Here is a 57,671-nt window from a genome sequence, read left to right on the forward strand (position 1 = left end):
CACCGGCCGCATCGAGCCCGGCACCGGCCGCACCGGTGAGCGCGCCTGCGCCGCCCGTCGTCGCGCCGCCGGTGGCTGCTCCGGCCGTGCCCGCCGCGCTCGCTCCGGCCGTCCCGGCAGCTCCGGCACCCCCGGCTGCTCCGGCTCCTCCGGCTGCCCCGATCATCGTGACCGAGCGCCCGTCCTCCCAGGACATCGCCCCCGCCGCGGCCGGCAAGAGCGGCTGGCGCGAGCGCCTGCGCAACAGCGTGATCGCCCGCAGCTTCGGCGGCCTGTTCTCGCGCAATCCCAAGCTCGATGATGACCTGCTCGATGAGCTGGAAACTGCGCTGATCACCGCCGATGTCGGCGTCGGTGCGACCACCGCGCTGGTGGAAGGCCTGCGCAAGCGCATGAAGGCGCGCGAGTTCGCCGATGCCAATGCGCTGCTCACCGCGCTGCGCGCCGAGCTGATCGCCATCCTGCAGCCGGTCGCCAAGCCGCTGGTGATCGACCGCACCGCCAAGCCGTTCGTGGTGCTCACCGTCGGCGTCAACGGCGTCGGCAAGACCACCACCATCGGCAAGCTGGCCAAGCGCTTCAAGGACGACGGGCACAGCCTGATGCTGGCCGCCGGCGATACCTTCCGTGCCGCTGCGGTCGCGCAGCTGCAGGCCTGGGGCGAGCGCAACGGCGTGGCCGTGGTCGCGCAGGGCCAGAATGCCGACGCGGCCTCGGTCGCCTTCGATGCGCTGCAGGCCGGCAAGGCGCGCGGCACCGAAGTGCTGATCGCCGATACCGCCGGCCGCCTGCATACCCAGGCTGGCCTGATGAACGAGCTCGGCAAGATCCGCCGCGTGCTCGGCAAGATCGATGCCGATGCGCCGCATGAAGTGCTGATGGTCATCGATGGCACCACCGGGCAGAACGCGCTCTCGCAGCTGCGTCAGTTCCATGCCGCGGTCAACGTGACCGGGCTGGTGGTGACCAAGCTGGACGGCACCGCCAAGGGCGGCGTGGTGTTCGCGCTGGCCCGCGAGTTCGGCATTCCGATCCGCTTCTGCGGCATCGGCGAGCGTCCGGAAGACCTGCGCGTGTTCGATCCGGAGGCCTTTGTCGACGCCTTGCTGCCCGAAGCACTCGGCGCCTGATCACCGCCGGGCCAGGCAGCGGCTTCACTGGTAGAGCCACCCCATGGGTGGCTGCTTCACCTGCGTGACCGGTCTCCCCGGCTGCCGATGCAGCCACGCATGGCGTGGCTCCCGTCCTTCTCCGGAATCTGCATGACCCGCCAGCCTCCCGCCAGCGCCGTATTGCCTGCCGACGATGTGTTCGTTTCCCGTCTGCTGCACTGGTTCGATGACCATGGCCGGCACGACCTGCCCTGGCAGCACCCGCGCTCGCCGTACCGGGTGTGGCTGTCGGAGATCATGCTGCAGCAGACCCAGGTCAGCACGGTCATCCCGTACTTCCTGAAGTTCCTGGACGTATTCCCGACCCTGCCCGACCTGGCCGCAGCCAGCAATGATGCGGTGATGGCGCAGTGGGCGGGGCTGGGCTACTACGCGCGTGCACGCAACCTGCATGCCGCCGCGCAGCGCTGCGTCGAACTGCATGGCGGCGAGCTGCCGCGTGATTTCGATGCCCTGCATGCGCTGCCGGGCATCGGCCGCAGCACCGCCGGCGCAATTCTCAGCCAGGCCTGGAATGATCGGTTCGCGATCCTGGATGGCAACGTCAAACGCGTGTTGACCCGCTATCACGGCATCGAGGGCTTCCCCGGCCTGCCGGCGATCGAGAAGCAACTGTGGGCAGTCGCCGAGGCGCATGCCGCGCAGGTGCCCGCGACCCGCATGGTCGATTACACCCAGGCGCAGATGGACCTGGGCGCCAGCGTCTGCAGCCGCAGCAGGCCTGCCTGCGTGATCTGTCCGCTGCAGGCGACCTGCGTCGCACGGCGCGAAGGCCGTACCGATCAGCTGCCGACACCGAAGCCGGGCAAGACCCTGCCCGAACGCGAGGCGGTGGCGCTGCTGCTGCGCGATGCGCGCGGCCGCGTGCTGCTGCAGAAGCGGCCGGACACCGGCATCTGGGCGCAGCTGTGGACCCTGCCCCAGGCTGACAGCGGCATCGCCCTGCAGGACTGGTTCGATGCGCATATCGAGGGCTCGCTGGACGATGCCGAGCCGCTGCCGGTGCTGGAGCACACCTTCAGCCACTACCGGCTGCATCTGCAGGTACTGGTGGCGACGGTTCAGGGCTCGCGCGGCGAGGATGCCGGCGTACGCTGGGTCGCTGCCGAAGGGCTGGAAAAGCTGGGCCTGCCCGCACCGATCCGCAAGCTGCTCCAGACCGGTGCACCGCCCGCTCAGCCCAAGCGCCGTACAATGCGGCGCGCAGCAACATTCCAAGACAACGAGTAACGCTATGCCCCGCACCGTTTTCTGCCAGTACGAACAAGGCGACGCCGAAGGCCTGGACTTCGTGCCCTACCCCGGCGAGCTGGGCCAGCGCATCTTCAACCACATCGGCAAGCCGGCCTGGGCCGCGTGGCTGGCGCACCAGACCATGCTGATCAACGAAAACCGGCTGTCGCCGCGGGATCCCAAGCACCGTGCGTTCCTGGAAGAGGAACTGGTGAAGTATCTCTTCAGCGGTGGCGCGGAGAAGCCGGCCGGGTTCGTTCCGGAGGCGTGACCGGGTCTGATACCGACCAACGGTCGGTATCTACCGCGAGGATGGGGGACCGCGAAGTTGTTGGCGATAGCGAGGTTGTTGGCGATCGCCAGGTTGTGGCGACCGCGAGGTTATGCCGACCGCGAGATCGCGGTGCATCCTCGATAGGCCTTGGCCGGCCAGCGGCCGGCACTACCGGGTCGGCGCCTGCTGGCCTTCTTCGCGCTCCTGCAGCTGCGCCTGCCGCAGCTCCTGCTCGGAGGCGCGCAGCGCCTTGGTATCGAGCTTGCGGATGCTGCTGATGAAGCACGGCATGTTCATCGGTCCCGGCGTGGGGTCGTGCACCAGCACCTTGTCGAAGCGGGCCGACACACGGCCGACCCGGCTGGTCAGGCCGATCGCCGGGGCGTAGTCCAGCCCCTGGCACGGCCCGGCCAGTTCCAGCAGATAGCCTTCGCTTGGGCGCGTCCACACCGCCAGCGCGCTCTCGCCCAGTTCGGTCCAGCCGGACAACGACCCGTACAACGGCATGTCCTGCTGCGGCGGACCGGCGTGCGCGCGGTAGAGATCAAGCTTCTGCGCGGTGGACAGGCGGCCGGTACTGGCGCACGCGGCCAGCCCAAGGCACAGGGCCGCGATGGCAAGGGTCTGCTTCATGACGCCTCCTGCTGGGGAATGTGCGCCGATCATGCGCCGCCCGGCGTGGTCCCGGCGAGAGGAACCCGCCGGGTGTTCAGCGCTCAGGCAGGCAGCGCTGCCTGCTCAGACCTCGCTGTGGGCCAGGCTGTGCAGCCGCCCTTCGCGCAGTTCCAGCACGCGGTCCAGCTTGCGTGCCAGCGAGCGGTCGTGGGTCACCAGCACCAGGCTGGTGTGGTGCGCGCGGTTGAGCTCGAGCATCAGCTCGAACACGGTCGCGGCGGTCTTGTCGTCCAGGTTGCCGGTGGGTTCGTCGCCGAGCACGCAGGCCGGGCGGTTGACCAGGGCGCGGGCCACGGCGGCACGCTGGCGCTCACCGCCGGAGAGCTCGCCCGGCTTGTGGTCCACCCGGTGCCCCAGGCCGACCGATTCCAGCAACACCTGCGCGCGGTTGCGCGCGTCAGCCACTTCTTCGCCCCCCAGCAGCACCGGCATCATCACGTTTTCCAGCGCGGTGAATTCGGGCAGCAGGTGATGGAACTGGTAGACGAAGCCGAGAGCGCGGTTGCGCAGGCGGCCACGCTGGCTGTCGGACAGGCCGGACATGCGCTGGCCGGCCACATAGACCTCGCCCGCCGTCGGCGTATCCAGGCCACCCAGCAGGTGCAGCAGGGTGCTCTTGCCGGCGCCGGAGGCACCGATGATGGCCACGGTCTCGCCGGCGGCCACGCGCAGGTCCAGCCCGTTGAACACCGGGGTCTGCATGCGGCCTTCGGCATAGGTCTTGGCCAGCGCTTCGGCGCGGATGACTTCCTGGCCCAGGGTGAGTGCTTCATTCATAACGCAGGGCCTCCGCCGGCTGGGTACGTGCCGCGCGCCAGGCGGGATACAGGGTGGCAAGGAAGCTCATGACCAGCGCCACGGCGGTGATCATGATGATGTCCGGGGTCTGCATGTCGGTCGGCAGGCCGGTGATGTAGTACACGTCCTCCGGCAGCAGCTTGACGTTGAACAGCGTCTCGATCGCGCCGAGGATGCGCTCCAGGTTCAAGGTCAGGGTAATGCCACCGATCACGCCCAGCACGGTGCCGAAGATGCCGATCAGCGAGCCCTGCACCATGAACACCTGCATCACCCCGCCCGGGGTCAGGCCCAGCGTGCGCAGGATCGCGATGTCGGCCTGCTTGTCGGTGACCAGCATCACCTGCGAGGAAACCAGGTTGAACGCGCCCATGGCGATGATCAGCGAGAGCAGGATGCCCATCACCACCTTCTCCATGCGCAGCGAGTGGTAGAGGTTGGCGTTCTGCTGGGTCCAGTCACTGACGCGGTAGGCACCGGTCAGGTTGTGGGCCAGATCGACGCCGACGTCCAGCGCCTTGTCCATGTCGTGCAGCTTCAGGCGCACACCGGTGACGCCATCGATGCGCAGCACCTTTTCCAGATCGGCCATGTTGGCGTAGGCCACGCCGCGGTCGACCTCGTTGTAACCGGCCTCGAAGATGCCGCTCACGGTGAAGCGCTTCATGCGCGGGATCGCGCCGATCGGCGTGCCCTGCACTTCCGCCAGGGTCACCAGCACCGTATCGCCCACGCCGACGCCGAGGTAGATCGCCAGTTCCTGGCCCACCAGCAGGTTGTAGCTGCCTGCGGTCAGGCTGTCGAAGCTGCCCTTCTTGACCTTCTGGTTGATGACCGAGACGTTCGGCTCCAGCGCCGGGTCGATGCCCTGCACGATGGCGCCCTGCACGCGGGGGCCGCTGAGCATGGCCTGGATTTCGATGTACGGCGCCGCGCCGGCGACACGCGGGTCCTTTTTCGCCACATCCACCGCATGCGCCCAATCGGCCATCGGGGCGCCGTCGGTGGTGATGGTGGTATGCGCGGTCATCTGCAGCAGCCGGTCGCGGATTTCCTTCTGGAAACCGCTCATGACCGCCAGCGTGGTGATCAGCACGGTCACGCCCAGCGCGATGCCGAGGATCGAGGCCATGGAGATGAAGGAGATGAAGCCGTTGCGGCGTTTGGCGCGCAGGTAGCGCAGGCCAATCGAGACAGGTATGGGTTTGAACATGCAGGTACGCCGGACAATTCAGGCTATGGTGCCACTGCAGGGGGTGAACGGGAAATGCAGTGTGCCCGGACGGCTAGTCGCAGTTCACGTGCCTGCGCCGCCGGAAGGGTATCGGGCCAGAACAGACGCCAGTGGCGACGCCCTTCATACCGCCAGCGGAGCTGCAGCAGCGGGCCGCGGCGACGCATCTGCAGGTCCTCGACCGCCTCCCCATCCACCTGGGCCGGCTCATCATCCAGGGGGATCAGGAAGGCGCAGCCCGGGCCGCGCGCATACCGCCACGCCTCCAGCCACGTGCCCACCATCGCCACCAGGCCCAAGGCCAGGCCCCACGGCGCCGGAAGCTCGGTGCCCCACAGGGCCCAGGGCATCAGCGCGCCCATGGCGATCAGCGCGCGGCACTGCCAGCGCGAGGGGTGCCACTCAAGCTGGCAGGGCGCGGATCCTGGCGATGAGGGCAGCGGGCGCGGCATGCGGGCACTCCTCGTAGCCCATGAACCAGCGCCACAACTTATCGTCCTCGCTTTCGAGCAGGAACAGGAAAACCTCGCGCTCGTCTGTCGGTGCCTGCAGCCAGCAGCGGTCCAGGTAACGGCCGAACAGCTGGTCCAGCTCGCGCATGCCGCGGCGGCAGCGCCAGCGCAGTTTTTTCAGTTCGGTTGCTTCATCCATTTTCTGCGTTTCCAGATAAGGCAAAGCCACGCATGGCGTGGCTCTACCGTTTCGATCATTTTCTGAGACGCCACGCATGGCGTGGCTCAACCGTTTCGATCATTTTCTGAGACGCCACGCATGGCGTGGCGCTACCGTTTCGATCATTTTCTGAGAAGCCACGCATGGCGTGGCTCTACCGGGCACGTCTGGATCAGGCGCGACGCGCCATCATCAGCTTCTTGATCTCGGCAATGGCCAGCGCCGGGTTCAGGCCCTTCGGACAGGTCCGCGAGCAGTTCATGATGGTGTGGCAGCGGTACAGCTTGAACGGGTCTTCCAGCTCGTCCAGGCGCGCACCGGTGTCTTCATCGCGCGAGTCGACGATCCAGCGGTAGGCCTGCAGCAGGATGGCCGGGCCCAGGTAACGCTCGCCGTTCCACCAGTAGCTCGGGCAGCTGGTCGAGCAGCACGCGCACAGGATGCACTCGTACAGGCCGTCCAGCTTCTTGCGGTCTTCGGGCGACTGCAGGCGCTCGCGATCCGGCGGCGGCGGGGTCTGGGTGCGGATCCACGGCTTGATCGAGGCGTACTGCGCGTAGAAGTGGGTCAGGTCCGGCACCAGGTCCTTGACCACGCTCATGTGCGGCAGCGGGTAGATCGGCACTTCGGCCTTGCCGCAGTCGGCGATGGCGCGGGTGCAGGCCAGCGTGTTGGTGCCGTCGATGTTCATCGCGCACGAACCGCAGATGCCCTCACGGCACGAACGACGGAAGGTCAGGGTCGGATCGATCTCATTCTTGATCTTGATCAGCGCGTCCAGAACCATCGGGCCGCAGGCGTCCAGATCGATCTCGTACGTATCGGTGCGCGGGTTGCTGTCGTCGTCGGGACTCCAGCGGTAGATCTTGAAGGTGCGGGTGTTCTTCGCACCGCTCTTGGCGGGGAAGTGCTTGCCCTTTCCGATCTTGGAATTCTTGGGGAGGGAAAACTCGGCCATGGCTGTTCTCGTTGGCTCAGGCGGCTCGCGCTGCGGTGCAGGCGCGGGTAGCACGGAAGATGAGGAAGTCGACACCACCGGCCAGCGGCGCACGCGCCACCCCACCCTTGCGGGGGACGGCGGTCGCGGGCGCTGCGTGGACGGAGGTCATGCCGCAGGTCTCTTAGTAAACGCGCGGCTTGGGCGGGACGACGTCCACGTCCTTGCTCAGCGTGTACATGTGGACCGGGCGGTAGTCGAACTCGCACTTGCCGTTCTCGTCGACGTTGACCAGCGTGTGCTTCTGCCAGTTGACGTCGTCGCGGTCCGGGAAGTCCTCATGCGCATGCGCGCCGCGGCTTTCCTTGCGCTGTTCGGCCGAGTTGATCGTCGCCACCGCGTTGAGCAGCAGGTTGTTCAGCTCGTAGGTTTCGATCAGGTCCGAGTTCCACACCAGCGAACGGTCGGAGACCTTGACGTCCTGGAAGGAGTCGAAGATCTCGGCCATCTTGGCGCAGCCCTCTTCCAGGGTCTTGCTGGTCCGGAACACCGCCGCGTCGTTCTGCATGGTGCGCTGCATGCGATCGCGGATGACCGAGGTCGGGGTGTCGCCGTTGGCGTAGCGCAGCTTGTCCAGCAGGCCCAGCGCCTTGTCGCACGCATCGGACGGCAGGGTCTTGTGCGGCGCGCCGGACTTGATGGTCTCGGCACAGCGGTTGGCCACCGCACGGCCGAACACCACCAGGTCGAGCAGCGAGTTGGAGCCCAGGCGGTTGGCGCCGTGGACCGACACGCAGGCCGCTTCGCCGATGGCGTACAGGCCCGGCACGACGGCATCGGGGTTGTCGCCGACCTTGCGCACGACTTCGCCGTGGTAGTTGGTCGGGATGCCACCCATGTTGTAGTGCACGGTCGGGATGACCGGGATCGGCTGCTTGTGCACGTCCACGCCGGCGAAGATGCGGGCGCTTTCGGCGATGCCCGGCAGCTTGTCGTCGATGACGCCCGGGCCGAGGTGGGTCAGGTCGAGCAGGATGTGATCCTTGTGCTCGCCGACGCCGCGGCCTTCGCGGATCTCGATGGTCATCGAACGCGACACCACGTCGCGCGAGGCCAGATCCTTGTAGTGCGGTGCGTAGCGCTCCATGAAGCGCTCGCCGTTGCTGTTGCGCAGGATGCCGCCTTCGCCACGCACACCTTCGGTGATCAGGCAGCCCGCGCCGTAGATACCGGTCGGGTGGAACTGCACGAACTCCATGTCCTGCATCGGCAGGCCGGCACGCATGACCAGACCGCCGCCGTCGCCGGTGCAGGTGTGGGCCGAGGTGGCGCTGAAGTAGGCGCGGCCGTAGCCGCCGGTGGCCAGCACCACGCCGTGGGCGCGGAACAGGTGCAGCGAGCCGTCGGCCATGTCCAGCGCGAGCACGCCGCGGCAGACGCCTTCGTCATCGAAGATCAGGTCGAGCGCGAAGTACTCGATCATGAAGCGCGCGTTGTGCGCCAGCGACTGCTGGTACAGCGTGTGCAGCATGGCGTGGCCGGTACGGTCGGCGGCGGCGCAGGTGCGCTGCGCGGACGGGCCTTCGCCGTACTTGGTGGTCATGCCACCGAACGGGCGCTGGTAGATCTTGCCCTCTTCGGTACGGCTGAACGGCACGCCGTAGTGTTCCAGTTCGATGATGGCCGGGATCGCTTCGCGGCACATGTACTCGATGGCGTCCTGGTCACCCAGCCAATCCGAGCCCTTGATGGTGTCGAAGAAGTGGTAGCGCCAGTCGTCTTCGCCCATGTTGCCCAGCGCGGCGGAAATACCGCCCTGCGCGGCCACGGTGTGCGAACGGGTCGGGAAGACCTTGGTCAGACAGACCGTCTGCAGGCCCTTGGCGGCAAGGCCGAACGTGGCGCGCAGGCCAGCACCGCCGGCGCCGACCACGACCATGTCGTACTTGTGTTCCGTAATCTTGTAAGCGGACATCTAATCTGGATTCCTGTCTTGGTGCCTGGACTCAGGCGACGCCGAGCGCGATGCGGGCGACCGCAAAAACACTGACGATCCCGCCGAGCACGGCGATGAACTTCACCGTGGTCTGCAGCGCCAGGGCCAGCAGCGAATTGTGGATGTAGTCTTCCAGCACGACCTGCAGGCCGAGCTGGGCATGCCAGAACATCGCGACCAGGAAGCCGACCAGCAGCACCGCGTTCCACGGCTTGGACACCGCGTCGGTCGCGGTCACGTAATCGGCGCCGATCAGGCTCAGCACGAACACCAGGAACCAGATGGTCAGGCCGACCAGCGCGGTGGCGGTCAGGCGCTGCATCACGAAGTGCTCGGTACCGGTCTTGGCAGCGCCAAGGCCACGCACGTTCTTCAGCGGGGTACGGTACTTGTTCATGCGGCCGCTCCCATGAAGACGTAGGCCCAGACCAGGGCGGTGATCACCAGGCTGGCGAAGACCGAGACCCAGCTGCTGCGCACGAAGGCGGGAATGGAGAAGCCGATCGCGAAGTCCTGCACGATATGGCGGATGCCATTGCACAGGTGGTAGGCGAAGGACCAGGTCCATGCGAACAGGAACAGCTTGCCGTACCAGCTGCCGGCATGGCCGGTGAAGCAGTTCCAGGATTCAGGACCCATCATCAGGGCGAGCAGGCCGCCGGCAATGATCAGGGCTCCAACAGACAGAAAGATGCCGGTGGCTCGATGCAGGATCGAGGTGGCCATCTGAATCTGCCAGCGATACACCTGAAGGTGCGGGGAAAGGGGACGTTCTCTGGCGGCCATTCGCTGGGCTCGTTGTCTCGGCTGGGCGGCGCAATGCCGCGTTGGCTCAATGCTGATCAGAAATCGATGCAGCGTCCGTTTTTCTCCCAATCTCCGTACCGCACCGGATCAAGTCCGCCGCGGCCGCCGATTTCCAAAGGCAATGCCGGGGTCTCGGGAAGCGGTTGCTCCTCGGGTACCAGCGTGCCTTCAGCTTCAGAATCTGGAGAGGGGGTTGTTTGGCCTATCATGGGTGGTCTCGCAACGCACAAATTTTAGACCCCGTTCACGTGCCTGACAACCTGCCCTCCGATTTCGCCGGCTTTTCGCGCCTCCCCGGTCACCAGCTGCTCAGTCTCAGCGGTGCCGATGCGGCCGCGTTCGCCCATGCCCAATTCTCCAGCGATGTCACCGCCCTGCCCCTGCGGCATTGGCAGTGGAGTGCCTGGCTGACGGCCAAGGGCCGCGCCATTGCTGTGTTCCAGCTGTTGCGGCTGGACCAGGAGCGCATCGTGGTGGTGCTCGCCGATGGCGACGCCGATGCGATTGCGTCGCAGTTGCAGCGTTTTGTCTTCCGCCGCAAGGTGCGGATCGAGGTCCGCAATGATCTTGCCGTGGCGGCAAGCTTCACCGCGCCGGAATCGGCCTCCGGCCGCGCGATTGCGCAACTTGGCGGCGAAAACATCGAATTGGACCTGGGCAGCGACGCACTTCCGCGCAGCCTGCGCATCGGTTCCGCCGACGCCGTGGCGACCCACGCCGACAGCGCGGATATCGCGCTAGCCTGGCGCCAGGCCGATCTGCGCTACGGCCTGCCCCGCCTGGATGCCGATCAGCGCGAACAGTGGACGCCGCAGCAGCTGGGCCTGGACCGCCTGAACGGGTACAGCGTCAAGAAAGGCTGCTACCCGGGCCAGGAAATCGTGGCCCGCACCCACTTCCTGGGCAAGGCCAAGCGCGCCCTGCAGCTGCTGCGGGTCGTGGAGGGCACGACCAGCGGCACGCAGGTACATCAGAAGGACGCAGCGATCGGCACGGTGGCCTCGGTGGCCGGTGATCTGGCCCTGGCGGTGCTGCCGCTGGAGATCGCGCCGGAGCCGTTGAGCGTCGGCGGAGTCCAGGCCGCCCACCTGCCGTTGCTGGATGGTCTGGCGCGGTAGACCCGGTAGGCATCGACCGTTGATCGATGCGGTACGCCATGAACGTTGATGGGTGTGCGTGGAGCCGGCCAGCGGCCGGCACTACCGGATCTGGTGGAACTGCCCGATCTGGTGGCACTACCGGATCTGGTGGCACTGCCGGATTCGGGCACGGGTAGTGCCGGCCGCTGGCCGGCAACCCCGTACCCGTCCGCGCCTTACGCGTCGTTCAAGCGCTCGCCGGTCTCTGCATCGAAGAAATGCAGGCCCTGCGGATGGATCGCCACGCGGATCGGCTCGCCGACCGACGGCAACCCCTGCGGTGCCACGCGCATCACCAACGGCTGGCCGCCACTGGTCATGTTGACGAAAATCTCGTTGCCGACCGGCTCGATGCCATCGATCATCGCCTCGAACGCCGTCGCATCCCCGGCCGCAGCCGGCTGCAGATGCTCCGGGCGCACGCCCACGGCGATCGCCTTGCCGACCCACGCCTGATCGATCCGGGCCTGGCCCAGCGGCGCGGTCAGCCCGGTGTCCTGCACGGCATAGCCGCTGTCGGTGCGCTGCAGGGTGCCGCGCAGCACGTTCATCGCCGGGCTGCCGAGGAAGCCGGCCACGAACAGGTTGGCCGGGCGGTCGTACAGCGCCATCGGGGTATCGATCTGCTGGATCACGCCATCCTTGAGCACCACGATGCGCTGGCCCAGGGTCATCGCTTCCACCTGATCGTGGGTCACGTAGATCATGGTGGTGCCCAGCTTGCGGTGCAGCTGCGCGATTTCGGTCCGCACGCTGTGGCGCAGCTTGGCGTCCAGGTTGGACAGCGGTTCATCGAGCAGGAACACCGCCGGCTCGCGCACCAGCGCGCGGCCCAGCGCAACGCGCTGGCGCTGGCCGCCGGACATCGCCTTGGGCAGCTTGTCGAGCATCTCGGTCAGGCCCAGCGTTTGGGCCGCCTCACTGACCCGCTTGCTGATCGTGGCCTTGTCGTGGCCGCGCAGCTTCAGACCGAAGGCCAGGTTCTCGGCCACGGTCATGTGCGGATACAGCGCATAGCTCTGGAACACCATGGCGATGTCACGATCCTTGGGTGCCACGTCGTTGACCACGCGGTCGCCGATCGTCAGCGTGCCGCCACTGATTTCTTCCAGGCCGGCGACCATGCGCAGCAGTGTGGACTTGCCACACCCGGACGGCCCCACCAGCACCATCAATTCACCATCGGCCACTTCGAAGGTCGCGCCCTGCACGGCCACCTGACCGTTGTCGTAGACCTTGCGAACGCCCTGCAACTGCACTTTTGCCATATCACCATTCCAGTCCGCCCGGTCTCCGGGCTGTTATGCGGAACTGCCTTCGGCCCTCCCGATGGCAGGTCGATGGCGTGGTGCCGCATGACGGCGACCACTGCAATCGAATACAGTCTGCGCATTCTGCCATGTAAACGTTTTCACGTGGCACTATCCGATAGTCGGCCGTGACCTGGATGCCGGGGAGGATGCGATATCCCCCACGACACCGGGTTGGCAGGCCATCATGCCGGGCGGAATCCATGGGGCGTGCTGCACCTGCAACAAGCAGACAACGGACCCCGCCCGACCCCCGAGAACATAGACGAGAAGCGATTGACAACGATGTCACCCGGATCTGAAACTCGAGCGATGCACGACACCCTTTTCCTGTTTGGCGCCACAGGTGACCTGGCCCAGCGCTACCTGTTCCCCTCGCTGCTGCGATTGCTGGGCGACGGCCTGCTCCCCGAAGACTTCAAGGTTCGTGCGCTGGCGTTGTCGCCGCACGACACCGACGCCTTCCGCGAGATCCTGCGCCCGCGCCTGCAGCAGGCCATGCCGATGGCCAGCCAGGACGATATCCACTCGCTGCTGCAGCGCATCGATTACCGCTCGGTGGACCTGCGCAATCCCGAGTCCGTGGCCGAATCGGTCCACGACCTGGTCGACCGCAACTGCGTGAGCTACCTGGCGATCCCGCCGGGCCTGTACATCTCCACCTGCGAAGGCCTGGCCAAGGGCGGCGCGCTGGCCGCCCCGCACCGCCTGATGCTGGAAAAGCCCATCGGCAGCGACAGTGCCAGCGCCGAGGAGATCATCTCCACCATCGGCCAGTGGATCGACGAAGACCGCGTGTTCCGCCTGGACCACTACCTGGGCAAGGCCGCGGTGCAGAACCTGATCGCGCTGCGCTTCGGCAATACGCTGCTCGAGGCGGTCTGGAACCGCAACTACATCGAATCGGTGCACATCCTGGTGGCCGAGAGCGAAGGCGTGGATGGCCGCGATGCGTACTACGCCCGCTCCGGCGCGCTGCGCGACATGGTCCAGAGCCACATCCTGCAGCTGCTGTGCCTGGTCGCGATGGAACCGCCGGCGTCGCTGGAAGCCGACCGCATCCGCGACGAAAAAGTCAAAGTGCTGCGCGCCCTGCGCCCGCTCGATGCCAAGCATGCCGCGCGTGACAGCGTGCGGGGCCGCTACACCGCCGGCACCATCAACGGCCAGCCTGCGCAGGCCTACCAGCCGCCGGAAGGCAGCGATGTGGAAACGTTCGCCGGCGTCACCGCGCATATCGACAACTGGCGCTGGTCCGGCGTGCCGTTCCACCTGGTCACCGGCAAGCGCCTGGCCGAGCGCACCACCCGCGTGGTGGTCACGCTCAAGCCGGTCACGCATTGGCTGTTCGAGCGCCCGCACCGCGGCAATGCCACCCCCAACCGCATCACCTTCCAACTGCAGCCGCAGGAAAACATCGAGCTGGGCCTGATGAGCTCGCTGGCCGGCCCGGAATGGGGCGCGCTGGAACTGCATCCGCTGGAGCTGGAGCTGTCCGTGCCGACCGGCCTGCACCGCCGCATCGCTTATGAGCGCCTGTTCCTGGATGCCTTCAACGGCAACCATGCGCTGTTCGTGCGCGATGACGAAGTGCGCGCGGCCTGGGCGTGGATCGACAGCGTCAGCGATGCGTGGAAGGAAGCCAAGCTGCCGTTGCAGCCCTACCCGGCCGGTCAGTGGGGTCCAGAAGAAGCCGCAGGCTTCCTGCCTGCCGACGCCGATGCCGACGCAACCCGCGGTGGCCAGGCATGACGGTGTTGTCCCAGCCGGTCCTTGTCGCGGATATCGGCGGTACCAATGCACGCTTCGCCCTGGCCGATACCTCGCTGGCCGCGCCGCTGCAGCAGGACAGCATCCGCGAATTCGCGGTCGCTGACTTCCCCTCGCTCGGTGAAGCCGCACGGCACTACCTCGAGCAGATCGGCGCTGAAGCCAAGCGCGGTGTGTTCGCCGTGGCCGGCCGTGTCGACGGTGACGAGGCGCGCATCACCAATCACCCGTGGGTGATCTCGCGCATCCGCACCGCGCACATGCTCGGCTTCGACGACCTGCACCTGATCAATGACTTCGCCGCCCAGGCGATGGCGATTTCGCTGCTGCAGCCGCAGGACGTGATCCAGGTCGGCGGCGCGGCGTGGGTGCCGGGCAAGCCGGGCCAGCCGCGCAACTACGCGGTGATCGGCCCGGGCACCGGGCTGGGCGTGGGCGGGCTGATCCTGCGCCATGGCCGCTGCTATCCGCTGGAAACCGAAGGCGGCCACGTCAGCTTCCCGCCGGGTACGCCGGAAGAAATCCGCATCCTGGAGATCCTGTCCGAACAGTTCGGCCGTGTCTCCAACGAACGCCTGATCTGCGGCCCCGGCCTGGTCAACATCCATCGCGCCGTGTGCGAGATGGCCGATATCGACCCGGGCCAGCTGCAGCCGGTGGACGTCACCGCGCGGGCGCTGCATGGCGACCCGCAGGCCATGCGCACCGTGGATGTGTTCTGCGCGGTGTTCGGCGCGATCGCTGGCGATCTGGTGCTGATGCAGGGCGCCTGGGATGGCGTGTTCCTGACCGGCGGGCTGGTGCCGAAGATGCTCGATTCGCTGCAGCACTCCGGCTTCCGCCAGCGCTTTGAACACAAGGGCCGCTTCTCTTCGATCATGTCCAAGGTGCCGTCACTGGCCGTGATGCACCCCAGCCCCGGCCTGCTCGGCGCGGCCGCGTATGCGGCGGATGTGGAACGCGATCTGCCGGGAGGCACTGCATGAATACCCTGGATACGTCCGAACGTTTCACCTTGATCCGCCACGGCGATGCCGATGGCTGGATCGAGGCCGTCGCCGCGGAAATGGCGGCCGAGCTGAACCGCGACATCGCCGAATTCGGCCGCGCGCGCATGCTGCTCTCCGGCGGCACCACGCCGGCACCGGTCTACCAGGCGCTGGCCGAGCTGGACGTGCAATGGGACCGGGTGGAAGTGAGCCTGGTCGATGAGCGCTGGCTGTCGCCGCAGGATCGCGACAGCAATGCCTGGCTGGTGAAGGAGAGCTTCCTGACCCGTGCCGAAGGCGCGCATTTCGATCCGCTGGTGCGGGTCGGCAAACCGCTGCCCGAGTGCGTCTACAGCGCCAACCTGCAGGCCCAGCACAGCCAGCGGCCGTGCCTGAGCGTGCTCGGCATGGGCAACGACGGCCACACTGCGTCGCTGTTCCCGGGGTCGAAGGACCTGACCCGCGCACTGGAAAGCACCCTGCCCTACGCGGCGCTCGATGCCACCGGCTGCCCCGGTGCCAACCAGTGGCCGCTGCGCATCACTCTCACCCCGCACGGCTTGAAGCAGAGCCGCCAGCGCCTGCTGCTGCTGCGCGGCAAGCAGAAGCTGGAAGTGCTCAAGCACGCGCTGGAAAGCAACAATCCGCAGCTGTATCCCATCCTCAACGCGATCGATCTCGACGGCGCGAAACTGCGCGTCCACTGGTGTGACTGAGTTGCCCCGGTGTTGTTCCGTTCGCCTTCTCATAGCCGGTAGCCAATGAGCCTGCATCCCAAACTCCATGCCATCACCGAGCGCATCGTCCAGCGCAGCGTCGCCTCGCGCGCCGCCTACCTGGCCGGTGTCGACGCGGCGCTGCGCGACGGCCCGTTCCGTTCGCGCCTGAGCTGCGGCAACCTCGCCCACGGGTTCGCCGCGTGCGGCCCGACCGACAAGTCGCGCCTGCGCGGCGGCGTGACGCCCAACCTGGGCATCATCACCGCGTACAACGACATGCTCTCGGCGCACCAGCCGTTCGAGCACTACCCGGAGATCCTGCGCGAAACCGCGCGCGAACTCGGCGCGACCGCACAGGTGGCCGGTGGCGTGCCGGCGATGTGCGACGGCGTCACCCAGGGCCGCGGCGGCATGGAGCTGTCGCTGTTCTCGCGCGATGTGATCGCCCAGTCCACCGCGATCGGTCTTAGCCATGACATGTTCGACGCCAGCGTCTACCTCGGCGTCTGCGACAAGATCGTGCCCGGCCTGCTGATCGGTGCGCTGGCCTTCGGCCACCTGCCGGCGATCTTCCTGCCGGCCGGCCCGATGACCCCGGGCATCCCGAACAAGCAGAAGGCCGAAGTGCGCGAGCGCTATGCGGCCGGCCAGGCAACCCGCGAGGAACTGCTGGAGGCCGAGGCCGCTTCGTACCATGGCGCCGGTACCTGCACCTTCTACGGCACCGCCAACTCCAACCAGACCCTGCTCGAAGCGATGGGCGTGCAGTTGCCGGGCGCCTCGTTCGTCAACCCCGATACGCCGCTGCGCGATGCGCTGACCCGCCAGGCAGCGGTGCGTGCGCTGGAAATCAGCGCACTGGGCGATGACTTCCGTCCGCTCGGCCGGCTGATCGACGAGCGCGCGATCGTCAATGCGGTGGTCACGCTGATGGCCACCGGCGGCTCGACCAACCACACCATCCACTGGATCGCGGTGGCGCGTGCGGCCGGCATCGTGCTGACCTGGGACGACATGGACCAGCTCTCGCAGCTGATCCCGCTGCTGGCCCGCGTCTATCCGAACGGCGAAGCCGACGTGAACCGCTTCGCCGCCGCCGGTGGCACCGCGTTCGTGTTCCGCGAGTTGATGGAGGCCGGGCTGATGCACGCCGACCTGCAGACCGTGGCCGAAGGCGGCATGCACCAGTACGGCCAGGAACCGGCGCTGCGCGACGGCAAGCTGACCTACATCGATGGCGTGCGCGAGAGCGCCGATCCGGACGTGGTGCGTGGCGTGGCCGATCCGTTCGAAGCCCAGGGCGGCCTGCGCCTGCTGCGCGGCAACCTTGGCCGTTCGCTGATCAAGCTGTCAGCGGTGAAGCCGCAGTTCCGCACGATCGAAGCGCCGGCCGTGGTGGTCGATGCACCGCAGGTGCTGAACAAGCTGCACGCCGCCGGTGTGCTGCCGCACGATTTCGTGGCGGTGGTGCGTTACCAGGGCCCGCGCGCCAACGGCATGCCGGAGCTGCATTCGCTGGCGCCGCTGCTGGGCCTGCTGCAGAACCAGGGCCGCCGCGTGGCGCTGGTCACCGATGGTCGCCTGTCCGGTGCCTCGGGCAAGTTCCCGGCCGCGATCCACATGACGCCGGAAGCCTCGCGCGGCGGTCCGCTGGCGCGGGTGCGCGAGGGCGACATCATCCGTCTGGATGGTGAGGCCGGCACGCTGGAGCTGCTGGTGGATGCGGCGGAGTTCGCCGCACGCGAGCCGGCGCCGAACACGGCGCCGGCCGGGCACGATCTGGGCCGCAATCTGTTCGCGATGAGCCGCCGCCTGGTGGGCCCGGCCGACCAGGGCGCGATGTCGATTTCGTGTGGGCCGGCCGCCGATGACGGCAGCATCTGGAACTACGATGCGGAATACGAGCTTGGGCATGATGCGGCGGCGGCGGATGCGCCGCATGAGGCGAAGGACGCCTGAGCTGACGCAGCGGTAAGGTGTCCTGGTTGAGGCAGCGGACGGCCCCAACCAGGACGCGCCGTGAACCCATCCATGGGGGCTCGTAAAGCGGCGTCCATGCCGCTTAACGGTCCTGGTTGGGGCCATCCGCTGCCTCCCGACACATACCGGCGCGTCGTTCGCGCTGCAGACATTGATGAAAAGAAGGATTGGAAACGCATGAGCATCGCCGAACATCAGAAACGCGCTGAAACCCTGTTGAAGGCTGCCGGCATTCTGCCGGTGGTGACCGTGCATACGCTGGATCAGGCCCGTGCGGTCAGCGCGGCGTTGCTGGAGGGCGGGCTGCCGGCGATCGAGCTGACGCTGCGTACGCCGGTGGCGATGGAAGCGCTCGCCATGCTCAAGCGCGAGCTGCCGGATGTGGTGGTGGGTGCCGGCACGGTGTTGACCGTGGAGCAGATGCAGCAGTCCATCGATGCGGGCGCCGATTTCCTGGTCACGCCGGGTACGCCGGCGCACATGGCCGATGCGCTGGCGCAGGCGCCGCTGCCGGTGGTGCCGGGTGCGGCGTCGCCGACGGAGATGCTGGCGCTGTATGCGCGCGGCTTCCGGGTGTGCAAACTGTTCCCGGCCTCGGCCGTGGGCGGGCTGGCAATGATCAAGGGCCTGGCCGGTCCGATTCCGGATCTGAAGCTGTGCCCGACCGGCGGCATCACCGAAGACACCGCCGCCGAATACCTGGAGCAGAAAAACGTGGTCTGCATCGGTGGTTCGTGGATGGTGCCGGGGGGTTGGATCGAGCGTGGCGAGTGGGACAAGGTGCGCGAAAGCGCGGCCCAGGCCGCGAAGATCGTGGCGCGGGTCCGCGCGCACTGAACGAAAACGCCCGGGCATGCCCGGGCGTTTTTTTACGTGCCATCCCACGCGTGTATTACATCGGGCGCGCCGGATCCACCAGGCCGTACTGGCTGGCCATGCGCGCGAGCGCGATGTTGTCGTTGATGCCCATTTTCTCGAACAGGCGCGCCTTGTGCGTGTTGACGGTCTTCGCGCTCAGGCTCAGGCGTTTGGCGATGTCTTCCTGGCGCAGGCCCTGGGTCAACAGCAGGGCCACTTCCAGCTCGCGCGGGGACAGGGTGTCGAACGGCGAGTGGTTGCCTTCCACGTTGGACAACGCGAGGTTCTGCGCGATGCTGTTGCCGAGATAACGACGGCCGAGCGCTGCATCGCGCACGGCACGCAGCAGTTCCTGGGCATCGCAGGCCTTGCCGATGTAGCCGGAGGCACCGGCTTCGAGCAGGCGCTTGGGCATCGGCCCATCTTCAAGGACGGAGACGATCACCACGCGGGTACCGTGGTCGCCACGGACCACGCGCTCGGTCACTTCCATGCCGCTGACGCCAGGCAGGTGCAGATCGCACAGCACGACGTCGGGCCGCAGGCGGCGGATATCCGGCAATGCATCTTCGCCACTCTCCGCCTCACCGACCACCTCGATGTCGGTTTCGTTGGAGAGGATCATCTTCATGCCCGTGCGCACCAGAGCATGATCGTCCACCAGATACACTCGAATCGTCATCCGCCAACCTCGTCAAACACTGTGAACGGGGGCAAGCCTAGCTGCGGGATGTGTCGATCACAAGGAACCAGGTTCCCCATCATCGCGTTCTGCTCCACGCATCACAGACGTGCTGTCTGCCCCTCCCCCCTGTGCCTCTCATCCTCTTCCGTTCCAGTGGAACAGCCTATGGATGCCGCCCGTTTTCATGCCGCTTTCGGCTAGTTTACCGCCGTATTCGTCTCAGCGGCATGCCGCCACGGATGGCGACGGCGGAACATGACCAGGAAGCACCCTACCACCCAGACCAGGGCGGCACACCAGCCGGCCAGGATGTCGGAGGGGTAATGGACCCCGAGGTAGACCCGGGACAGGCTGACCAGCACCGCAAAGGTCACCGCGGAGAAGGCGACCGGCCAGCGCCAGCGGGTGTTCCAGGCCAGCAGCACCAGGGTGACGGCCAGGGTCATCGAGCCCATGGCATGGCCGCTGGGGAAGCTGAAGGTGCTTTCCGGGGCGATGGATTCCCACAGGCTGGGCCGGTCGCGCTGGAAGAAGCGCTTGCTGCCCAGGTTGAGCAGCGCCGAGCCGGCAAAGCAGATCGCCACGAAACTGGCCTCACGCCAGCGTTTGCGCCAGGCCAGCAGGACCACGATCAGCACATCGGCCGGTATCAGGAACCACTCGTAGCCCAGTTTGGAGAGCAGCACGAAGAACTGGTCCAGCCCCGGCGAATGCAGGCCATGCATCTTCCACAGCAGCGGCGCATCGAAATAGATCGATTCCAGCTCATGGACTTCATCGGCCAGGGCGACGAACCCGGCCAGGGGCAGCAGCACGCCCACGAACAGCAGCACGAAGCGCCAGGCGTTGCGGCCCATCCAGTGGCGGAAACCGGCCGCCGCCTCCGGGGCAGCCAGCACCGCCGGCTTATCCGAGCGTTCGGACATAGGTGCGTTCGACGTAATCGTCGATCAGCGCCACGAAGTCCTGGGCGATGTTCTCGCCGCGCAAGGTGACCGTCTTTTCACCGTCCACGAAGACCGGCGCCGCCGGCGTCTCGCCGGTCCCCGGCAGGGAGATGCCGATGTTGGCGTGGCGCGACTCGCCCGGCCCGTTGACGATGCAGCCCATGACCGCCAGGGTCATGCTTTCGGCGCCGGGGTGGTTCACCTTCCAGAGCGGCATTTTCTCGCGCACATGGTTCTGCACGACCTTGGCCAGCTCCTGGAAGAACTCCGAGGTGGTCCGGCCGCAGCCGGGGCAGGCCGTGACCAGCGGCGTGAAGGCCCGCTGCCCGGTGGTCTGCAGCAGTTCCTGGGCGACGATCACCTCGGCGGTGCGCGACTGGCCCGGTTCGGGGGTCAGCGAAATGCGGATGGTGTCGCCGATGCCTTCCTGCAGCAGCACCGCCAGCGCCGCCGAGGAGGCGACGATGCCCTTGCTGCCGATGCCGGCTTCGGTCAGGCCCAGGTGCAGCGCGAAATCCGAGCGCTGGGCCAGGTCGCGGTACACCGCGATCAGCTCCTGCACCCCACTGACCTTGGCCGACAGCACAATGCGGTCGCGCGGCAGGCCCAGTTCCACGGCGGTCTCGGCCGAATCCAGCGCCGAGCGGATCAGCGCCTCACGCAGCACGCGCCCGGCATCCCAGGGCTGCGCGCGCTGGCTGTTCTCGTCCATCAGGCGCGCCGCCAGCGACTGGTCCAGCGAGCCCCAGTTGGCGCCGATGCGGACCGGCTTGTTGTAGCGGATCGCAAATTCGATCAGCTGCGCGAACTGGGTGTCTTTCTTCTTGCCGAAGCCGACGTTGCCCGGATTGATCCGGTACTTGGCCAGGGCTTCGGCGCAGGCCGGCTCCTGGGTCAGCAACTGGTGGCCGTTGTAATGGAAGTCGCCGATCAGGGGGACATCGATCCCCATCATCTGCAGCTTTTCCACGATCCGCGGGATGGCCGCAGCCGACTCGGGATTGTTGACGGTCAGCCGCACCATCTCCGAGCCTGCGCGCCACAGTTCGGCCACCTGCTTCACGCTGGCGGCGACATCGGCGGTGTCGGTGTTGGTCATCGACTGCACCACCACGGGATGGCCGCCACCCACGACCACGCCGCCGATACGGACGGGCTGGGTCTGGCGGCGGGCCCACACGGCGGAGTCGGCGGGTTGGGTCGGTCGGGTCACGGCGTCATGCATCGGCGTATTTTAGCGCGCCCAGCGCGCACGTAGGTGCCTGTCGTTGCTCGGCGCTCATGTTCAGCGCCCGCCGCACGGCGCCCCGCCCCGATGCGGCCGATTGTCGCAGGCAGGCGCTGTCGGGAGCGCATAGGATGTGCGGTGATGACCGGTACCGACGCCCCCTTTCTCCGCACCCTGTGCAGCCTGCGCTGGCTGGCCGTGGCCGGCCAGGCCGCCACGATTCTGGTCGCCACCTGGGTGCTGGGCCTGGAACTGCCGCAGCTGCCGCTGTGGGCCGGCGTCGCCGCGCTGACCCTGTTCAACCTGTACGCGCAGCTGCGTGTGCAAGGCCCCGATACCGCGCCGGTCACCGCCTTCGGCCACATCCTGGTGGATGTCACCGTGCTGACCTGGATGGTCGGCTGGAGTGGCGGCATCGCCAACCCCTTCGGCTCGCTGTTCCTGATCCTGATCGCCCTGGCTGCGCTCGCCCTGCCCCTGCGCTGGACCCTGGCCGTGGCGGCGGCCTGCCTGATCGGCTACGCGGTCAGCGGCGTGTTCGGCCTGCCACTGCCCAGCGGCTACTTCACCGGTGCGCAGATGCAGCAGTGGGGCGTGGTCTGCAACTTCCTGCTGTCGGCAACGGTGGTGCTGGTGTTCGCCACCCGTCTGGCGATCGCCCTGCGCCAGCGCGAGCACGAACTGGCCCTGCTGCGCGAGCGCTTCGTCCGCAACGAAGGCATCGTCGCCCTGGCCACCCACGCCGCCTCGGTGGCGCATGAACTCAATACCCCGCTGGCGACCATGACCCTGCTGGCCGACGACATCGCCGACCAGACCGAAAGCAGCGAGGTCCGTGATGACGTGGAAACCCTGCGCGAGCTGCTGGTGCAGTGCCGCGAGCGCGTGCTGGCACTGGCCCGCCCCGCCGCAGGCGATGCCCCCGGCCGCGATGCGGTGACCTTGCCGCAGGTGCTGGAGCAATGGCGGCTGGTGCGGCCGACCATCGCACTGCATCGCAATGAAGATGCCCCGCTGACCCTGCCGCTGGACCCGGGTATCGGCCATCTGCTGATGGTGCTGCTCAACAATGCCGCCGACGCCGGCGAGAAAGCCGACCGCCCGCAGGTGGACCTGTCGCTGCGCATCGAAGGCGATGACCTGATCGGCGAAGTGCGCGACTACGGCCACGGGTTCGATGCCCGCCAGGCCGTGCTGCCCGGCACCTTGTTCAACAGCGGCAAGACCGACGGCATGGGTGTCGGCCTGGCGCTGTCCCACGCCACCATCGAACGCCTGGACGGCGAGCTGTGGATGCGCCCGGCCAATGGCGCCGGCACCCGCGTCGGCTTCCGCCTGCCCTTGTCCCCACGGGAGACTTCCGCATGACCGCCTTCACCCCCGCGCCCGGTCAGGCCAGCCACGGCCTGCTGGTCGACGACGACGAACTGTATCTGCGCACGCTGCAGCGCAGCCTGGCCCGCAAGGGGCTGGAAACCGTCACCGCCAGCGACACCGCCTCGGCGCTGCTGCTGGCCCGCCAGCAGCCGCCCGCCTACGCGTTGATCGATCTCAAGCTGGGCACCGAGTCGGGCCTTGCCTTGATCCAGCCGCTGCGCGCCCTGCGCGAAGACATGCGGATCCTGCTGGTGACCGGCTACGCCAGCATCGCGACCGCGGTGGAAGCGATCAAACTCGGCGCCGACGATTACCTGCCCAAACCGGCCACGGTGCCGATGATCCTGCGCGCCCTCGGCGAGGAAGACGACGGCCCGGCCGATGATGGCGACATGGAACCGCCCGATGCGATGACGCCGATCAGCCGGCTGCAGTGGGAGCACATCCAGCAGGCGATGCATGAGACCGGCGGCAACGTCTCCGCCGCCGCGCGCCTGCTCGGCATGCACCGGCGCTCGCTGCAGCGCAAGCTGGCCAAGCGGCCCAGCCCGGAGCGCGATCCGAGCAGGTGACCGGCCCGTTGCAGCACCGCGCATGAAGACGAAAACGGCGACCGCGAGGCCGCCGTTTTCGTTGGCCGCATGCGGGCAGCGCGGTTACCAGAACACCGTGTACAGCGCGATCAGGATCGCGATCACCGCCGCGCCACCGATGTTGAAACTCATCGGCGTGGCATAGCGCACGTCATCGGTACGGATCAGGTCCTGCCCGGTGCGCGCCGGCTTCCACAGCGACGTCACCACGGCCAGCACCAGCGCCAGCAGAAACACCAGGCCGACGCGGTCGATGAACGGCAGCGCCGGCCACACCAGTTTCAGCACGATCGACAAGGCGAACGAGCCGATGGCCGCGGCAAGTGCGCCGGCTTCGCTGGCCTTCTTCCAGAACAGGCCGAGCAGGAAGATCACGGTGATGCCCGGGGTGAAGAAGCCGGTGAATTCCTGGATGTACTGGAAGCCCTGGTCGAAGCTGCCCAGCAACGGCCGTGCCGTGGCGATCGCCACCAGCACCGACACCGTTGCTGCGATGCGACCCACGCGCACCAGCGTGGCCTGGCTGCTCTGCGGGCGTGCCTTGGCGTAGAAATCCAGGGTGAAGATGGTTGCGACCGAGTTGATCTTGGACGCCAGCGACGCCACGATCGCCGCCACCAGCGCCGCGAAGACCAGGCCGAGGATGCCACTGGGCAGCAGGCTCATCATCGCCGGGTAGGCCCGGTCCGGCTTGCCCAGATCCGGTGCCAGCACCACCGCCGCGATGCCCGGCACCACGACCACCAACGGCACGAGCAGTTTCAGGAAGGCCGCGAACAGCACGCCCTTCTGCGCCTCGCCGATGTCCTTGGCCGCCAGCGCGCGCTGGATGATGTACTGGTTGAAGCCCCAGTAACTGAGGTTCATGATCCACAGCCCGCCGATCAGCACGCTCAACCCCGGCAGGTCTTTGTAGAACGGGTTGTCCGGGTCCAGGATCATCTGGAAGTGTTCCGGATGCTGGTCCCACAGCTTCTGGAAGCCCCCGAGAATGCCAGCGTCGCCGCCCACCGCGTTGAGCGTCAGCGCGGTCACCAGCAGGCCACCGAGGATCAGCAGCGAAACCTGCACGATATCGGTCAGCGCCACCGCCTTGAGGCCGCCGTACAACTGGTAGAGCAGCGCGAACACGCCGATCAGCACCAGCGCCAGCATCTGGTCCATGCCGGTGACCTCGGTCACCGCGATCGAGCCCAGCCACAGGATCGAGGTCAGGTTGACGAAAACGTACAGGCCCAGCCAGAACACCGCCATCAGCGTGCGGATCCGGTTGCCGTACCGCTGCTGCAGGAACTGCGGCATCGTGTAGATGCCGTTGCGCAGGAAGATCGGCAGGAAGTACTTGCCCACGATCAGCAGGGTAAGCGCAGCCATCCATTCGTAGGAGGCGATGGCCAGGCCGATCGCATAGCCGGAGCCGGACATGCCGATGATCTGTTCAGCCGAAATGTTGGCGGCAATCAGCGACGCGCCGATCGCCCACCACGGCAGCGAGCGCCCGGCCAGGAAGTAGTCTTCGGCACTCTTGCTGTGCCCCGCCTTCTCGCGCGAGACCCATTGCGCCAGCACGAAGATGCCGGCCAGGTAGACCAGTACGATTGCCACATCGAGTGTTGCCAATCCCACGTCATGCTCCTTGTGCAGCGTTGCACCGGCCCGCGTGCCGGCAAGTGCGGCGCGCGGCGGCGATCAGCCCCTGCCGAGCGGCAGGGGCCCTGTGGCTCACCGGGTCGGACAGGCGACCACGGTCTGGGCATCATTGCCGGTGCCCAGCGCGATGCGCGATACCGACAGGTCCAGCGCGTTTGAAGACTCCAGCACCGGCAGGCGCTCGATCTTCGACAGGTCAGCACCGGCCGCGGCGAAACACTTCAACGGCACGCCGATCGTCTGCCATTCGTCCTCGCCGATCGCGCCCAACGTCGCCGCCAGATCCAGCCGACCCTCGCACCCCTGGCCGCAACCGATCGCCAGCCCCACCGGCCCGCTGATCGCGCCGCTGCGGCGCACGGTCAGCAGCAACTGCACATCGCCATTGCTCTCGCGGGTGAGATCCAGCGGTCGCGTCGACAGCAGCGCCATGTCGGCCTTGCCACTCCCCGACCACTGCAGGCGGCGCGCGTCTTCCTGCGCCTTGTGATCGACGGCCGTCACTTTCAGGCTGGCATCGCTGAGCACGGCCGGGAAGGTCACGGCCGGCAGCTCGGACTGTTTGACCCCGCTCAAGCGCATCGCCAGGCCCGCGGCCGGCTTGCCCTTGTTGAAATACACGCCGGCATCGCCCTGCTCACCGGTGATGCCCGAGGCTTCCGGCAGTGCGGCGAGGTTGCCGTTGTCGGCATAGCGCAGGCCGAAGCCGAACGCGAACTGCGGGTCGTAGTCCTTCTGGCCGACATTGTTCTGGTACTGCACGGCGGTACGCGGCCAGGAGAAGCTGAGCGTGCCCTTGAAGTCGTGCTGCACGCTGCCGTCGGGCTTGCGCAGCAGCACGTCGGCGATGCCGGCCCCTTCCGAGCCCGGCAGCCAGGCGGCAACGAAGGCGTCGGATGCGTTGATTTCGCGGTTCACCCACAGCGGACGGCCACTGAGGAACACCGTGACCACCTTGATGCCCTCGCTCCTGAGCCGCTTGATCAGCTGCAGGTCGCTGTCATCGCCCGGCTTGTAGGCCAGTGTGGCGATATCGCCCTGGAACTCGGCATACGGGTTCTCGCCCACCACCACCACCGCGACATCCGGTTTGGTGCGGTACCTGCCGTCGATCGCCAGCTCGGCGCTGCCACCGGCGGCGGTGACCTGCTGCTTCACCCCATCCCAGATGCTGTCCGCGTTCGGGTAGTCCGCACGCTTGGTCCCGGTGCCCTGCCAATTGAGTGTCCAGCCACCGGACTGCTTGCCCAGGTCGTCTGCGCCATCCCCGGCGACCAGCACGCGCTGTTTCGGCGCCAGCGGCAGGACGCCGTCCTGGTTCTTCAGCAGCACCAGTGATTCGCGTACCGCCTGGCGCGCGATCGCGCGGTGTTCCGGCGCGCCGAGCAGCTCGAACTTGCCGCCGAGTGGACGCGTGGAGGGCTTGCCGGCCTCGAACAGGCCCAGCCGCAGCTTGACCCGCAGGATGCGACGCACGGCCTCGTCCAGCCGTTCCATGCTGATCACGCCGGCTTTCACCGCCGCGACATTGCTCTCATAGATCCCCTTCCAGCTGTCGGGCGCCATGAGCATGTCCACGCCGGCATTGAACGAGGCCGGGCAGTTGTCATTGGTGCACCCGGCGACCTTGCCATGGCCGTTCCAGTCACCGACCACGAAGCCGCCAAAGTGCATGCGGCCCTTCAGCACGTCCGTCAGCATCGGCTTGTGGCCGTGCATGGCGACGCCGTTGAAGCTGTTGAACGAGGCCATCACCGTCTGCGCGCCGGCCTGGATGGCGGGCGGGTAACCGGCCGCATGCACGTCGCGCATCACCGCTTCGCTGACCTGGGTATCGCCCTGGTCCTTGCCGTTCGTGGTGCCACCATCGCCGGCGTAGTGCTTGACCGAGGCGATCACGTGGTGCCCGTCCAGGAAGCCCGGCTGGCCGGGGACGCCCTGCAGACCTTCGACCACCTTGCCAGAGAAGCTGGCCACCAGCGCCGGCGACTCGGAATAGCCTTCGTAGGTGCGGCCCCAGCGGTCGTCCTGCGGCACCGCCACGGTGGGGGCGAAGGTCCACTCCATGCCGGTGGTGCGTGTTTCCACGGCGGTGACCTGGCCGATCTGGCGCATCAGGTCCGGGTTGCGGGTCGCGCCCAGGCCGATGTTGTGCGGAAACAGCGTGGCGCCGACGATATTGCTCTGCCCGTGCACCGCGTCGATGCCGAAGATGATCGGGATGCCGGGACCGCCGCTGGCCGGATCCAGCGAGGCCTCGTAGTAGGCATCGGCAAGCGCCAGCCATGCCGACGGCGGCGCGTCGTACTTGCCGCCGGGATCGGAGTTGCCGCCGGCCAGCACCGAGCCGATGTGGTACCGGCGTACGTCGTCGGGGGTCATGCTGGCGATATCGCCCTGCACGGTCTGCCCGACCTTCTGCTCCACGCTCATGCCGGCCATCAACGCATCGATGCGCTTCTCCAGCGCCGGGTCTTCGGCCAGCGGCCACGCCAGCTCGGGCCAGTTCTGCGGGTGGATGGCGTCGGCCGCGGTGGCGGCCGCGGGCGATGGCGTGGTCGCGGCAGGCCGGTCACCGCCGCAAGCGGCCAGCAGCAACATCGTGGCCGACGTGGCCAGCGCGAGAGCGTGGCGGATCGACCGCCGGTTGGAGCGAAGCGAAAGCAACGGCATGTACCCTCCCAGGTATCGCACAAGCAGCAGACGGATGGCGCGACTCCCCGCGCCATGACGACGTACCTTTGGTGTTGCGCGCGATGCTGTCAATCCGGCGCGTGGCTATGCCATCGACCGGCGCTGATATGGGATTGTGCTATAGCCAAACCGACGCCCCACCCTGCAATTCCGGCGGCTCACGGCATACCTCTCCGCCCTGTCAGCGTTTTCCGTGTTGCGCTGCAGTATCCCGGTCGGTGCGCACTGCGCAGATCCGGACGCGAAGCAGCAGGCCCCAGAACGCAGAACCGCCGGGCAGGCCGGCGGTTCGTGGTCATGCGGTGGGGCCGATGCTCAGCCCTTGAGCCGGCCCAGCAGTTCCAGCGTCACCGGGTCGGTGATCGCATGCGCTTCCCCCTGCAACGCCGGCAGCAACTGGCTGGCCAGCTGCTTGCCCAGCTCCACGCCGAACTGGTCGAACGCGTTGATGTTCCAGATCAGCGACTGCACGTACACGGCGTGTTCGTACATGGCGATCAGCGCACCGAGCGACTGCGGGGTCAGTGCATCGAGCAGGATCAGGGTGCTCGGGCGGCCGCCGGGATACTCGCGGTGCGGATCTTCGCTTCCCTGGCCATTGGCCAGCGCCTCGGTCTGCGCCAGCAGGTTGGCCATCAGCGCCTGGTGGTTGACCACGTAGGGATCATCGTTGCGCACGCAGCCGATGAAATCGGCCGGGATCACGCTCGTGCCCTGGTGCAGCGCCTGGAAGAAGCTGTGCTGCACATCGGTACCCGCCCCACCCCACCACACCGGCACGGTGTCGCTGGCGACCGGGCTGCCATCGAGCTGCACGCGCTTGCCCAGGCTCTCCATCACCAACTGCTGCAGGTAGGCCGGCAGCAGCGCCAGGCGCTGGTCGTAGGTCATCACCGCATGCGTGGCGTGGCCAAGCAGGTTGCGGTTCCAGATATCGGTCAGCGCATGCAGCACCGGCAGGTTCTGCGGCAGCGGCGCGGTCAGCGCGTGTTCGTCCATCTGCGCAGCGCCGTCGAGCAGCTGCTCGAAGCGGCTGAAGCCGATCGCCAGCGCGATCGGGAAGCCGACCGCCGACCACAGCGAATAGCGCCCGCCGACCCAGTCCCACATCGGCAGGACGCGGCCAGCGGCGATCGAGAAGGCCTTGGCCGCACGCTCGGGGTTGGCACTTACCGCATACAGGCGCTCGCTGCCGCCCAGCCAGTCGTGCAGGATCTGCCCGTTGAGCAGGGTTTCCTGGGTGCCGAAGGTCTTGGAGATCAGGATGCCGGCCGTGGTGGCCGGGTCCAGCGTGGCGAGCGTGCGCTGCATCGCGGCGCCATCGACGTTGGAAACGAAATGCACACGGAAACGCGCGCCGGTGACCGGGCGCAGTGCATCGGCCACCAGCCGCGGGCCGAGGTCCGAGCCGCCGATGCCGACGCTGACGATATCGGTGATGTCGGTCGCTTCCAGTGCGGCGATCAGCTCGCCCATCTGCTGGCGCACCTGGGCGGCGGTGGCAAACGCCTCACCGGCCACGGGCGCACCGCTGGCATCGCCGCGCAACGCGGTGTGCAGCGCGGCACGGCCCTCGGTCACGTTGACCGTTTCACCGCGGAACAGACGCTGGAACCCGCCGGCGACATCGCGCTCGGCAGCCAGCTGCAGCAGTGCGTCCAAGGCCGCGCGGTCGTACTTCTGCCGCGCGAAATTGACATACAACGGACCGACCCGCACGCCCAGCGATTGTGCGCGGCCCGGTTCGGCGGCGATCAACGAAGGGATGCTCGCGCCGCGCAGGCGCTGGGCATGGGAATGAAGCGGGTCGAATCCGTTGTGTTGTGTCATGCGGCCTGTGTCGGGATCGTGTCGTTGGTGTGGGAGATCTGGTTCTTGCCGTCCACATATACCAACTTCGGCTTGAAGCTGTCAGCTTCTTCTTCGCTCATGCTGGCGAAGGCGGCGATGATGATGATGTCGCCCACCTGCACGTGGCGCGCGGCGCCGCCGTTGAGCGACACCACGCCGCTGCCGGCTTCGGCGCGGATGGCATAGGTGGAGAAACGCGCACCGTTGGTCACGTCCCAGATGTGCACCTGCTCGAACTCACGGATGCCGGTCGCGGCCAGCAGGTTGTCATCGATGGCGATGGACCCTTCGTAGTTCAGCTCGGAGTGAGTGACGGTGGCGCGGTGGATCTTGGTCTTCAGCAGGGACAGGTGCATGGCAACGGGACAACGGTAAAGGAAAGGGAAATTCTAGCACCCGGGGGGCGGGCGGCAGGGCGCGCGGCGCCGGTCGCGGGAGGGGGCTGCCCACCGTTCAGCATCTTCAGGCCGCCCCGCCGCCCCGGTAAAGCCACCCCATGGGTGGCTGCACGTCCGGCATCGCCCAGCAGCCACCCATGGGGTGGCCCTACCCGGCGGGGCGCAGCCCTCAAAACTCCAGGTTGTCGATCAACCGGGTGTTGCCGATCCGGGCGGCGATCAAGGCCACGCGGGTGCCGTCGTTGGCATCGGCCGGCTCGGACAGGTCCGGCAGGCGGACCACCGCGTAGTCGACCTGGAAACCGGCCGCCTGCAGGGCAGCCGCCGCCTCGGCTTCGATCAGGCTGCGGCTCTTGCCGGCGATGAAGCCCTCGCGCATCCCCAGCAGCACCTGGTGGATGGTGGTGGAGACCGGGCGCTGCTCGGCGTTGAGGTACTGGTTGCGCGAGCTCATCGCAAGGCCGTCGTCTTCGCGCACGATGTCGCCGCCGACGATCTGGATCGGGAAGGCCAGGTCTTCCACCATCTGGCGGATCACCGCCAGCTGCTGGTAGTCCTTCTTGCCGAAGGCGGCCACGTCCGGCTGGACCTGGTTGAACAGGCGCGAGACCACGGTGCAGACGCCATCGAAATGGCCCGGGCGGTGCGCCCCTTCGAGCAGGCCGCTGATGCCCGGCACGTTGACGCTGGCCGCCAGCTCGACGCCGAACGGGTACATCGATTCAACGGTGGGCAACCACAGCACATCGCAGCCGGCCTGCTCCAGGCCGGTGGTATCGGCTTCGGGCGTACGCGGGTAGCGGGTGAAGTCCTCGTTCGGGCCGAACTGGGTCGGGTTGACGAAGACGCTGGAGACCACGCGGTCGGCGTACTGCCGCGCCAGCGTGACCAGCGAATAATGCCCTGCATGCAGGTTGCCCATGGTCGGGACCAGCGCGACGCGCAGGCCCTCGCGCTTCCAGCCGTTGACGACGGCGCGCAGACGGGACAGTTCGGTGACGGTTTCGATCATGAGGCGTAGGCGTGTTCTGCGTCGGGGAAGGAGCCGTCGCGCACGGCGTCGGCGTAGGCACGGACCGCACCGGCAACCGACCCGCCTTCGGCAAGGAAATCCTTGACGAACTTGGGACGGCGATGGCCGCTGTCCAGACCGAGGAAATCATGCAATACCAGTACCTGGCCATCGCACTGCGGGCCGGCGCCGATGCCGATGGTGGGCACGCTGACCTCGGCAGTGACCAGGCCGGCGACCGGCGTGGGCACGCATTCCAGGACGATCAGGCTGGCACCGGCGGCGACCACGGCCTTGGCATCATCGCGCAGCTGCTGGGCGGCGTCGCCACGGCCCTGCACGCGATAACCGCCCAGGCGCAGCACCGACTGCGGGGTCAGGCCCAGGTGCGAGCACACCGGAATCTCGCGCTCGACCAGGTAACGGATGATGTCCAGCTTGAAGCCGGCACCTTCGATCTTGACCATTTCCGCACCGGCCTGCAGCAGGCGCAGCGAGGCGTCCAGCGCGCGCTCGGGGGTGGCATCGGCGCCGAACGGCAGATCGGCCACCAGCAGCGCGCGCTCCAGCACGCGGGCCACGGCGCGGGTGTGGTAGACCATGTCGTCGGTGGTCACCGGCAAGGTCGAGTCATGCCCCTGCACCACCATGCCCAGGGAGTCGCCGATCAGGATCAGGTCCACGCCATTGGCGTCGAAGCTGCGCGCGAAGCCGGCATCGTAGGCGGTCAACATCACCAGCTTCTGCCCCGTGCGCTTGGCCTCCGCCAATGCGGGGACGGTCCAGGGCTTGCTGTCTGCGTGGGTACTCATGAGCTGATAACCGGTGGCGATAAGCCCCGCATTATCCTCCTATTGAAGCGATCCCGCAGGCCTCGACCCGCACCACAGCATCCCGCACGCGGCCGTGACCGGGAATGACGGCCTCCGGCGCGATCTCTGCCAGCGGCAGCAGTGCGAACGCGCGCGTGTGCAGATACGGGTGCGGCACCTGCAGCTGCGGCAGATCGATGACGTCTTCGCCATACAGCAGCACGTCCAGGTCCAACGCGCGAGGGCCCCAGTGCACCGCCGGGTCACGGACACGCCCGAAGCGGCGCTCGATCTCCAGCAAGGCCTCCAGCAGCGCCGGCGCAGGCAGGGTGGTGTCCAGCACGGCGGCGGCGTTGACGAACGCCGGCTGGTCTTCGTTGCCCCACGCCGGCGTGCTGTACAGCTGCGAGCGCGCCTGCAGCGTGGTCTGCGGCAGCGCCGCCAGCGCCTGGAACGCCTCGCGCAGGGTCTGCGCAGCGTCGCCGAGGTTGGCGCCCAGTCCGATACAGGCCAGGGTCACGGCTTACTCGCCCGCCGCTCCACCGGGACGACGACGACGGCGGCGGCGCTTGCGCGGCGCACCGTCTTCGCCCTCGCCGTCGGCCTGGGCGGCATCCAGCGCCGAATCCAGCTCCGTGCCGGACTGCAGCTGCGCTTCGCGCCAGAACGCAACATCGGCTTCGTGCTCGCTGGAGGCGACCTGGCGCAGGACCAGGAAGTCGTAGGCGGCACGGAAGCGCGGATGGGTCAGCGTGCGGATCACCCGCTTGCGCTGGCGCGAACTGAAGCGCCCCTGCAGCAGCCAGATCTCCTGCATCGGCAGCGAGAAGCGGCGCGGCAGCGCGATCGTGGTCAGCTGGTGAAGGGTCACGCGGTCGGCGGCGCGGCGCTGGGCTTCTTCCAGCGCGACACCCTGCTTCTGCAGGCTGGCCAGGGCGCGGCAGAAGGCCGGCCACAGCAGCAGCGCGAACAGGAACGACGGCGACACCGGCTCGTCATTGGCCACGCGCAGGTCGGTGTTGTGCAGGCCTTCGATGACCATCCGGCGCAACGCGCCACTGCGGTTGCTGCGCAGCGCTGCGGCGCTCTCCGGGAACATGACGTCGAGCAGGCCATAGCGCTCCAGGCCTTCGAAGCTGGCCACGCCGTGCCCGGACAGGAACAGCTTGAGCACTTCTTCGAACAGGCGCGCCGGGGCGGCCTCTGCCAGGAGGTTGGCCAGGCGCGGCAGCGGCTCGGCGGTCGCCTCTTCGATCTGGAAGCCCAGTTTGGCCGCCAGGCGGACCGCGCGCAGCATGCGCACCGGGTCTTCGCGGTAGCGCTGCTCGGGGTCGCCGATCAGCTTCATCAGGCGGGCCTGCACGTCTTCAAAGCCGCCGGTGTAATCGCGCACCGAGAAATCCTCGATCGCGTAGTACAGGGCGTTGCAGGTGAAGTCGCGGCGGATCGCGTCGTCTTCGATGCTGCCGTACACGTTGTCGCGCACGAGCATGCCGTTTTCCATCTCACGGTCGCCGCTGCCATCGTCGATGTTGGCGCGGAAGGTGGCGACCTCGATGATCTCGCGGCCGAACACCACGTGCGCCAGGCGGAAGCGGCGGCCGATCAGCCGGCAGTTGCGGAACAACTGCTTGACCTGCTCGGGCGTCGCGTCGGTGGCAACGTCGAAATCCTTGGGGTGGCCGTTCACCAGCAGATCGCGGACGGCGCCGCCGACCAGGTAACCGGCAAACCCGGAATCACGCAGCCGGTACAGAACGCGCAGGGCGTTGGGGCTGATGTCCTTGCGGGAGATGTTGTGCTGATCGCGCGGGATCACGCGCAGGCTGAACGGTGATGTAGCAGAGGAATTGATGTTGGCGCTTCCGGTTGAGTTTTCGGGATTGCCCAATGGCATCTAGGTCCATATACTAGCGCGCTGCGCAGTTCGCGACAAAGCCTGCTCCCTTCGTCTAGAGGTTAGGACGTGGCCCTCTCAAGGCTAAAACAGGGGTTCGAGTCCCCTAGGGAGCACCAGTCGCGGTGCAGATAGCCAAAAACCCCGCCACGGCGGGGTTTTTTGCGTTCAGGGTCCCGGCTGGCGGCGTGCACCGTGGCAGACATCGGCCGGGGAGCACCCTCCCCGGCCAGGCTTCCTGACGCTTCCGGCCACCTCCGAAGGGGTTCAGCCTTCCATCTGCTCCAGTTCCTTGCCCTTGGTCTCCTTCACAAAGCGCAGCACGAAGAACACCGAGATCACCGCCGCGACCGTATAGATGCCGTAGGCCCCGGCCAGGCCGATGCTGCCCAGCAGGATCGGGAAGGACACGGTGATCGCGAAATTGGAGGTCCACTGCGCGGCACCGGCCACCGCCAGCCCCGAACCACGGATCTGGTTGGGGAACATCTCGCCCAGCATCACCCACATGACCGGGCCCCAGGACATGTTGAAGAAGATCACGTAGACATTGGCCGCCACCAGCGCCAGCACGCCCATGTTGTCGGTCAGCTGCAGCTTGCCGGCGGTATCCAGCGAGCCGCTGGCAAAGGCGATGGTAACCAGCGCCAGGGAGATCGCCATGCCGACCGAGCCCACCCACAACAAAGGCTTGCGGCCGATGCGATCGATCAGGACCACGGTGATCAGGCAGGCGCCGATGCTGAGCGCGCCGGACAGCACATTGATCAGCAGCGCGTCATTCTCCGAGAAGCCCACCGCCTGCCACAGCACCGCGCCGTAGTAGAAGACGACATTGATGCCGACCAGCTGCTGGAACACGGCCAGGCCGATACCGATCCAGACGATCGGGCGCAGCTTGCCGGTGGTCCTGCTGATCAGGTCAGAGAAGGTTGGCCGGTGCTGGTCCTGGGACAGCGAGCCTTCGATCTCGGTGATCTTGGCCTGCGCCTCGGCCGGTCCGTACAGGCGGGTCAGCACCGCCAGCGCCTGGTCACGGCGCCCTTTGACCACCAGAAAGCGCGGGCTCTCCGGGATCACCAGCAGCAGGCCCAGGAACAGCAGCGAGGGAATGGCCTGCATCCAGAACATCCAGCGCCATGCCGCCTGGCCCAGCCAGAGTTCCTGGGTGGAGGCCCCGGCCGCCTTGGCCAGCAGGTAGTTGCTCAGGAAGGCACAGAACAGGCCGCTGATGATCGCGATCTGCTGCACCGTGGCCAGCCGCCCGCGGTAACGGGCCGATGCCACCTCGGCGATGTAGGCCGGCGACATCACGCTGGCCGCGCCGACCGCGAAGCCGCCGATCACCCGGGCGATGATGAACACCGTGGAGCTGTGCGCCGCGCCCGCGCCAAGCGCGGAGAACAGGAACATCACTGCGGCGATGATCAGTACCCCCCGGCGGCCGAGCCGGTCGCCGAGGCGCCCGGCGAAAAACGCACCGATGGCGCAACCGAGCAGCATCGAGGCGACCTCGAAACCGATCCCGGCCGAACTGGACTGGAAGGTGTCCTTGAGGCCATCGACGGTGCCATTGATCACGCCGCTGTCGAACCCGAACAGGAAGCCACCGATGGTGGCCACGCAGCTGATCAGGACGATGAAGCCGGTGTTCTCGCCGCTGCCGGCGCGGGTACTGCTGAGCGAAGCACTGGACATGGTGATACCTGGGTCGGAAGGGGACGGCGGGTCAGCGCAGCAGGTACTGGTTGATCAGGTTCTCATACCTTTCCTGGCGGCCGCTGCGCTGCTGCGGTTCCCCCTGGGCCAGCGCCAGGCTGCGCAGCGCATCCAGACTGCTGCGACCGGCAGCGAACTCGGCACCGGCGCCGCTGCTGAAGCTGGCGTAGCGATCCTGGCGCCAGCCTTCCAGCGGCGAGGTCTCGATCAGGGCATGCGCCACCTCCAGGCCGCGTGCGAACGCATCCATGCCGCCGATGTGGGCCTCGAACAGATCTTCCGGCGCGGACGACTCGCGCCGCACCTTGGCATCGAAGTTGAACCCGCCCGGGGCCAGGCCACCCTGGCGCAGCACGACCAGCATCGCCCCGACGGTGTCGTACAGGTCGGTCGGGAACTGATCGGTGTCCCAGCCGTTCTGTGGGTTGCCACGGTTGGCGTCGATGCTGCCGAGCAGGCCGGCATCGGAGGCGACCTGCAGGTCATGGGCGAAGGTATGCCCGGACAACGTGGCATGGTTGGCCTCGATGTTGAGCTTGAAATCCTTGTCCAGGCCGTGCTCGCGCAGGAAGCCGACCACCGTGGCACTGTCGAAATCGTACTGGTGGTTCATCGGCTCCATCGGCTTGGGCTCGATCAGGAAATTGCCGGTGAAGCCGATGCTGCGCCCATGGTCACGGGCCAGCGTAAGGAAGCGCGCCATGTTGTCCTTCTCGCGCTTCATGTCCGTGTTGTACAGGCAGGCATAGCCTTCGCGGCCGCCCCAGAACACGTAATTCTCACCGCCCAGGGCCACGGTGGCCTCCAGTGCGGCCTTGACCTGCACCGCAGCGCGGGCAACCACGGCGAAGTCCGGATTGGTCGAGGCACCATTCATGTAGCGCGGGTGCGAGAACAGGTTGGCGGTACCCCACAGCAGCTTGACCCCGGTCGCCTTCTGGCGTTCGCCGGCAATGCCGACCATGTGCTGCAGGTTGGCCTCGTACTCGGCGATATCGTCGGCGTCCGGCGCCAGATCGATGTCATGGAAGCAGTAATACGGCACGCCGAGCTTGGTGATGAATTCGAACGCGGCATCGGCCTTGGCCTCGGCGCGCGCCAGCGGGGTATTGCCCGCGTCCCACGGATACACCCGGGTGCCCGGGCCGAACGGGTCATGCCCGGTCGCGCAGAAGCTGTGCCAGTACGCCACCGCGAAGCGCAGGTGCTCGGCCATGGTCTTGCCGCCCACGCGCTTGTCCGCGTCGTACACCTTGTAGGCCAGCGGATTGTCCGAGTCGCGTCCCTCGAACGGGATGCGGCCGATGCCGGGGAAGTATTCCTTTGCGCCGATGTAAACGGAGGTGCTCATTGCTCGGATCCTTGCGGTGGTGACGGGTCGGTGCGCAGCAGCGGACCAACCTCGGAAAGATGGTGGAGGAAACGCCGGTAGTGTTCTGCGTAACGCGGCACAGTGTGCGGATCCGGGGTGGCCGACAGCGCCGCATCGAAACGCACATGCGCATCGACGGTTGCGGCCAGGCTGTCGCTTCCCCCCTGCCCGCGCTGCGAGGCCCACAGCGCCTGCAGCGCCGCGCCGAAGGCCGCGCCTTCAGCTTGGGTGGGCACCTTCACCGGCAGATCGAACACATCGGCGATCAATTGCCGCCATGCCGCACTGTTGCTGCCGCCGCCGGTGAGCAGCACGGTGTCGAAGGACAGGCCCGCGCTGGTGAAGGCGTCATAGCCGTTGCGCAGGCTGTAGGTGGCGCCTTCCATCGCGGCGCGATAGAAATGCGCCGGCGTGGTGTTGTGCAGGTCCATGCCGTGCAGGCAGGCGCGCGCGTTGGGCAGGTCGGGCGTGCGCTCGCCGTTGAAGTACGGCAGCATCACCAGCCCGCCGGCGCCGGGTTCGGTCTGCGCCATCAGCGCCTCGCCACCGCCACGCGGAAGGTTGAACAGCGCCGCCATGCGCTCGGTGGCGACAGTGCAGTTCATGGTGCAGATCAGCGGCAACCAACCGCCACTGGAGGAGCAGAACGCAGCCCAGCGTCCGGCGTCGTCGACCACCGGGTGGTCGGCATACGCGAACAGCGTGCCGGACGTGCCCAGGCTCATGGTCAGCCGCCCTGCTGCAACATTGCCGGTGCCCAGCGCCGCCATCATGTTGTCGCCGCCCCCGGTGGAGACCTGCACGTCGGCCGGCAGGCCCAGCAGTGCGGCGATCCGCGGCGCCAGGGGGAAGGTCGTTTCCAGGGGAACCAGCGGCGGCAGCAGCGCGGCCAGGTCGCGCTGCGGGTCGATCGCCTGCAGCAGTTCGGGTGACCAGCGCCGCTGGCGCACGTCCAGCCAGCCGGTGCCGGATGCATCACCGTACTCGGCGTAACGCTGCCCGGTCAGCCAGAAGTTGATGTAGTCGTGCGGCAGCAGGATGCCGTCCAGTTCCGCATAGGCCTGCGCACGATGGCGGCGCGTCCAGGGCAGCTTGGAGGCGGTGTAACCGGCGAGGATGGGATTGCCGGCCAGCGCGATGCAGGCGGCGGTGCCGCCCACGGCCGCCATGATCGGCTCGCAGTCCGCCGCGGTACTGGTATCGCACCACAGCTTCACCGGGGCGATCACCTCGCCACGTGCGTTGATCGGGACGAAGCCGTGCTGCTGGCCGGAAACGCCGATCGCCCGGATGCGGCCACGCTGCGCGGCCGTGAGCTCGGCGAAGCAGGCGATGATGCCATCGATCCACCACTGCGCCTGCTGCTCGCGGGTGCCATCGTCGTGGCTGACCAGCTGCATCGGCCGGGCGACCGTGGCCACCACCTCGCTCAGCGCCGGGTCATAGGCCAGCAGCTTGACGCTCTGGGTGCCGACATCCAGCCCTGCATACAGACTCATTGCTTCACCAGTTGATTGCCGCGCAGGCCGATGCGCTGCTGGCCGCCGGCGCGCAGCGCCACGGTCAGCGTGCTGTCGCCATGCACGAGTTGATAGGTGCCCCCGCGCTCACTGCGCAGCAGGGCCGAGTGCAGCCGGCCATCGCGCCAGTGCAGGTCCACGCCGGCCGCGTTGCGCACGCGCAGGCCACGCACCTGGCCGTCGGGCCAGGCCTGCGGCAAGGCAGGCAGCAGGAAGATCGACCCGCCCCAGCTCTGCAGCAGCATTTCGGTGATGCCGGCCGTGCCGCCGAAATTGCCGTCAATCTGGAACGGCGGATGCGCGTCGAACAGGTTCGGGTAGGTGCGCTCGGGCGAGAGCAGCATCTTCAGGATCTGCAGCGCGTGCTCGCCGTCGCCCAGCCGCGCCCACAGGTTGAGCCGCCAGCCGATGCCCCAGCCCGTCGCCTCGTCGCCGCGGATCTGCAGCGAACGCTTGGCCGCAGCCGCCAGTGCGGGGGTGTCGCGGATGTTGATCTGGCTGGAAGGGTGCAGCGCATACAGATGCGAGACATGCCGGTGGTGCATTTCCGGCGCCTCCGTGTCCCAGTCCTGCTGCCACTCCTGCAGCTGCCCGGCCTTGCCGATCCGATCGGCAGGCAACTGCGCGCGCAGCGTCTTCAACTGCGCAGCGAAGGCCGTATCGACACCGAGGGCTGCACTGATCTGGATGCACTGCGCGAACAGATCGCGCAGCAGCTGCGCGTCCATCGCCGGGCCGGCGCATATCGCCGCCCCGAACGGATGCTGGTTCTCAGGCGAGATCGAGGGATTGGTGACCATCGCGCCGGTGTTCGGGTCGCGCTGCAGGGTGGCCACGAAAAACTCGGCGGCCCCCTTGAACAGCGGATGGATCCGGCGCAGATAGGCTGGATCGCGGCCGTAATCCCAACGGTCCCACAGCTGCTGCAGCAGCCAGACACCGCCCATCGGCCACAAACTCCACTGCGCGCCGTCGATCGGGCCCGCCTGGCGCCACAGGTCGGTGTTGTTGTGCACCACCCAGCCCGGGGCATCGTAGATGCGCCGCGCCGTGACCGCGCCGGTGCGGGCCAGGTCGAACAGCATCTCCTCCAGCGGCTGCACGCATTCGTGCAGCGCATTGGCCTCGCTGGGCCAGTAGTTCATTTCGGTATTGATGTTGATCGTGTACTTGCTCTCCCACGGCGGTGCCATGAGGTCGTTCCACACGCCCTGCAGGTTGGCCGGCTGCGAGCCGGGCCGCGAACTGCAGATCAACAGGTAGCGCCCATATTGGTGATACAGGGCGGCCAGCGCCGGATCGTTGCCGCTGGCGAAGGCCTGCACGCGCTGATCGGTCGGCAGCTGCGCGGCCGGCGTGCTGCCCAGATCGATCGACACGCGCCGGAACAGCGCCTGGTGCGCGGCCAGATGGCGCGCCAGCAGCGCCGGATAATCATGGGCATCAGCCTGCGACTGGTGCGCCGCGGTGAGCGCCTGCGGATCCCCACTGACGTCGTCGAAACGGCGGAAGCTGGTGGCGGCCGTCAGCACCAGCACCAGTTCGTCGGCACCTTCCACCTGCAGGCGATCGCGTGCGACCCGCAGCGTGCCACCGCGCAGTCGCGGCTGCACCCGCAGCGCAAAACGCAGCTTGCCTTCAATACCGGCGAAGCCCGCATTGTGCCCGTGGAACAGCAGACCGCCCTCGTCGGCGGCTACCTCGCCTGCCTGCGGGCTGTCCACGCCCAGCCGCAGCGAGACCCGGCCCGGCAGGTCGGCGCTGAGCCGCACCACGATGCACTGGTCCGGTTCGGACACGAACACCTCGCGCCGGTGCCAGGCGCCGCCGCTGCGGAATTCGGTGGTCGCCACGGCCGTGTCCAGATCCAGCGACCGGCGATACCCGTCGATATGGTCGGCACGGTCGAAATCCAGCAGCAGATCGGCCAGCGGCTGATACGGCATCTGCTTGGCAGGCCGCGACAGCAGCTTGGCGTCGGCCAATGCTTCGGCCTCGGCGTAACGCCCGGCGAAGACCAGCGCGCGCACCTCCGGCAGGGCTGCCAGGGCCTCCGGACTGGTCGCATCGTAGGGCCCCCCGGCATACAGGGTGTCCTCGTTGAGGCCGATCCGTTCGTGCGCGACTCCGCCCCAGACCATCGCGCCCAATCGACCGTTCCCGGTCGGCAGCGCCTGCACCCACTCGGTGGCGGGCGCGCGGTACCAGAGCTGCAGGGCGTCGCCTGTCGCCCCAGCGGCGTCGCCCCGCGCTGCAGCCACTGGCACCGCACCGGCCTGCGCCGACCACCCGGTCGCGGACAGGGTCAGCCCGGCCCCGAGCGCTTTGAACAGACCGCGACGGCTCAGTTCCACAGCATCACCCTGCTCTGCATTGGCTTGCCCGCGCTGCCTGCTGCCACTTCAACGCCCTCCAAGGCAAAATGTCCACCGGTAGTCATCCGCATCGTAGGCGATCAGCGCGCGGCTGCCATCTTGCGCTGCGGCACGACCACCGCCTTGCCGTCGTAGCGCACGGTCTGGTCGATGGCCGGGGCCAGCGCACCGGCATCGGCACGTGGTCCATCCACAAAGCGGACCTGGATCGTGCGCTGCGCCTGCATGCCCTTCCACTGGCCTTCGCGCTTGCCGATGCGCAGTTCGCGCGTGGCCTGGTTCCACTGCAGCGGGATACGACTGAACTGCCCCTTCTCATAGCCATAGCTGCGGCCGTCGTCCTCGTACAGCGAGAAGGCACCGTCCGCACCGGTGTAGACCACCACCGTCAGCGGCGCATCCGGCTGCTCATCCACGTACTGTTGCACCGGGCCGGTTGGAATGATCGCGCCCGCGCGCACGTACAGCGGGATGCGTTCCAGTGGCGCGGCGGCATCGATGGTCTGGCCACCCTGCAGGCGCTGGCCGGTGTAGTAATCCAGCCAGGTGGTGCCGGCCGGCAGGTACACCTTGCGCGAGGTCGCGCCGAATGTGGTGACCGGGGCGACCAGAAGCGATGGCCCGAACAGGTACTGGTCGTTGATGTCCCGGACCGCCGCATCCGACGGGAAGTCCATCGGCAGGCCGCGCATGATGCTGCCGTCGCGGTGCCACGTGTCCGCGGCCAGGGTGTAGATGTAGGGCAGCAGCGTGTAACGCAGGCGGCTGTAGTACACCATGCTGTCGTAGTACGGCGTGCCTTCCGGCGCGATGTTCCAGATTTCACGGAACGGGTACTGCCCATGCGAGCGGAACAGCGGCACGAACGCACCGAACTGGAACCAGCGGGTGTTCAGTTCGCGCCACTCGGGCAGGTGCGCCGGATCCTCTTCGGAATACCGCTTCTCGGTGGAGAAGCCGCCGATGTCGAAGGTCCAGTTGGGCAGGCCGGACATGGCGGTATTCACGCCGGCCGAGACCTGCTCGAGCATGTCATCCCAGCGCGACACGATGTCCCCGCTCCAGACCGCCACGGCGTTGCGCTGGGTGCCGGCATAGCCCTTGCGCGAGAGGATGAAGACACGCTGGCCATCGGCGGCGCGGTCCCCTTCATACACGCCCTGGGTGTGGGGCAGCGGATACGAGTTGAAGAACTCGGTGGACGGGCCGAGCGCGGTCGGCGTGGTACGTGCCTTGCGCTCACCGATATCCAGATTGGAGTGCACGTCCGGTTCGTCGGCGTCCATCCACCAGGCATCGAAGCCCTTGCTGTTCAACTTCTCGTTGATCTGGCGCCAGTAGATCTGCTGCGCCTTGGCCGCATACGGATCATAGAACGAGTTCTTGTAGCCCTTGCCGATCCAGTCCAGCTCGCCCACCTCGACGTTGCGCTGGTACATGAAGCCGGCCGCGTCCAGTTCCTTGTAGTTGGCCGTGGTCGGGTAGAACTTCGGCCACACCGAAATCATGACCTGCGCGTGCTGGTCATGGATGTGCTTGACCATGCCATCCGGATCGGGGAAGTGGGTGGAATCGAAGTCGTGCGAGCCCCAGGCATCCTCCGGCCAGTACGACCAGTCCAGTACGATGTTGTCGATCGGCAGCTTGCGGCGGCGGTACTCGTCCAGCACGCCGAGGAGTTCATCCTGGCTCTTGTAACGCTCGCGGCTCTGCCAGAAGCCGTACGCCCACTTGGGCAGCATCACGGCCTTGCCGGTGAGTTCGCGATAGCCGGCGATCACCTGATCGGCGTTGCCGCCGGCGACCACGTAGTAGTCGACCATCTGCCCGGCTTCGGACCACAGCGAGAGATCGGCCGCTTCGGCCTGCGGCAGCGGATCACGGTGCAGCAGCGCGATGTAGCTGGGGTCGATCAGGTCCCACTCGACCTTGATCTGGTGGCGGGTGCCGGGCGTGAGTTCGAGCGCGAACTCGTGATGCCACGGGTTCCAGTTCTGGCGCCAGCGATCGATCACCAGCTTGCCGTCCACATACAGCTTGATGTATTCGCTGCCGTACAGGGAGAAGGTATGGTGACCGGCGGTCTTCGCCTCGATCGCGCCGTCCCAGACCACCTGCGAGCGCCCACCCTCAGCCGTGTTTCTGCCCTTGGCCGGGAACGCGGTGAGGTCCTTGATGTACTGGTAGTTCACTTCCGGCTCGCGGCGCTCGACGCGGGTCTTGCCATCAACGATGTATCGGGCGGTCAAGGCGCCGGCCTTGCCCTTGGCATCGAACACCTGAAGGGACGACTGCAGCGGCTGCAGCCCACGCGGGTCACCCAGCCGGGTGATCGCATTGTTGTCCCAGAGCAGACCGTAATTGCGGCTGGAGACGATGAACGGCACCGCCATGTCGATGTTGCCTTGGAGCAGCTCGACGTCGCGCCCCTTCTGGTTCATCCAGCCCTGCTGGTGCTGGCCGAACCCGTAGATCGCCTCATCGCTGGGTGACTCGAAGCGCTGGCGCACGCTGTAGTACGCCTTGCCTTCCACGCTGAGCGGGCTGAAGCTGCGGCCACCGGCGCGCTCGGCCAGCAGCGGCTTGCCTTCGGCATCGCGGAAGCTGACATGGCCATCGGCTTCGGAGATCTCCGCGCTGATGCCGGCGGCAACCAGGCGCACGTTGCCGCCGCCCTGCTCCACCGTGAAGCGCGGCTTCCCCTTCACGGGGACACGCATCAGGCTGGGGGTGCGCTTGAAGTCGCCGTCCGGATCGGCGCTGACCCGCACGATGTTGTCGTCCACCAGTTCCAGCCGGACCTGGGCCGCGCCGGCCTGGGCCGGCACCACCACCACACCGTTGTCCAGCACGCGATGGCTCTGGGCCATCGCCGGTGACGCCAGCAATGCCAGCAGCGGCACGCTCAGTACGCTCATGTAACGCATTCAGTGCTCCCTTCTCATTCGTTGCGCGGGTGCGGGCACCCCCGGTTCAATACGTCGCCAGCGTGACCTTGAGCAGCTGCGGCGCAGTGGTGAAGTTCAAGCCGTAATCGGTCTGGTCGCCGTTCCAGTTGCGCTGGAACTGCCACTGGCCATCCTTGTAGAACCCCTCCTCGACACGATCGAGCACCATGTTCGCGGTGGCCTCTCCGGCCGGGTGCAGGGTGACCCGCGCGTGCTGGGCGGTGATCAGGAATTCGTCCGGGCCGAGTTCGGCGATCAGCGCACTGCCGATCGGCTCGGGATTGCCCGGCGGCTGGCCCTGGAACCAGAACTGCGGCACGCCATAGGTGACGGTGGCGCGCCAGCGCGCATTGAGCGGTACGTCCTGCACCGCCTGGCCGGCTTCTTCGGCCACGCCATGCAGCTTGCCTTCGGCCGAGGCCTTGGCGAACTGGCGCATGCCCAGGCTGACCAGCTGGAAGCCCGTGGCGAACGGCGCCAGTGTTGCCTCGTCCACCGTCTTCGCGCCCAGCGGATAGTTGCTGTAGTGGCTGAAATCGATGCCGAACGTGGACCAGCCGATGCCGTCATGGCCCAGCGTCGGGAACAGGTAGCGTGCATACGGTGGCGCGTTGCCGGTCTCGGCGACGAACAGCGCGTTGTCCGGCCGCGCATAGCGCTCCAGCACCGTGGTGTACATGCGGTACTCGGGCATGTAGATGTCCGGGGCCAGGAAATCGATATGGGGCCCGGCGGCCTTCCACACATCGAGCACGTTGTCGGTCGGGCCACCACTGGCGTACTGGCCCGGCTGCCCGGGGTTGAACGGCCCGCGCAGCGCGCCGTTGACGTACATCGGCAACGGATACACCGCCTTGCCCGCTTCGGTGACCTGGTCGATGAAGCGCCCGATCGACCAGGCATGGAAGAATTCGTCGGCGTCCGCGCCGAATACCTGGGCCCAGGTACCGGCCGGTTTGCCGAGCTTGCGCAGCAGCTCGGCCGGCACCGGGCCGTCGAACAGTTGCTGCGCCATCGGCGAGAAATCGCGGACGCTGCCATAGGTGCCCGGCTCGTTCTCCGGCTGCACCATGATCACCGTGCGCTGTGGATCGGCCGCCTTGAGATGCTGCATGAAGGCAACGAAGGCCCTGCGATCCGCCTCCAGCGTGGCCGGGGCGTGCGGCGACAGCGAACCGATGCTGCGCCCGTCGCGGGTGATCACGCGGGGGAAGCGGGTGTTATCGGTCTTCACCCAGCGCGGTGCGTAGGCCGGGCCGTTGTTCTTCCAGGTGGCAAACCACAGCAGTACCAAGCGCACGTCATGTTCACGCGCCTGCTCCAGCAGCGTATCGACGAAGGTGAAATCGAACTTGCCTTCCTCCGGCTCGATCTGTTCCCAGGCGATCGGCACCTGCACCGTATTTGCACCGATGATCTTCACCGCCGGCCACACTGCCTCCAGCGCTGCGGCGTAGTTGCTGGAGTTGTTGACCTGCGCGCCCAGCACCAGGAAGGGCTCACCATCGACCAGCAGCGCATGCCTGCCATCCTTGCTGGTGAACTGCGGGATCGGCGCCTGCCTGGCGTCATCGTTCGTCGCCGGTTTGCCTGTCGCGGAAGGCTGTGCAGCCGTGGCGCCATCGGCCGGTGTCGGCGTCGGTGCCTGCTCACAGGCGGCCAGCAGACAAAACAAGGCGGCCGGCAGCAGCAGGCGGCGCGGGAACAGCGGAAGCGGGTATGTGGTCGGAGACATGCACGGGGTCCTTGTGGTCACCAGGTATCGCTGCGGAACGGCGACGCCGGCAGCTGTTGCGAATTGATCAGGTTGGCGTCGGCGGGGTTCTCCCGCCAGGCATAGCGCACTGCCACCGGCGTGGCGACCGCCTCGCTGTGGACAATCACGCGATCACCATCGATTCGCGCCTGTGCAGGGTGGAACCGGCGGTCGGCACCGGCCACGGTGAAACCCTGTACCTGCATCCCACCGCCGCGCACCGCCAGCACACTGCCCATCGGATCGAAGGTGATGACGGCCTGGCCGCGATCGAAGCGGACGTCGCGCTGCACCGGACCGCTGTACGTCAGCGTTTCGCCATACGCCGCGTGCCGGGCGGCCAGCGCCAGGCGTGCGCCGACATCGCGCTTGTTGCGCGGATGGATATCCGTCGCATTGCCCAGGTCGATGCTCACCACCTGCGCGGTATGCGGCAGCGACAGCGCCGCCGACTGCGACTCGCGCAGCAACGCCCACGGGCTCTGCTCACCGTGATCGGCGCCCGCGCCGAAGCTGGCCAGCTGCACCCAGACAAACGGCAGCGCCGGTGCGTTCCAGTCCTGCCGCCACTGCTGGATCAAGGCCTTGAACTGATCCCGATAGGCCAGCGCTCCGGCATCGGTGGCATTGCTCTCGCCCTGGTACCAGATCACCCCCTTGATCGGGAATGGCGGCAACGGGTGGATCATGCGGTTGTACAGCAGCGTCGGGGTCTGGTTCTTGTCATCGTCCAGGGCGACCGTCACCTTGCCGGGACGGAAACGCCAGCCTTGCAGCGGCACCTGGCTGCCATCGGCCAGGCGCACGAACAGTTCGGACGGCTCACCGTGGATACCACCGCCACCGCCCAGGTCCTCGACCCGCACCGCAACCACGTTGCGGCCGGCCTGCAGTTGGCCGGCGGGCAGCGGATACACACGCGGTGTGTTCCAGGCCATCGTCGTCGCGCCGACCTGCACGCCATTGACGAAGGTGCGGTCCGCGTCATCGATCCGTCCGACTCCAAGGGTGCCGGCCTGCGCAGCCTGTGCCGCGCTCAAGGTGAACTCGGCACGGTACCAGCCGATCCCGTCCATGCCGGCATAGCCGCCGGTTTCCCATAGCCCCGGGAGCGTGGCGGCTTCCCAGTCGCGGTCGTCGAACCGGGCTGCGGCCCACTGCGGCTGCTCGTCAAAGGTGTGCCACTGCGCAAGGCGTTGGCGCACCTTGGCCAGGGTGCGTGCATCCGTCTCGCGTTGCGCCTGCATGCGCGTGGCCAGCGCGCCTGCATCAATGTCCTGCAGCGCGGCGGGCATCCAGGCTTCGATGGTGCTGCCGCCCCAGCTGCTGTCGATGATGCCGATCGGCACCCCGGCGTGCTGCCGCAGCTCGCGCGCGAAGTAGTACGCGACCGCGGAGAAGCTCCCCGCGTTGGCGGGGGACGCCGGCAGCCAGCGGCCACCGGCCAGTGTGGTTTCCGGCTGCCCGGACCAGGATTTGGGAATCTTGAAATGACGCAGCTGCGCGTCGCTCGCAGCGGCGACGGCCGCCGCCGCGTCCTGCGTATCGTGCAGCGGCCATTCCATGTTGGACTGACCGCTGGCCAGCCAGACATCGCCGAACAGGACATCGCGCACCTGCAGCGCGCGCCCGTCGCCCGTGATCTCCAGCTGGAATGGGCCACCGGCCGCGTGCGGCGGCAGCACGACCTTCCAGCTACCGTCCGTACCGACCGTGGTACTGGCACGTTCGCCGTCGATGCCGACCTGCAGGCGTGCGCCGGGCGTGGCCGTACCCCACACCGGCAGCGGCTGGTCACGCTGCAGCACCATGCCGTCGGCGAACATCCGCGGCAGGACCGGCTCGGCCTGCACGGCGGCGGTGACCATCCACAGCGATACCGCCAGCGCACACGCTCGTTTCATTGTGGATCTCCATAGACGATGCCGCGCCCACCGGTGGCGAAGTAGACGCGCCCATGCAGGCGCGGATCCCCGGTGACGCGTTGAATCTGCCCGAACTGGTGCGCGGCGTCATCGATGCGCAGCCACCGGGCACCGCCGTCATCGGAACGGAAGAGCCCATGGACGCCCTCGACGGTGCCCGCAACGAACACGCTGGCAACGTCACGACCCGGGGCACCCTTGCCGACGCCGAGGCTGTGAACCGCATCCACCCCCGCCACGCGCTGCAGATCACCAGCGCGCCAGCGCAGCAGCCCCTGCGGACCGGCACCGACATACACCAGCCCACCTTGCTGTGGATCGGCGCGCAGCTCGGCCGTCAGCACCGGGGCCGGCGCCAGGCGTACGCGGTCGGCGACGAACGAGGCGCCACCATCGTCGCTGCGCAGCAACGCGCCGCTGGCGGCGTCGTACCCATACCAGTGCGCAGGCGAGCGGGTGTCCGCGACCACCACGGCAGTGTTGGGCAGGCCGCGCACGGCCTGCCAATGCCGGCCGTGGTCATCGGTGTACCAATGGCTGCCGCGCAACGTGTGCCACAGCACCCGGCCGCCATCGCTGCCGATGCGGATGCGGCCCGCGCCCTCGCCGTCCGGCGGTTCGCTGACGAACGCCTGCCACGTACGCCCACCATCGTTCGACCAGGCCGCACGGACCTCGTCATGCAGGCGATGGCGCACGGTGCCGCTGCGCACCACGTGGGAAGGTGACTGCGCGGCAGCGTCGATGCTCTCGCTGTTGGTCAGGCGCGGACCGGCGTACTGCAATGGCGACACGGTCAGGTCATCGTGGCGGAAGCCATCGATGTCGCCCAGCGCGCTCAGCAGGTGCGCGCCCTGCCCCGGGCTGACCAGGTCCAGCGGGACCGTTTCTTCCAACCCATCATTCTGGAACCACCACTGCACGGGCTGGCCGTGATCGGCCGCGCGGACATCGCGGCTCGCCCATAGGCCGTAGCCGGTGACGAACAGCACCCGGCGCGAATCGAACGGATCGATCTGCACATCGGCGATCCAGTGCGGGGAGGCGTGCGCGGTCCATGGCGCATTGCCGTGGTCGAACCTCGCGCCCGCGATGACCGGGGTCCAGCTGCGACCGCCATCGGTACTGCGGAAGATATCGTCGTGCGGCCCGAAACGGTTGAAGGTGCTGGCCATCACCACGTCCGGGTTGCCGGCCTCCACAGCGACCGCGCCCCAGCCGAAGCCATCGCCCTGGGTGTCGCTGGATTGCGGCACCGGGCTGATGTCCTGCCACCGAGCCTGCTTGATGTCGAAACGCCACAGTGCCCCGTTGCCCATGCGGTCCGGGCCGGGCAGATCCGCATAGGCGATGTAGAGGCGACCGTCGCTGCCCTGCGCCATGCGGGTGGGACGCAGACCGGTCGGTTGCCCGGGCAGTGGCTGCCAGGCGCGCCCACCATCCGTGGAGCGGAAAATCGCCGGGCCCGTCGTCGTCGATACGCCAGCGTAGATCACCGGTGTAGGGCTGCCAGCGCGGCCACTGCGCGCATCGAACTGCACGAACACGATGCCGATCTGCTGCGTGCCGTTCCAGGCCGGCGCGCTGGCCTGCGCGCTGCGCGCGATCGCCGGGAAGGTCGTCACTTCCTGCCAGTGCGCACCATGGTCGTCACTGCGCCACAGGCCATTGCTGCGTGAGCCGAGCAGGAGAATGCCGCCTTGATGGGGGTCTACGGCCAGTCGCTCGCCATTGCCGCGCGAAAGCTCGTTGCCACCGAGTTTGAAGGGAAGATCGGTGCGCGCGAACGTGGCCCCCCGATCGGACGAACGCAGGATCGCGCCATTGCCCACGCGGGGGTTGGTATAGGTGCCTGCGGCCAGATAGACACGCTGCGGGTCGCGCGGGTCCACGGCCAGGCTTTCGATACCGGTGAGATTGGCATCGTCACGACCGAGCCAGTCGGTCAACGCGCTCCAGCGGCCGCTGGCCTGATCCCAACGGTAGGCACCGCCGACATCGGTGCGCGCGTACAGCAGGTCCGGTTCGGCCGGATGGAAGACCAGCCCGGTCACGAAGCCACCGCCACCGATGGCCACGTTGCGCCACTGGTAGGGCGCCGCGGTGGCGAGAACCGGAAACGCGGCCAGCAGCAGCACCAGCCACCCTGCCCGGCAGTGACGCGGGCGGACCGATGCGCGCACGGTCCAGATCAGCCAATCGGCGGGGGTCATGCACGGGCCTCCCGGTGGAGCGGCATGCGGCCCAATGGCCACACGCCTGGAACAGAAGCTGCGGTCCTCCCTGCTTCGTGCTGGGGAGGTGCCACGAAGCAGGAAGGCCCGCAGACGGTCACGCGTTACAGGCTGGCGCGCAGGGTGATGCCGTAGCGACGATCGTTGATCACGAAGTCGCGGTAGCGCGTGGTGTAGCCCAGGTAGCTTTCGTTGCGGGTATCGAGCAGGTTCATGCCGTCCAGCGACACCGACCACACCTCGTTGATGTTGAACCGCAGCGAAGCGTCCAGCTGGCCAAAGCCCTTGTTGTAGACAGGCAGGTTGCCGGTGCCGTTGCCGGCCGTGGTGATCAGCCAGTCGCTGCGCCAGTTGTAGGCCGCGCGCGCCTGGAAGCGCGGGACTTCATAGCTGAGGATGACGTTGTAGCTGTTCTTGGAGAGCCCCTCCAGCGGCACCACCAACTGGCTGCCATTGGTATCGGTGGCATTCGGGCTGGGCGCCTTGGAGTCGACATAGGTGTAGTTGGTCTGCAGGCCGAAATGGCTCATCCAGCCCGGCAGGAAATCGAAGAACTGGGTGTAGCCCACCTCCACGCCCTTGATCTTGCCGTCATCGCCATTCACCGGGCGGGTGATCTCCCAGTTCTCGCCGGCGTAGACCTCATTGAACACCGCATTGGCGATGAACCCATCGACCTTCTTGTAGAAGGCGGTGCCGTACATCATCGAGCCTTGCCCGAAGTACCACTCCAGCGAGGTATCGAACTGGGTGGCCTCCATCGGCTTGAGGTTGGGATTGCCGGCCGAACCGGTGCGCCGGGTCACGCCACCCCCGGCATCGGCCGCGCTCAGGCTCAGGTTCGGGTTGAGCTTGTCGAAGCCCGGGCGCGAAATGCCCTTGGAGGCGGCAAAGCGCAGCTGCAGCTGATCGGTGAACATCCAGCGCAGGTTGAGGCTGGGGAGCACATCGGTGTAGGACTGCTCGACATTGACCGGCAGCAGGCCACCGCCTTCGATGTCGGTCCCGGTACGCACGCCGTCGGAGGTCACCTCGGTCCGCACCACGCGCACCCCGATGTTGCCATCGAACGGGACGCCCCAGTCATCCGCACCGAAGCGAAGGACGCCGTACGCGGCGTAGGTCTTTTCGCGCTGGTTGTTGATGTTGTTCGGCGAGAATTCCAGCGGATCTGCACCGAACGCGGCCAGGGTCTGCTCGTAATTCTCCACCGCGGCATCGGAGGCACTCAGGGTCGGCCCGAAGGTGTAGCTTTTGCCGCGGAAGAAGTCGGTGATCGGGTTCGGCACCAGGCCCACGTTCGGGAAATCGGCGAACGGCGCGCCCAGCCACATGAAGCGCCAGACATTGCCCTGGTTCTCGGCCTTGCGGTCGGTGTAGCGCACGCCGGCCTTGAAGCTGCGGGCGAAGCCATCCTCGAACGCCAGGTCCATGTCCGAGCGCCACGCGAACTCGGTGCCCTTGTTGTCGTCCTTGTTGTCCAGGTGGAACTTCCAGCCGACGTAGTTGGCCGGATCGGTGAGGTATCCCTGGTTGCCGACTGCATCGGTCACCGCCAGGTACGGCAGGTCGCCACTGAGGTCGATCGTGTAGAACGGCGTGGCGTTCATGCCGGTGCCCACGATGTAGCGCGTCCCCTTGGTGGTGGCATCGACGTACTGGACATCGGTGCTCAGGGTCAGGCTCGGGCTCACCGTCCACTTCGCGCCCAGCGAGTAGTCGGTGGTGATCGACTTGCGCTGGGTCAGGCTGGTGTTGGAATCGGCCGGGGTATTCTGGAATACGCCACTGACCAGTTCGTTGCGGTCGTTGACCACGATATCGCGCGCGCCCTGCATGGCATCGCCGCCGCTGTAGGCGAAGAAGGAATAGTCCTGCCAGCGGAAATCGTAGTCCGAGCGCAGCACCTGCGCCTGCACCTCGATGTCATCGCGCGGGCGCCACTGCAGCGCCACCGCGCCGGTGCGGCGCTTGCGCTCACCCACGGTGGTATTGACGCCGGCACCATGCGGGACGAATACCTCGGTCCCTTCGAAGCCGGGCAGGTCCGTCTGCGAATACCAGGGCTCCAGCGAGATCGTGTCCTGGCGGAACGGGCTGGTCTGCTGCGAGTAGTTCACCAGCAGGCCGACTTCGCCGATACCGGTCTGCCAGCGGTCGCTGAACATGCCCGAGAACGCGGGCTTGCTGTCATCGGCCAGATCGTAATGGTTGTACTGCAGGCTGCCGGCGATTTTGCGGCCCTCGTAATCGAAGGGCAGCCGCGTACGCAGGTCGACGGTGCCACCAAGGCCACCTTCGATCATTTCCGCCGACGGATTCTTGTAGACATTGACGCCACCGAGCAGCTCGGCCGACACATCCTCGAAGCTCAGGCCGCGACCGTCATTGGCGGTGAAGATGTCACGCCCGTTGAGCTCGGTGCGCACCTGGGTCAGGCCACGGATGGCGATCGTGCTGCCCTCGCCGTAGTTGCGGGTGATCTGGATACCGGAGATGCGCTGCAGTGCCTCGGCGACATTGTTGTCGGGCAGCTTGCCGATGTCCTCGGCCACGATCGAATCCACGATCTGCTCGGCATTCTGTTTGATCTGCTGGGCACGGGTCACGCTGCTGCGGGTGCCGGTCACCTGGACGGTGTCCAGCTGGGTCGCCGCGGTGGTGTCCTGGATATCACTCTGTTGCGCCATGGCCTGGCCGGCAACCAGCATCGAAACGCAGACCGCCAGCGCGCGGCGGCGCACAGCGGTGGGGGTGCGTGCAGGCACGGACGCGCCTGTCGCCCCACGGCAACAACGTACTGACATGATGTTTCCCTCCCAGGACACATGTGCTGACGGTGGACAGCGCTGCGAAGGCGGCGCTGCCTGTAACAATCAGGTTTTAAGGTGACCCCGACACCGGTGGAACCGACCCGGGGATCATCGCGGCCACCCTCGTGAGGGGTGGTAGCTGGCGGGCAGCTTAGGCAGCGGGAGCCATTCCATGCCAATAAAATATTGGGCCGGATGTATTCCTTCGGAGAATACCATTCACGGTGCCTATACCAGCAGGGGCCCGGCCCGTGTCAGCCGCTCCCGCGGAGCCCCGGATACAGCCAGCGCGCGGTGGTACGCAGGGCCAACAGCATGCGTTCGGCGGCGGGCGGCAGCACGTGGCCGCGCCGGTAGATGATCCCGAACGATTCCATGCGGACGCCCACATCGATCGGCAGCACGGTCAGCAGCTTGGCCTGGATGTAGGGCGCCACCGATTCCACCGGCAGCGCGGCGAGCAGATCGCTGCCGCGCAGCAGGCTGGTCATCACCGGCAATGAACTGGTCTCGATGATGTTCTGCGGGATCGGCAGGCCCTGTTCCAGGAACAGCGCGTCCAGCCGCGCGCGCAGCACGCTGTCGGCCGGGGGCAGGATCCAGCCATGCCGGGCCAGATCGGCATGGTGCAGATCATCGCGGTTGGCCAGCGGATGGCCGGCACGGGCGATCACCGAATGCGGTTCATCGGCCAGCGCTTCGAAGGCCAGGTCCGCCGCACCCTCCGGCCCGAGGATCCGGCCGATCACCAGGTCCAGCTGGCCGTCCAGCAGACGGGCCACCAGGGGCCGGCTGTAGTCCATCTCGACCCGGATCAGGATGTCCGGGAACTCGCGCTTCACCTCGGCGATCGCCTGTGGCACCAGGTTGGTGCCCGGGTTGACCACGGTGCCGATCGACACCTGGCCCCGATGCCCGCTGCGCAGCGCGGCGATCTCCTCCGTGGCCCGCCCGATCTCGGACATTGCCGAGCGTGCGCGCCGGATCAGCACGTGGCCGTACCAGGTCGGCTCCACGCCGCGGGCATGGCGCTCGAACAGTTTCACCCCGAGCATGTCTTCCATCTCCGCCAGCAGCTTGGACGCGGCCGGCTGGGTCATGGCGGCGGCCTCGGCCGCGCGCAGGACCGAACCATGTTCATGCAGGTGCAGCAACAACATCAAATGCCGGGTCTTGAGCCGGGAGGCATTTGTCCAGGGGCCAGGCGCGGTCGTCATCACACATCCGTTCTGCGTTGATCGCCGCATTGAATCACGGTATTCGACGGTGGAATAGATATCCCGAAAAATTTCATTTGATAAGAATACCTTCGCACGCAACCCTGATCGTATGGTTGCGCCGCCCCCGGCTGCCAGCCCGCCAGCGCCCCCCGCGCCCGCCGATTCCTGGAGCCTGCTTTGTCCGTCCCCGCTTTGTCGTACCGTCTGCCGTTGGCTCCCCTGGACACACTGTTCGATGAGTAAACGACTGCAGGACAAGATCGCGCTGGTGACCGGCGCGGCCAGCGGCATCGGTGCGGCCACCGCCGCGCTGTTCGCCGAGCACGGCGCCCGGGTGATCGGACTGGATCTCAATCCACCGCATGCCGTGGATGCCCGGATCGACCATCGCCTGGCCGACATCACCGATGCCGCCGCCGTGCTTGCCCTGGTAGAGGCCATCCGCGCCGAGCATGGCCGCGTGGACGTGCTGGTCAACAATGCCGGGGCCGATGTCTTCGCCGACCCACTGCAGCTGGAAGACGCACAGTGGGAACGCTGCCTGGACCTCAACCTCAAAGGCGCCTGGAACGTGTGCCGCGCAGTGCTGCCGGCGATGCTGGCGCAGCAGGCCGGTTCCATCGTCAACATCGCCTCGGTGCATGGCCACCGCATCATCCCGCACGCCTTCCCCTACCCGGTCGCCAAGCATGGGCTGATCGGGCTGAGCAAAGCGCTGGGCATCGAGTATGCGGCGCAGGGCATCCGGGTGAACTCGATTTCGCCGGGGCTGATCCTGGTGCCGCGGATCGAAGCCTGGTTCGCCAACAGCGCCGACCCGGCGGCCACGCGCCACGCACAGGAGCAGCTGCTGCCCTGCAAGCGCATCGGCGAGCCCGGCGAGGTGGCGCATACCGCGCTGTTCCTGGCCAGTGACGAAGCCCGCTTCATCAATGCCACCGACATCCTGATCGACGGTGGCCGTTCCCAGCTTTACCACGAGTAATCATGACCGCACCGACCTTCCATCTGCCGCTTGTCGCGATCCTGCGCGGCATCACCCCCGAAGACACCCTCGCTCACGTCGGCGCACTGGTGGATGCCGGCTTCGATGCGATCGAAGTCCCGCTGAACTCGCCACGCTGGGAAGACAGCATCGCCGGCGCGCAGCGCGCGTTCGGTGCACAGGCCTGGATCGGGGGCGGCACCGTGCTGCGCGAACAGCAGGTGGACGCATTGGTGGAGATCGGAGCACGCTTCATCGTCACCCCCAACACGCGGCCGGCGCTGATCCGCCACGCGGTGGATCGCGGCCTGCAGGTGATGGCCGGGTTCGCCACCGCCAGCGAGGCATTCGATGCGATCGATGCCGGTGCGCAGATGCTCAAGCTGTTCCCTGCGGCCACCTATGGCCCCGGCCACGTGCGCGCCCTGCGCTCGGTATTGCCGCGCGAGCTGCCGTTGTACGTGGTCGGCGGCGTGACCCCGGACTCCCTCGCCAGCTACCTCGCCGCCGGTGCGGTCGGTGCCGGGATCGGGGGCGATCTCTATCAACCCGCCCAGCCGCTGCAGCGTACCCGCGAGCAGGCCCAGGCGTTCCTCCAGGCCTACCGGACTACGCACGGATGAAGATCACCCGACTGGTTACCTATCACGCCGCACCGCGTTGGCTGTTCCTGAAGATCGAGACCGACGAGGGCATCGTCGGCTGGGGCGAACCGGTGATCGAAGGCCGCGCACGCACGGTGGACGCCGCCGTGCATGAGCTGTCGGCGTATCTGATCGGCAAGGACCCGGCCCGGATCAACGACCTGTGGCAGACGATGTACCGCGGCGGCTTCTACCGCGGCGGCGCGATCCTGATGAGCGCCATCGCCGGCATCGACCAGGCGCTGTGGGACATCAAGGGCAAGGCGCTCGGCGTGCCGGTCTACCAGTTGCTGGGGGGCCTGGTGCGCGATCGCATGAAGACCTACCGCTGGGTGGGCGGCGACCGGCCGGCCGATCTGGTCGAGCAGGTACATCGGTACCGCGCGCTCGGCTTTGATACGTTCAAGTTCAACGGCACTGAAGAGATGCAGCTGCTGGACAGCCCCCGCCGCGTGGATGCCGCCATCGCCAAGGTCGCCGCGCTGCGCGATGCATTCGGCGACAGCATCGACTTCGGCGTGGATTTCCATGGCCGGGTGGGCGCACCGATGGCCCGGGTCCTGCTCAAGGAACTGGAGCCATACCGGCCACTGTTCGTTGAAGAGCCGGTCCTTCCGGAGCAGGCCGAGTACTACCCGCGCCTGGCCGCAGCCACCTCGATTCCACTGGCGGCCGGTGAGCGCATGTACTCGCGCTTCGAATTCAAGCAGGTCCTCGCCAACGGCGGTCTGTCGTTGCTGCAACCGGATCTCTCGCATGCCGGTGGCCTCACCGAGTGTCTGAAGATCGCGGCGATGGCCGAAGCCTACGATGTCGCGCTCGCGCCGCACTGCCCGCTGGGCCCGGTCGCGCTCGCGGCCTGCCTGCAGTTGGATTTCGTCTCGCACAACGCGGTGCTGCAGGAACAGAGCATCGGCATCCACTACAACCAGGGCGCCGATCTGCTCGATTACGTGTTGAACAAGGACGACTTCCACTGCGACCATGGCAGCATCGCCGCCCTGCCCAAACCCGGGCTGGGCGTGGAAATCGATGAGGAGCGCCTGCGCCATGCCCATGAAAACCCGCCTGACTGGCGCAACCCGATCTGGCGCCACAGCGACGGCTCCGTTGCCGAATGGTGAGTGGCGATGAGCGTTGAGCTGGCCCCGGCCACGCTGGTGGTGGACAGCCGCTGCACCCATGGCGAAGGCGTGCTCTGGTGCGAACAGCGGCAGAGCGTGTTGTGGATCGACATCGCCGAGCGCCGGCTGTGGGAGCACCACCCCGCGCGCGGCACCCGCCGCTACTGGGTGCTGCCTGACCGCCCCGGCTGCATCGGCCTGTTCGACGACGGCACCTTGCTGGTGGCGTTGGTCAGCTCGCTGCACCGCGCAGATCTTGCCAGCGCCACCGACGACACCCTGCCCCTGCAGTGGCTTGCCGATGTGGAGCCCTACAAGCCCTATACCCGCAGCAATGATGGCCGCGCCGATCGTCACGGCAATTTCGTGTTCGGCACCATGAACGAGCACCCCGAGCGCGCTGCCGATGGCCGCTTCTACCAGTACTCCACCCGCCACGGCCTGCGCGAGCTGCCGCTGCCGGGCATCGTGATTTCCAACGCGATCAGCTTCAGCCTGGATGGCCGCACGATGTACTGGTGCGACTCGGTATCGCCGCGGATCATGGCCTGCGATTACGACCCCGAGCAGGCCAGCACCCGCAACGTGCGCGAATTCACCGCCCTGGCCGATACGGCGGCCGAACCGGATGGCTCGGCCGTCGATGCGGCCGGACGGGTCTGGAACGCGCAATGGCGCGCGCGCCAGGTCAGCTGCTATGCACCCGATGGCACTCTGCTGCAGGTCCAGCCGGTGCCGGTCAAACACCCCACCTGCGTGGCTTTCGGCGGCAATGACCTGCGTACCTTGTACGTGATCAGCTCGCGGCTGGACCACACGCCGGAGGAATTGGCCGCAAGCACGCACGCCGGCAGCCTGTTCGCCGCGCGCCAGGCGCAGCCTGGCCTGCCCGAGAGCCGGATCCGCAGATGATCGCCGTTGACTGGGGCAGCAGCAGCCTGCGCGGCTACCGGCTGGACCAGCACGGCGCCACCCTTGAGCAGCGCGCCAGTGCGCGCGGAATACTGCACTGCGATGGCAACTACGCCGACGTGCTGGCCGGGCTGGTCGATGGCTGGCCGGACAGCACGATCCTGCTCAGCGGGATGATCGGCAGCCGCAATGGCTGGATCGAGCAGGCCTATCTGCCCTGCCCGGCCGGACTGGCCGATCTCGCCGCAGCACTGCAGTTGCACCACGATGCACGGCTGCCTGGCCGTGATCTCTGGTTCGTGCCTGGCGTGGCCGTCCAGGGCGCGGGCGGGACGCCGGATGTGATGCGCGGCGAAGAAACCCAATTATTCGGCCTGGACAGCCGCGCAGGCCACGCCCATGTCTGCCTGCCTGGTA

General features: G+C 67.3%; 47 protein-coding genes, 1 tRNA gene and 1 pseudogene (2 of these 49 cut by a window edge). 17 read left to right on the forward strand and 32 right to left on the reverse strand.

The window, feature by feature from the left end:
- From ftsY to PV764_RS03130, 3 genes are all read left to right on the forward strand, one after another.
- Window positions 1–1,130: the 3' portion of a signal recognition particle-docking protein FtsY gene (gene ftsY, locus PV764_RS03120; RefSeq protein WP_019183245.1), read on the forward strand. 430 nt of this gene lie to the left of the window's left edge; only the last 1,130 of its 1,560 coding nucleotides appear in the window; its start codon lies off the left edge, out of view; it ends in the stop codon at window positions 1,128–1,130.
- Window positions 1,131–1,262: 132 nt separating this feature from the next.
- Entirely contained in the window at window positions 1,263–2,402 is a 1,140-nt protein-coding gene (mutY, locus tag PV764_RS03125; RefSeq protein WP_421116169.1) for an A/G-specific adenine glycosylase, read from the forward strand.
- Window positions 2,403–2,406: 4 nt separating this feature from the next.
- A complete protein-coding gene (locus PV764_RS03130) occupies window positions 2,407–2,676 on the forward strand; it encodes an oxidative damage protection protein (RefSeq protein WP_421116170.1) in 270 nt (89 codons plus the stop codon).
- A 171-nt stretch (window positions 2,677–2,847) separates the two neighbouring features.
- Here the strand turns inward: PV764_RS03130 and PV764_RS03135 are convergent, their stop codons facing one another.
- The 10 genes from PV764_RS03135 to PV764_RS03180 form a co-directional block, all read right to left on the reverse strand.
- Window positions 2,848–3,312, reverse strand: a complete 465-nt coding sequence (locus tag PV764_RS03135; protein WP_019183248.1) for a DUF6491 family protein — start codon at window positions 3,310–3,312, stop codon at window positions 2,848–2,850.
- Window positions 3,313–3,417: 105 nt separating this feature from the next.
- Window positions 3,418–4,131: a lipoprotein-releasing ABC transporter ATP-binding protein LolD gene (gene lolD / locus PV764_RS03140; protein WP_284129574.1), complete on the reverse strand. Its 714-nt coding sequence runs from the start codon at window positions 4,129–4,131 to the stop codon at window positions 3,418–3,420.
- Entirely contained in the window at window positions 4,124–5,365 is a 1,242-nt protein-coding gene (locus PV764_RS03145) for a lipoprotein-releasing ABC transporter permease subunit (protein ID WP_019183250.1), read from the reverse strand. The genes lolD and PV764_RS03145 overlap by 8 nt, the downstream gene beginning before the upstream one ends.
- 23 nt (window positions 5,366–5,388) lie before the next feature.
- Entirely contained in the window at window positions 5,389–5,838 is a 450-nt protein-coding gene (locus PV764_RS03150; RefSeq protein WP_046273606.1) for a hypothetical protein, read from the reverse strand.
- Entirely contained in the window at window positions 5,789–6,037 is a 249-nt protein-coding gene (locus PV764_RS03155; protein WP_019183252.1) for a succinate dehydrogenase assembly factor 2, read from the reverse strand. The genes PV764_RS03150 and PV764_RS03155 overlap by 50 nt, the downstream gene beginning before the upstream one ends.
- Window positions 6,038–6,230: 193 nt before the next feature.
- Window positions 6,231–7,016: a succinate dehydrogenase iron-sulfur subunit gene (locus PV764_RS03160; protein WP_019183253.1), complete on the reverse strand. Its 786-nt coding sequence runs from the start codon at window positions 7,014–7,016 to the stop codon at window positions 6,231–6,233.
- A gap of 163 nt (window positions 7,017–7,179) precedes the next feature.
- Window positions 7,180–8,970 (reverse strand): succinate dehydrogenase flavoprotein subunit, encoded by a 1,791-nt coding sequence (gene sdhA, locus PV764_RS03165; RefSeq protein WP_019183254.1) that lies wholly within the window; start codon window positions 8,968–8,970, stop codon window positions 7,180–7,182.
- A gap of 31 nt (window positions 8,971–9,001) precedes the next feature.
- Complete coding sequence (gene sdhD / locus PV764_RS03170; protein WP_019183255.1) at window positions 9,002–9,388, reverse strand: succinate dehydrogenase, hydrophobic membrane anchor protein; 387 nt, start codon at window positions 9,386–9,388, stop codon at window positions 9,002–9,004.
- Window positions 9,385–9,777 carry a succinate dehydrogenase, cytochrome b556 subunit gene (gene sdhC, locus PV764_RS03175; protein ID WP_019183256.1) on the reverse strand — a complete coding sequence of 131 codons (393 nt, stop codon included), beginning with the start codon at window positions 9,775–9,777 and terminating at the stop codon, window positions 9,385–9,387. The genes sdhD and sdhC overlap by 4 nt, the downstream gene beginning before the upstream one ends.
- 56 nt (window positions 9,778–9,833) lie before the next feature.
- Window positions 9,834–10,007 carry a DUF1674 domain-containing protein gene (locus PV764_RS03180; protein ID WP_080114829.1) on the reverse strand — a complete coding sequence of 58 codons (174 nt, stop codon included), beginning with the start codon at window positions 10,005–10,007 and terminating at the stop codon, window positions 9,834–9,836.
- A 39-nt stretch (window positions 10,008–10,046) separates the two neighbouring features.
- Between PV764_RS03180 and PV764_RS03185 the strand changes: the two genes are divergently transcribed.
- The gene (locus tag PV764_RS03185; RefSeq protein WP_284129576.1) at window positions 10,047–10,916 is read left to right on the forward strand and encodes a YgfZ/GcvT domain-containing protein; all 870 of its coding nucleotides are present in this window, start codon (window positions 10,047–10,049) and stop codon (window positions 10,914–10,916) included.
- 197 nt (window positions 10,917–11,113) lie between these two features.
- Here PV764_RS03185 and PV764_RS03190 read toward each other — a convergent pair whose 3' ends face one another.
- The gene (locus tag PV764_RS03190) at window positions 11,114–12,205 is read right to left on the reverse strand and encodes an ABC transporter ATP-binding protein (protein ID WP_019183259.1); all 1,092 of its coding nucleotides are present in this window, start codon (window positions 12,203–12,205) and stop codon (window positions 11,114–11,116) included.
- A 354-nt stretch (window positions 12,206–12,559) separates the two neighbouring features.
- On the opposite strand from PV764_RS03190, the gene zwf reads away from it, so the two are divergent.
- The 5 genes from zwf (at window position 12,560) to PV764_RS03215 (ending at window position 18,542) form a co-directional block, all read left to right on the forward strand.
- Window positions 12,560–13,999, forward strand: a complete 1,440-nt coding sequence (gene zwf / locus PV764_RS03195; protein ID WP_019183260.1) for a glucose-6-phosphate dehydrogenase — start codon at window positions 12,560–12,562, stop codon at window positions 13,997–13,999.
- The gene (gene glk, locus PV764_RS03200) at window positions 13,996–15,003 is read left to right on the forward strand and encodes a glucokinase (RefSeq protein ID WP_019183261.1); all 1,008 of its coding nucleotides are present in this window, start codon (window positions 13,996–13,998) and stop codon (window positions 15,001–15,003) included. The genes zwf and glk overlap by 4 nt, the downstream gene beginning before the upstream one ends.
- Window positions 15,000–15,722, forward strand: a complete 723-nt coding sequence (gene pgl, locus PV764_RS03205; RefSeq protein ID WP_019183262.1) for a 6-phosphogluconolactonase — start codon at window positions 15,000–15,002, stop codon at window positions 15,720–15,722. The genes glk and pgl overlap by 4 nt, the downstream gene beginning before the upstream one ends.
- A 45-nt stretch (window positions 15,723–15,767) precedes the next feature.
- Entirely contained in the window at window positions 15,768–17,684 is a 1,917-nt protein-coding gene (gene edd / locus PV764_RS03210; RefSeq protein WP_019183263.1) for a phosphogluconate dehydratase, read from the forward strand.
- Between the two features lie 198 nt (window positions 17,685–17,882).
- Window positions 17,883–18,542, forward strand: coding sequence for a bifunctional 4-hydroxy-2-oxoglutarate aldolase/2-dehydro-3-deoxy-phosphogluconate aldolase (locus PV764_RS03215; RefSeq protein WP_019183264.1), 660 nt, complete (start codon window positions 17,883–17,885; stop codon window positions 18,540–18,542).
- Between the two features lie 55 nt (window positions 18,543–18,597).
- Here PV764_RS03215 and PV764_RS03220 read toward each other — a convergent pair whose 3' ends face one another.
- From PV764_RS03220 to ispG, 3 genes are all read right to left on the reverse strand, one after another.
- Window positions 18,598–19,245, reverse strand: coding sequence for a response regulator (locus tag PV764_RS03220; RefSeq protein WP_019183265.1), 648 nt, complete (start codon window positions 19,243–19,245; stop codon window positions 18,598–18,600).
- Between the two features lie 200 nt (window positions 19,246–19,445).
- Window positions 19,446–20,174: a phosphatase PAP2 family protein gene (locus PV764_RS03225; RefSeq protein WP_070470587.1), complete on the reverse strand. Its 729-nt coding sequence runs from the start codon at window positions 20,172–20,174 to the stop codon at window positions 19,446–19,448.
- Window positions 20,155–21,420, reverse strand: coding sequence for a flavodoxin-dependent (E)-4-hydroxy-3-methylbut-2-enyl-diphosphate synthase (gene ispG / locus PV764_RS03230; RefSeq protein ID WP_019183267.1), 1,266 nt, complete (start codon window positions 21,418–21,420; stop codon window positions 20,155–20,157). Before ispG ends, PV764_RS03225 begins: the two co-directional genes overlap by 20 nt.
- Before the next feature lie 144 nt (window positions 21,421–21,564).
- Between ispG and PV764_RS03235 the strand changes: the two genes are divergently transcribed.
- Window positions 21,565–22,791, forward strand: a complete 1,227-nt coding sequence (locus PV764_RS03235; protein ID WP_019183268.1) for an ATP-binding protein — start codon at window positions 21,565–21,567, stop codon at window positions 22,789–22,791.
- Entirely contained in the window at window positions 22,788–23,372 is a 585-nt protein-coding gene (locus PV764_RS03240; protein ID WP_019183269.1) for a response regulator transcription factor, read from the forward strand. The genes PV764_RS03235 and PV764_RS03240 overlap by 4 nt, the downstream gene beginning before the upstream one ends.
- A gap of 84 nt (window positions 23,373–23,456) precedes the next feature.
- Here PV764_RS03240 and PV764_RS03245 read toward each other — a convergent pair whose 3' ends face one another.
- The 8 genes from PV764_RS03245 to pcnB all read right to left on the reverse strand — a co-directional run bounded on the left by PV764_RS03245 (window position 23,457) and on the right by pcnB (window position 33,701).
- A complete protein-coding gene (locus tag PV764_RS03245) occupies window positions 23,457–25,019 on the reverse strand; it encodes a sodium/sugar symporter (protein WP_421116171.1) in 1,563 nt (520 codons plus the stop codon).
- Window positions 25,020–25,115: 96 nt separating this feature from the next.
- The gene (locus PV764_RS03250; protein ID WP_421116172.1) at window positions 25,116–27,716 is read right to left on the reverse strand and encodes a glycoside hydrolase family 3 protein; all 2,601 of its coding nucleotides are present in this window, start codon (window positions 27,714–27,716) and stop codon (window positions 25,116–25,118) included.
- A 336-nt stretch (window positions 27,717–28,052) separates the two neighbouring features.
- Window positions 28,053–29,567 (reverse strand): glucose-6-phosphate isomerase, encoded by a 1,515-nt coding sequence (pgi, locus tag PV764_RS03255; RefSeq protein WP_019183272.1) that lies wholly within the window; start codon window positions 29,565–29,567, stop codon window positions 28,053–28,055.
- Window positions 29,564–29,944, reverse strand: coding sequence for an aspartate 1-decarboxylase (gene panD, locus PV764_RS03260; RefSeq protein WP_019183273.1), 381 nt, complete (start codon window positions 29,942–29,944; stop codon window positions 29,564–29,566). Before panD ends, pgi begins: the two co-directional genes overlap by 4 nt.
- 211 nt (window positions 29,945–30,155) lie before the next feature.
- Window positions 30,156–30,998: a pantoate--beta-alanine ligase gene (panC, locus tag PV764_RS03265; protein ID WP_019183274.1), complete on the reverse strand. Its 843-nt coding sequence runs from the start codon at window positions 30,996–30,998 to the stop codon at window positions 30,156–30,158.
- Complete coding sequence (panB, locus tag PV764_RS03270; RefSeq protein ID WP_019183275.1) at window positions 30,995–31,810, reverse strand: 3-methyl-2-oxobutanoate hydroxymethyltransferase; 816 nt, start codon at window positions 31,808–31,810, stop codon at window positions 30,995–30,997. Before panB ends, panC begins: the two co-directional genes overlap by 4 nt.
- Window positions 31,811–31,841: 31 nt before the next feature.
- Window positions 31,842–32,330 (reverse strand): 2-amino-4-hydroxy-6-hydroxymethyldihydropteridine diphosphokinase, encoded by a 489-nt coding sequence (gene folK, locus PV764_RS03275; RefSeq protein ID WP_019183276.1) that lies wholly within the window; start codon window positions 32,328–32,330, stop codon window positions 31,842–31,844.
- Window positions 32,331–32,333: 3 nt separating this feature from the next.
- Window positions 32,334–33,701: a polynucleotide adenylyltransferase PcnB gene (gene pcnB, locus PV764_RS03280; protein WP_343312093.1), complete on the reverse strand. Its 1,368-nt coding sequence runs from the start codon at window positions 33,699–33,701 to the stop codon at window positions 32,334–32,336.
- Between the two features lie 50 nt (window positions 33,702–33,751).
- Here pcnB and PV764_RS03285 point away from each other — a divergent pair.
- Window positions 33,752–33,826: transfer RNA gene (locus PV764_RS03285), tRNA-Glu, on the forward strand.
- 148 nt (window positions 33,827–33,974) lie between these two features.
- Here PV764_RS03285 and PV764_RS03290 read toward each other — a convergent pair.
- The 10 genes and pseudogenes from PV764_RS03290 to PV764_RS03335 all read right to left on the reverse strand — a co-directional run bounded on the left by PV764_RS03290 (window position 33,975) and on the right by PV764_RS03335 (window position 53,586).
- Entirely contained in the window at window positions 33,975–35,405 is a 1,431-nt protein-coding gene (locus tag PV764_RS03290; RefSeq protein ID WP_070427114.1) for a sugar porter family MFS transporter, read from the reverse strand.
- 31 nt (window positions 35,406–35,436) lie between these two features.
- Entirely contained in the window at window positions 35,437–36,777 is a 1,341-nt protein-coding gene (xylA, locus tag PV764_RS03295; RefSeq protein WP_261997377.1) for a xylose isomerase, read from the reverse strand.
- Window positions 36,774–38,297, reverse strand: a complete 1,524-nt coding sequence (gene xylB / locus PV764_RS03300; RefSeq protein ID WP_399620957.1) for a xylulokinase — start codon at window positions 38,295–38,297, stop codon at window positions 36,774–36,776. The genes xylA and xylB overlap by 4 nt, the downstream gene beginning before the upstream one ends.
- The gene (locus PV764_RS03305) at window positions 38,294–40,672 is read right to left on the reverse strand and encodes a glycosyl hydrolase family 95 catalytic domain-containing protein (protein WP_421116173.1); all 2,379 of its coding nucleotides are present in this window, start codon (window positions 40,670–40,672) and stop codon (window positions 38,294–38,296) included. Before PV764_RS03305 ends, xylB begins: the two co-directional genes overlap by 4 nt.
- Window positions 40,673–40,773: 101 nt before the next feature.
- A pseudogene (locus PV764_RS03310) lies at window positions 40,774–43,587 on the reverse strand (TIM-barrel domain-containing protein); the annotation flags it as partial.
- 79 nt (window positions 43,588–43,666) lie between these two features.
- Window positions 43,667–45,376 carry a DUF5597 domain-containing protein gene (locus PV764_RS03315; RefSeq protein WP_421116174.1) on the reverse strand — a complete coding sequence of 570 codons (1,710 nt, stop codon included), beginning with the start codon at window positions 45,374–45,376 and terminating at the stop codon, window positions 43,667–43,669.
- A gap of 17 nt (window positions 45,377–45,393) precedes the next feature.
- Entirely contained in the window at window positions 45,394–47,301 is a 1,908-nt protein-coding gene (locus PV764_RS03320) for a sialate O-acetylesterase (RefSeq protein WP_421116175.1), read from the reverse strand.
- Complete coding sequence (locus tag PV764_RS03325; protein ID WP_421116176.1) at window positions 47,298–49,535, reverse strand: cellulase; 2,238 nt, start codon at window positions 49,533–49,535, stop codon at window positions 47,298–47,300. Before PV764_RS03325 ends, PV764_RS03320 begins: the two co-directional genes overlap by 4 nt.
- A gap of 125 nt (window positions 49,536–49,660) precedes the next feature.
- Window positions 49,661–52,363, reverse strand: a complete 2,703-nt coding sequence (locus PV764_RS03330; protein WP_421116177.1) for a TonB-dependent receptor — start codon at window positions 52,361–52,363, stop codon at window positions 49,661–49,663.
- Between the two features lie 260 nt (window positions 52,364–52,623).
- Window positions 52,624–53,586: a LysR substrate-binding domain-containing protein gene (locus PV764_RS03335; protein WP_026069792.1), complete on the reverse strand. Its 963-nt coding sequence runs from the start codon at window positions 53,584–53,586 to the stop codon at window positions 52,624–52,626.
- Between the two features lie 238 nt (window positions 53,587–53,824).
- Between PV764_RS03335 and PV764_RS03340 the strand changes: the two genes are divergently transcribed.
- The 5 genes in view from PV764_RS03340 to PV764_RS03360 are tightly spaced (at most 6 nt apart) and all read left to right on the forward strand, a layout consistent with a single transcriptional unit that may run on beyond the window.
- Window positions 53,825–54,574, forward strand: a complete 750-nt coding sequence (locus PV764_RS03340; protein WP_421116178.1) for an SDR family oxidoreductase — start codon at window positions 53,825–53,827, stop codon at window positions 54,572–54,574.
- Window positions 54,575–54,576: 2 nt separating this feature from the next.
- A complete protein-coding gene (locus tag PV764_RS03345; protein WP_019183289.1) occupies window positions 54,577–55,197 on the forward strand; it encodes a 2-dehydro-3-deoxy-6-phosphogalactonate aldolase in 621 nt (206 codons plus the stop codon).
- Complete coding sequence (gene dgoD, locus PV764_RS03350; protein ID WP_019183290.1) at window positions 55,194–56,342, forward strand: galactonate dehydratase; 1,149 nt, start codon at window positions 55,194–55,196, stop codon at window positions 56,340–56,342. The genes PV764_RS03345 and dgoD overlap by 4 nt, the downstream gene beginning before the upstream one ends.
- 6 nt (window positions 56,343–56,348) lie before the next feature.
- Window positions 56,349–57,254 (forward strand): SMP-30/gluconolactonase/LRE family protein, encoded by a 906-nt coding sequence (locus PV764_RS03355; protein WP_421116179.1) that lies wholly within the window; start codon window positions 56,349–56,351, stop codon window positions 57,252–57,254.
- Window positions 57,251–57,671: the start of a 2-dehydro-3-deoxygalactonokinase gene (locus PV764_RS03360; RefSeq protein ID WP_421116180.1), read on the forward strand. 458 nt of this gene lie beyond the right edge of the window; the window shows 421 of its 879 coding nt (coding positions 1–421); the start codon lies at window positions 57,251–57,253; its stop codon lies off the right edge, out of view. The genes PV764_RS03355 and PV764_RS03360 overlap by 4 nt, the downstream gene beginning before the upstream one ends.

It is taken from the genome of Stenotrophomonas sp. AS1, from assembly GCF_048957655.1.
GTDB classification, from domain to species: Bacteria; Pseudomonadota; Gammaproteobacteria; order Xanthomonadales; family Xanthomonadaceae; genus Stenotrophomonas; species Stenotrophomonas bentonitica_A.

Excerpts from the sequence above, each read along its gene's own strand:
- mutY (WP_421116169.1), top strand. The coding sequence starts at position 1,263 with ATGACCCGCCAGCCTCCCGCCAGCGCCGTATTGCCTGCCGACGATGTG.
- PV764_RS03130 (WP_421116170.1), top strand. The coding sequence starts at position 2,407 with ATGCCCCGCACCGTTTTCTGCCAGTACGAACAAGGCGACGCCGAAGGC.
- PV764_RS03135 (WP_019183248.1), bottom strand. The coding sequence starts at position 3,312 with ATGAAGCAGACCCTTGCCATCGCGGCCCTGTGCCTTGGGCTGGCCGCG.
- lolD (WP_284129574.1), bottom strand. The coding sequence starts at position 4,131 with ATGAATGAAGCACTCACCCTGGGCCAGGAAGTCATCCGCGCCGAAGCG.
- PV764_RS03145 (WP_019183250.1), bottom strand. The coding sequence starts at position 5,365 with ATGTTCAAACCCATACCTGTCTCGATTGGCCTGCGCTACCTGCGCGCC.
- PV764_RS03150 (WP_046273606.1), bottom strand. The coding sequence starts at position 5,838 with ATGCCGCGCCCGCTGCCCTCATCGCCAGGATCCGCGCCCTGCCAGCTT.
- PV764_RS03155 (WP_019183252.1), bottom strand. The coding sequence starts at position 6,037 with ATGGATGAAGCAACCGAACTGAAAAAACTGCGCTGGCGCTGCCGCCGC.
- PV764_RS03160 (WP_019183253.1), bottom strand. The coding sequence starts at position 7,016 with ATGGCCGAGTTTTCCCTCCCCAAGAATTCCAAGATCGGAAAGGGCAAG.
- sdhA (WP_019183254.1), bottom strand. The coding sequence starts at position 8,970 with ATGTCCGCTTACAAGATTACGGAACACAAGTACGACATGGTCGTGGTC.
- sdhD (WP_019183255.1), bottom strand. The coding sequence starts at position 9,388 with ATGAACAAGTACCGTACCCCGCTGAAGAACGTGCGTGGCCTTGGCGCT.
- sdhC (WP_019183256.1), bottom strand. The coding sequence starts at position 9,777 with ATGGCCGCCAGAGAACGTCCCCTTTCCCCGCACCTTCAGGTGTATCGC.
- PV764_RS03180 (WP_080114829.1), bottom strand. The coding sequence starts at position 10,007 with ATGATAGGCCAAACAACCCCCTCTCCAGATTCTGAAGCTGAAGGCACG.
- PV764_RS03190 (WP_019183259.1), bottom strand. The coding sequence starts at position 12,205 with ATGGCAAAAGTGCAGTTGCAGGGCGTTCGCAAGGTCTACGACAACGGT.
- zwf (WP_019183260.1), top strand. The coding sequence starts at position 12,560 with ATGCACGACACCCTTTTCCTGTTTGGCGCCACAGGTGACCTGGCCCAG.
- glk (WP_019183261.1), top strand. The coding sequence starts at position 13,996 with ATGACGGTGTTGTCCCAGCCGGTCCTTGTCGCGGATATCGGCGGTACC.
- pgl (WP_019183262.1), top strand. The coding sequence starts at position 15,000 with ATGAATACCCTGGATACGTCCGAACGTTTCACCTTGATCCGCCACGGC.
- edd (WP_019183263.1), top strand. The coding sequence starts at position 15,768 with ATGAGCCTGCATCCCAAACTCCATGCCATCACCGAGCGCATCGTCCAG.
- PV764_RS03215 (WP_019183264.1), top strand. The coding sequence starts at position 17,883 with ATGAGCATCGCCGAACATCAGAAACGCGCTGAAACCCTGTTGAAGGCT.
- PV764_RS03220 (WP_019183265.1), bottom strand. The coding sequence starts at position 19,245 with ATGACGATTCGAGTGTATCTGGTGGACGATCATGCTCTGGTGCGCACG.
- PV764_RS03225 (WP_070470587.1), bottom strand. The coding sequence starts at position 20,174 with ATGTCCGAACGCTCGGATAAGCCGGCGGTGCTGGCTGCCCCGGAGGCG.
- ispG (WP_019183267.1), bottom strand. The coding sequence starts at position 21,420 with ATGCATGACGCCGTGACCCGACCGACCCAACCCGCCGACTCCGCCGTG.
- PV764_RS03235 (WP_019183268.1), top strand. The coding sequence starts at position 21,565 with ATGACCGGTACCGACGCCCCCTTTCTCCGCACCCTGTGCAGCCTGCGC.
- PV764_RS03240 (WP_019183269.1), top strand. The coding sequence starts at position 22,788 with ATGACCGCCTTCACCCCCGCGCCCGGTCAGGCCAGCCACGGCCTGCTG.
- PV764_RS03250 (WP_421116172.1), bottom strand. The coding sequence starts at position 27,716 with ATGCCGTTGCTTTCGCTTCGCTCCAACCGGCGGTCGATCCGCCACGCT.
- pgi (WP_019183272.1), bottom strand. The coding sequence starts at position 29,567 with ATGACACAACACAACGGATTCGACCCGCTTCATTCCCATGCCCAGCGC.
- panD (WP_019183273.1), bottom strand. The coding sequence starts at position 29,944 with ATGCACCTGTCCCTGCTGAAGACCAAGATCCACCGCGCCACCGTCACT.
- panC (WP_019183274.1), bottom strand. The coding sequence starts at position 30,998 with ATGATCGAAACCGTCACCGAACTGTCCCGTCTGCGCGCCGTCGTCAAC.
- panB (WP_019183275.1), bottom strand. The coding sequence starts at position 31,810 with ATGAGTACCCACGCAGACAGCAAGCCCTGGACCGTCCCCGCATTGGCG.
- PV764_RS03290 (WP_070427114.1), bottom strand. The coding sequence starts at position 35,405 with ATGTCCAGTGCTTCGCTCAGCAGTACCCGCGCCGGCAGCGGCGAGAAC.
- xylA (WP_261997377.1), bottom strand. The coding sequence starts at position 36,777 with ATGAGCACCTCCGTTTACATCGGCGCAAAGGAATACTTCCCCGGCATC.
- xylB (WP_399620957.1), bottom strand. The coding sequence starts at position 38,297 with ATGAGTCTGTATGCAGGGCTGGATGTCGGCACCCAGAGCGTCAAGCTG.
- PV764_RS03315 (WP_421116174.1), bottom strand. The coding sequence starts at position 45,376 with ATGTCTCCGACCACATACCCGCTTCCGCTGTTCCCGCGCCGCCTGCTG.
- PV764_RS03320 (WP_421116175.1), bottom strand. The coding sequence starts at position 47,301 with ATGAAACGAGCGTGTGCGCTGGCGGTATCGCTGTGGATGGTCACCGCC.
- PV764_RS03325 (WP_421116176.1), bottom strand. The coding sequence starts at position 49,535 with ATGACCCCCGCCGATTGGCTGATCTGGACCGTGCGCGCATCGGTCCGC.
- PV764_RS03330 (WP_421116177.1), bottom strand. The coding sequence starts at position 52,363 with ATGTCAGTACGTTGTTGCCGTGGGGCGACAGGCGCGTCCGTGCCTGCA.
- PV764_RS03335 (WP_026069792.1), bottom strand. The coding sequence starts at position 53,586 with ATGACGACCGCGCCTGGCCCCTGGACAAATGCCTCCCGGCTCAAGACC.
- PV764_RS03340 (WP_421116178.1), top strand. The coding sequence starts at position 53,825 with ATGAGTAAACGACTGCAGGACAAGATCGCGCTGGTGACCGGCGCGGCC.
- PV764_RS03345 (WP_019183289.1), top strand. The coding sequence starts at position 54,577 with ATGACCGCACCGACCTTCCATCTGCCGCTTGTCGCGATCCTGCGCGGC.
- dgoD (WP_019183290.1), top strand. The coding sequence starts at position 55,194 with ATGAAGATCACCCGACTGGTTACCTATCACGCCGCACCGCGTTGGCTG.
- PV764_RS03355 (WP_421116179.1), top strand. The coding sequence starts at position 56,349 with ATGAGCGTTGAGCTGGCCCCGGCCACGCTGGTGGTGGACAGCCGCTGC.